General features: G+C 71.3%; 30 protein-coding genes (1 of these 30 cut by a window edge). 13 read left to right on the plus strand and 17 right to left on the minus strand.

The features are described from left to right. On the minus strand, window positions 1–675 hold the 5' end (the start) of the coding sequence (locus ABZ406_RS26220) for a hypothetical protein (RefSeq protein WP_357766795.1). 675 nt of this gene lie to the left of the window's left edge; 675 of the gene's 1350 nt are visible here — the first part of the coding sequence; the start codon lies at window positions 673–675; the stop codon falls past the left edge of the window. Between the two features lie 82 nt (window positions 676–757). Between ABZ406_RS26220 and murD the strand changes: the two genes are divergently transcribed. Then, the gene (gene murD / locus ABZ406_RS26225; protein ID WP_357766798.1) at window positions 758–2104 is read left to right on the plus strand and encodes a UDP-N-acetylmuramoyl-L-alanine--D-glutamate ligase; all 1347 of its coding nucleotides are present in this window, start codon (window positions 758–760) and stop codon (window positions 2102–2104) included. A gap of 9 nt (window positions 2105–2113) precedes the next feature. Here the strand turns inward: murD and ABZ406_RS26230 are convergent, their stop codons facing one another. After that, on the minus strand, window positions 2114–3076 hold the full coding sequence (locus tag ABZ406_RS26230; RefSeq protein WP_357766801.1) for a hypothetical protein: 963 nt from the start codon (window positions 3074–3076) through the stop codon (window positions 2114–2116). Window positions 3077–3162: 86 nt separating this feature from the next. Here ABZ406_RS26230 and ABZ406_RS26235 point away from each other — a divergent pair, with 86 nt between their 5' ends. Both ABZ406_RS26235 and ABZ406_RS26240 read left to right on the plus strand, forming a co-directional pair. Further along, window positions 3163–4035 (plus strand): hypothetical protein, encoded by an 873-nt coding sequence (locus tag ABZ406_RS26235; protein ID WP_357766804.1) that lies wholly within the window; start codon window positions 3163–3165, stop codon window positions 4033–4035. 30 nt (window positions 4036–4065) lie between these two features. Continuing rightward, window positions 4066–4890 (plus strand): hypothetical protein, encoded by an 825-nt coding sequence (locus ABZ406_RS26240; RefSeq protein WP_357766807.1) that lies wholly within the window; start codon window positions 4066–4068, stop codon window positions 4888–4890. On the opposite strand, the gene ABZ406_RS26245 is transcribed toward ABZ406_RS26240, so the two are convergent. Continuing rightward, the gene (locus ABZ406_RS26245) at window positions 4874–5770 is read right to left on the minus strand and encodes a glutamate cyclase domain-containing protein (RefSeq protein WP_357766810.1); all 897 of its coding nucleotides are present in this window, start codon (window positions 5768–5770) and stop codon (window positions 4874–4876) included. The two genes, ABZ406_RS26240 and ABZ406_RS26245, sit on opposite strands and share 17 nt — an antisense overlap. 239 nt (window positions 5771–6009) lie before the next feature. Between ABZ406_RS26245 and ABZ406_RS26250 the strand changes: the two genes are divergently transcribed. Continuing rightward, window positions 6010–7308, plus strand: a complete 1299-nt coding sequence (locus ABZ406_RS26250) for an aspartate aminotransferase family protein (RefSeq protein ID WP_357766813.1) — start codon at window positions 6010–6012, stop codon at window positions 7306–7308. Then, window positions 7305–8792 (plus strand): CoA-acylating methylmalonate-semialdehyde dehydrogenase, encoded by a 1488-nt coding sequence (locus ABZ406_RS26255; RefSeq protein ID WP_357766816.1) that lies wholly within the window; start codon window positions 7305–7307, stop codon window positions 8790–8792. The genes ABZ406_RS26250 and ABZ406_RS26255 overlap by 4 nt, the downstream gene beginning before the upstream one ends. Window positions 8793–9448: 656 nt before the next feature. On the opposite strand, the gene ABZ406_RS26260 is transcribed toward ABZ406_RS26255, so the two are convergent. Beyond that, on the minus strand, window positions 9449–10435 hold the full coding sequence (locus ABZ406_RS26260) for a BadF/BadG/BcrA/BcrD ATPase family protein (protein ID WP_357766819.1): 987 nt from the start codon (window positions 10433–10435) through the stop codon (window positions 9449–9451). A gap of 206 nt (window positions 10436–10641) precedes the next feature. Here ABZ406_RS26260 and ABZ406_RS26265 point away from each other — a divergent pair, with 206 nt between their 5' ends. The 5 genes from ABZ406_RS26265 to ABZ406_RS26285 are packed head-to-tail and all read left to right on the plus strand — an operon-like array spanning window position 10642 to window position 15660. Next, the gene (locus ABZ406_RS26265) at window positions 10642–11595 is read left to right on the plus strand and encodes a MurR/RpiR family transcriptional regulator (protein ID WP_357766822.1); all 954 of its coding nucleotides are present in this window, start codon (window positions 10642–10644) and stop codon (window positions 11593–11595) included. Then, window positions 11592–12341, plus strand: coding sequence for an SIS domain-containing protein (locus ABZ406_RS26270; RefSeq protein WP_357766825.1), 750 nt, complete (start codon window positions 11592–11594; stop codon window positions 12339–12341). The genes ABZ406_RS26265 and ABZ406_RS26270 overlap by 4 nt, the downstream gene beginning before the upstream one ends. A gap of 26 nt (window positions 12342–12367) precedes the next feature. Then, window positions 12368–13804 carry an N-acetylglucosamine/diacetylchitobiose ABC transporter substrate-binding protein gene (ngcE, locus tag ABZ406_RS26275; RefSeq protein WP_357766828.1) on the plus strand — a complete coding sequence of 479 codons (1437 nt, stop codon included), beginning with the start codon at window positions 12368–12370 and terminating at the stop codon, window positions 13802–13804. Between the two features lie 18 nt (window positions 13805–13822). Further along, window positions 13823–14731 carry a sugar ABC transporter permease gene (locus ABZ406_RS26280; RefSeq protein ID WP_357766831.1) on the plus strand — a complete coding sequence of 303 codons (909 nt, stop codon included), beginning with the start codon at window positions 13823–13825 and terminating at the stop codon, window positions 14729–14731. Next, a complete protein-coding gene (locus tag ABZ406_RS26285; RefSeq protein ID WP_357766833.1) occupies window positions 14731–15660 on the plus strand; it encodes a carbohydrate ABC transporter permease in 930 nt (309 codons plus the stop codon). Before ABZ406_RS26280 ends, ABZ406_RS26285 begins: the two co-directional genes overlap by 1 nt. Before the next feature lie 6 nt (window positions 15661–15666). Here ABZ406_RS26285 and ABZ406_RS26290 read toward each other — a convergent pair whose 3' ends face one another. Next, window positions 15667–17358, minus strand: a complete 1692-nt coding sequence (locus ABZ406_RS26290) for an ABC transporter ATP-binding protein (RefSeq protein ID WP_357766880.1) — start codon at window positions 17356–17358, stop codon at window positions 15667–15669. Between the two features lie 50 nt (window positions 17359–17408). Then, on the minus strand, window positions 17409–19145 hold the full coding sequence (locus tag ABZ406_RS26295; RefSeq protein WP_357766883.1) for an ABC transporter ATP-binding protein: 1737 nt from the start codon (window positions 19143–19145) through the stop codon (window positions 17409–17411). A gap of 120 nt (window positions 19146–19265) precedes the next feature. On the opposite strand from ABZ406_RS26295, the gene ABZ406_RS26300 reads away from it, so the two are divergent. Next, the gene (locus ABZ406_RS26300) at window positions 19266–20975 is read left to right on the plus strand and encodes a bifunctional 3'-5' exonuclease/DNA polymerase (RefSeq protein WP_357766886.1); all 1710 of its coding nucleotides are present in this window, start codon (window positions 19266–19268) and stop codon (window positions 20973–20975) included. Window positions 20976–21146: 171 nt separating this feature from the next. Further along, window positions 21147–21740, plus strand: coding sequence for a nucleotidyltransferase family protein (locus ABZ406_RS26305; protein ID WP_357766889.1), 594 nt, complete (start codon window positions 21147–21149; stop codon window positions 21738–21740). A gap of 144 nt (window positions 21741–21884) precedes the next feature. Here ABZ406_RS26305 and ABZ406_RS26310 read toward each other — a convergent pair whose 3' ends face one another. The 11 genes from ABZ406_RS26310 to ABZ406_RS26360 form a co-directional block, all read right to left on the minus strand. Further along, window positions 21885–23294, minus strand: a complete 1410-nt coding sequence (locus ABZ406_RS26310; protein WP_357766836.1) for a GH1 family beta-glucosidase — start codon at window positions 23292–23294, stop codon at window positions 21885–21887. After that, on the minus strand, window positions 23291–25522 hold the full coding sequence (gene yicI / locus ABZ406_RS26315; RefSeq protein WP_357766839.1) for an alpha-xylosidase: 2232 nt from the start codon (window positions 25520–25522) through the stop codon (window positions 23291–23293). The genes ABZ406_RS26310 and yicI overlap by 4 nt, the downstream gene beginning before the upstream one ends. Then, a complete protein-coding gene (locus tag ABZ406_RS26320) occupies window positions 25519–26406 on the minus strand; it encodes a carbohydrate ABC transporter permease (RefSeq protein ID WP_357766842.1) in 888 nt (295 codons plus the stop codon). The genes yicI and ABZ406_RS26320 overlap by 4 nt, the downstream gene beginning before the upstream one ends. 1 nt (window position 26407) lies before the next feature. Then, window positions 26408–27376 carry a sugar ABC transporter permease gene (locus ABZ406_RS26325; RefSeq protein ID WP_357766845.1) on the minus strand — a complete coding sequence of 323 codons (969 nt, stop codon included), beginning with the start codon at window positions 27374–27376 and terminating at the stop codon, window positions 26408–26410. 67 nt (window positions 27377–27443) lie between these two features. After that, the gene (locus ABZ406_RS26330) at window positions 27444–28748 is read right to left on the minus strand and encodes an extracellular solute-binding protein (RefSeq protein WP_357766847.1); all 1305 of its coding nucleotides are present in this window, start codon (window positions 28746–28748) and stop codon (window positions 27444–27446) included. Window positions 28749–28824: 76 nt separating this feature from the next. Beyond that, window positions 28825–29856, minus strand: coding sequence for a LacI family DNA-binding transcriptional regulator (locus ABZ406_RS26335; RefSeq protein ID WP_357766892.1), 1032 nt, complete (start codon window positions 29854–29856; stop codon window positions 28825–28827). A gap of 231 nt (window positions 29857–30087) precedes the next feature. Beyond that, window positions 30088–30897, minus strand: a complete 810-nt coding sequence (locus tag ABZ406_RS26340; protein WP_357766850.1) for a metal-dependent hydrolase — start codon at window positions 30895–30897, stop codon at window positions 30088–30090. A gap of 103 nt (window positions 30898–31000) precedes the next feature. Next, window positions 31001–32629 (minus strand): protein kinase, encoded by a 1629-nt coding sequence (locus ABZ406_RS26345; RefSeq protein ID WP_357766853.1) that lies wholly within the window; start codon window positions 32627–32629, stop codon window positions 31001–31003. Between the two features lie 119 nt (window positions 32630–32748). Continuing rightward, window positions 32749–34461, minus strand: coding sequence for a serine/threonine-protein kinase (locus ABZ406_RS26350; RefSeq protein ID WP_357766855.1), 1713 nt, complete (start codon window positions 34459–34461; stop codon window positions 32749–32751). Between the two features lie 83 nt (window positions 34462–34544). Further along, window positions 34545–35882, minus strand: a complete 1338-nt coding sequence (locus tag ABZ406_RS26355; protein WP_357766858.1) for a glycosyltransferase family 4 protein — start codon at window positions 35880–35882, stop codon at window positions 34545–34547. Between the two features lie 136 nt (window positions 35883–36018). Further along, the gene (locus ABZ406_RS26360; RefSeq protein WP_357766861.1) at window positions 36019–37962 is read right to left on the minus strand and encodes an amylo-alpha-1,6-glucosidase; all 1944 of its coding nucleotides are present in this window, start codon (window positions 37960–37962) and stop codon (window positions 36019–36021) included. Between the two features lie 42 nt (window positions 37963–38004). On the opposite strand from ABZ406_RS26360, the gene ABZ406_RS26365 reads away from it, so the two are divergent. Beyond that, window positions 38005–40710, plus strand: coding sequence for a glucosidase (locus ABZ406_RS26365; protein WP_357766864.1), 2706 nt, complete (start codon window positions 38005–38007; stop codon window positions 40708–40710). The last annotated feature ends 111 nt before the right edge of the window (window positions 40711–40821 follow it).

Here is a 40821-nt window from a genome sequence, read left to right on the forward strand (position 1 = left end):
GGCGATCAGGGAGTTGATGGCGGTGACCGGGATGTGCCCGTTCAGCGCGCCGGACGCGTTCAGGTCGAACAGCACCGGGTCGATGCGCCGTCGGGCGGCCAACGGGACCAGCCCGGACGCCTCGTTGACGGCGACGATCACGTGGTTCGGGTTGACCGAGAACGGCACCGGGTCCAGTTCGGCGCGGCGCAGCGCCTCCAGGCTGACGATCGAGTCCTTGCCACCGCCGACCGCCGAGAGCGGGCGACGGTCCGAGTCGTCGTACACCCGGGGTGATTGCGGGGTGCCGGTCGGCACCTCCGGGCGCAGCTCGAGCACGTGCGGCAGTTGGTTGCGGTACGCGTACTCCGCGAGGCCCTTGGTGTAGACGGCGGTGACGTAGTCGACGGTGGCCGCGCCCAGCGGCGCCGGCAGCACGAGGCGGGGCGGCGCGGCGGCCTTGTAGTAGCTGACCCCGGCGACGAGGTGCAGCACCTCCAGCACCCGGTCGAGGGTCGCGACAGTCTCGTCGGAGGGCGGCTCCGCCGGCAGCGGAAGAGTGATCACCTCGGTGAACCGCTGCTCACCGGCCGGGCCGGTCAGCGCGTAGTCGAACAGGACCTCGCCGGTGGCGAAGTCGATCGAGTAGGACGGGAAGGTGAAGGCGTCCATCCGCCGGAGCTGCTCGTTAGGCACACGCCATACTAGGCCCTGGTTCGTCCGGCCGTGTCCGGACCGGGCCCTGCCAGCCGCCGCCGTGACCCCCGAGGAGAGCCCCGTGCGCCTTTCTGACCTGCGCGGACGTACCGTCGCCGTCTGGGGCACCGGTCGGGAGGGCCGGGCCGCTGTGACCGCCATCGCCGCGCACGGGCCGGCCGAGCTGGTCGCCGTCGACGACAGCGCGAACTTCCTGTCGCTGCCCTGGGACGGCCCACTGGCCGAGGCGGCGCCGCTGGTCACCGGTGAGGCCGGCTTCGAACGGCTGGCCGCCGCGGACGTGGTGGTCCGCTCCCCGGGTGTGCCGCAGACCCACCCGTGGCTCGTCGAGCTGCGCCGCCGCGGAGTCCTGGTGACCCAGGGCACCGCGTTGTGGATGGCCGACCACGCCGCGCGCACCGTCGGGGTGACCGGCAGCAAGGGCAAGAGCACCACTTCCAGCCTGATCAGTCACCTGCTCACCGCGATGGGCCGCCCGAACGTCTTCGGCGGCAACATCGGGGTGCCGACCCTGGACCTGCCGGACGCGGAGCTGTACGTGCTGGAGCTGTCCAGCTACCAGTGCAGCGACCTCACCGACTCGCCCCGGGTGGCGGTGGTCACCGCGCTGTTCCCCGAGCACCTGGACGCGCACGGCGGGGAACGGGAGTACTACCGGGACAAGCTCAACCTGCTGGCCCACGACCCGCAGACGACAGTTGTCAACGGTGGCGACCCCCGGCTCGCCGCGGAGCTGGGGGATCTGCCGGCGGTCCGGGCCGGTCTCCCCGACACCGCCCACGTCGCCACCGGCCTCGACGGCACGCCGTGGTTCCACGTCGGTGACCAGCCGCTGTTCCCGCGCGCGGTGCTGCCGCTCGTCGGCCGGCACAACGAGGGCAACCTCTGTGTCGCGCTCGCCGTGCTCGACGCGCTCGGCGTGGACGTGGTGGCCGGCAAGGACCACCTCGCGGTCGCGGTCGCCGAGTTCCAGGGGCTGGCCCACCGGCTCACCGAGATCACCGACCCGTCCGGGCTGACGTTCGTCGACGACACCCTGGCCACCAGCCCGTACGCGGCCATGCACGCCATCGACGCGTACGACGGGCGGCCGTTGACGGTGATCGTCGGGGGCAACGACAGGGGCCTTGACTACACGCCGTTGGCCGAGCACCTGGCCGAGCGGGAGCTGACGGTGATCGGTATTCCGGACAGCGGCACCCGCATCGTCGAGGTGCTCGCCGGTCTGCCGAAGGTGCGTACCGAACTGGTCGACGACCTGGTGGACGCGGTCCGGCTGTCCCGCGAGGTCACCCCGGCCGGCGGGGTCGTGCTGTTGTCGCCGGCAGCGCCCAGTTACGGCCGGTTCCGCAACTTCGAGCACCGCTCCGAGGTCTTCGCGCAGGCCGTCGCCGACACCGCCCGCTGAGCTGAGCCCTCAACGCGTCAGGTCGTGCAGGGCGCGCATCGAGCGGATCGCCGAGCGGATCTCCTGGAGGTAGCGGCCTGGCGTGAGCGTCTGCTCGGGCAGCACCGCCAGGTCGGCCAGTGTCGGGTCCACGCCGACGGTGTCGATGCCGCAGCCGTAGGGCAGGGCCAGGGTGCGCAGCGCGTCGCAGTGCTGGAACGGCACGTAGATCGGCGCGCTGACCATCAGGACCTCGTCGCCCGGTGCCAGCCGGACGTGGCCGGCCCAGAACCGTTGGGTGTCGGCGGTGTGCGCCCGTCGCTGGTCGGGTTCGCTGGATGGTGCGGCAAGCACCCGGACCGGCGGTAGCCCGTCGGGGCGGTAGGTCCGCGACGACCAGGAGTGGTGCGGGTGACCGGCGTCGACGCCGGCCTGCTCCGCCGGGGCGCTCACCTGGAACACCCGGCGGACGGCGGTGTCCAGCACGTCCACCTCCGTGTCGTCGGCCGGTAGGCCCGCGTCGGCGAGGGTGCGGCGTTCCCAGTCCGACAGCGGCCGGAAGCTGCCCAGGACGGCGACCTCGCCGCTCACCGGAAGGCCGGCGCGCAGCAGGTGCGCGGCGTACGCGACGCGGCGTACGCAGGCGTGTGCCAGGCCGCCGAGCACCAGCAGGTGGGCGTACGCCGGCCGGGCCGGTGGCACCGGGTGGATCAGCCCGAGCGCGGCGGCCGCGTCCAGCACGAGTGTCGCGGTGGCCGGGTCGAGGTCGGGCTCCCGGGCGTCGGGCCGTTCCCGGCCGCCCCGGAAGTCCCAGTGGCGGGCGGAGAAGTCGTCGAGGAAGCGGAGCACCTCGGTGAGGTCGCCGTCGGGCCACGTCCCGCCGAAGTGGGCGACCAGACCCCGGAGCGGGGTGGAGCAGACCCAGGCTCGGACCTCCGCCGTGATCCGCTCGTCGTCGGTTCCGGTCGACGCCGCCGCGTCCGCTCTGTGCACAGCCGGATGCTACCGGCCCGCCGCGTCCGGTCTGCTGGTTGTGGTTGCTGTCTACGCTGGCGGGAGCGGCCGATGGGGGGATCTCGATGACCCGTGACGTGACAGGTCAGCGGTTCCGCAACGGCGGCGGGTCCGGCGCGGGGTTCGTCCGGCTGGTGGCGCACACCGACCCGGTGGCGTTGGTGGGCATCACGCTGTCGATCACCCTCAGCATCGCTCTCGACCTCAGCAACGCGGCGTCCGGGGTGGAGTCGCTGTTGGCAGGTCTGATGGGCATCACCATCTCGTTGCTCGTCGACTCGTTGGCCCGCGCGGAGCGCCGTTTCCACCTGCGCACCCTGATGGACGGTCCGCCCTGGCTGGTGCGCACCACCACCGAGTTGGCCGGGGCCATGCGGGAGGCGGCCGAGCAGCACGCGGGCACCCGGGTGGCGGTGGAGGCGCAGCGGCGGTACGAGCAGTTCCGGTTGGAGGCCGAGCAGCTCGCTGACGGTCGGATCATCAGGCGCGGCGACGAGGACGAGGACCTGGTCGGCGCGACCAATGCCTGCGTACGCCGGCTGGACGGGTTGACGAACGTGATGCCCCGGGTGAGCGGGGAGTTGAGCTGGTGGCGCAGCGAGATCGGCCGGCGCTACTGGGAGGCGAACGTGGACGCCCTGCAACGGGGTGTGCGGATCACACGGGTCTTCGTCTACGCCACGCTGACCGAGGAGTTGTCCGCCCTGGTGGAGAAGCAACGCGCGGCCGGGGCGCGGGTGGGTCTGCTGCCGCTCGGTGTGGTCAGCCCGCACCTGCACGTCAATTTGACACTCTGGGACGGGTCGAGCTGCTGGGAGGCCCACATGACCGCACACGGCGAGATCGGCGAGAATCAGTTCTCGGTCAACCGGACGGACGTCGCTCGGCTCACCCGCGTGTTCGACCTGTGCGCGAACGCCGCGACCTTCCAGGACTGACGGCCCCACCGGGGCGGGAACGGGTGAGCCATGACGTGGAGCGCGGTCCTGCTGGTGACGGCGGTGGTGTGGGCGGTGAGCGTGATCCGCTCCGTCCGGCTCCGGGCTCTTGTCTACAGCCTGCCGCTGCCGATGACGCTCGCCCTGGTCACCACCGGTCACCGGGTGGAGGGCCCGCAGGTGCTCGGCGTGCTCGGGCTCAATCTCTTCTTCGTCGTCGTGGCGGTCACCCACCGGCGGTGGCGTTGGCCGATCCTGCTCGCCGACGTGGCGGGGATCGCCGGGTACGTGGCGTTGAGTGCCGGCCTGCTGGCCGTCGACATCCCGTTCGAGGTTGCGCTGGCCGGCACGCTCGTGCTCTGGCTGGTGGCCGTCCTGTGGTTGCGTCGTCGTGCCCGCCGGCGGGTCGCCCCCACCGAGGAGGTGGCCCCGGAGGCGGTGCCCGGCACGCAAACCCGCCCGGACGGGCTGCCGGCGTTGCTCAAGCTGGTGGTGATCTTCGTCGGGGCGGTCCTCACCCAACTGCTCGGTGCCGTGCTGCGCGGCATGGTGGTGACCTTCCCGTACTCGGGGGTGCTGGTCGCGGTCGAGGCCCGCCGGCAGTTGGCCGAGTTCAGCAGGCACTTCGCCCGCAACAGCCTCGCGCTGGTCGGCTTCCTCACCGCGTACCACTACCTTCAGGACGTCTCGTCGGCAGTGGCGCTGGGCGCCGCCTGGGCGGCCTTCGCGGTGGTCGCCGTCGCCCTGCACCTGCCGGTGCGCCCCCGGCGGGTTGCCCAGGCACGAGCGGCGAGCCGCCCGCGGCGGGCACTGCGGCCGGCGACCGAGCCACCCACCCCTAGCGGCCGGCCCTGACCAGCTCGGCGATCTCGGTGAGCGGTGCGGCGTACGCCTGCCAGTCGAGGCCGTCGACGCTGAGCGTGGGGCGGCGGCGCACCCCGTCGACCGCTCCCGCGCGCACCATCGCGCTCAGCAGGTCGGACGACCAGGACGGCTCCAGCAGCGTTCGCAGCTCGGGCACCTCGGGCCGGAGCAGCAACAGCGCGCCGACGAGGGCGGCGGCGGCCCAGTTGGACGTGCCGCCGACGAGCAGCGCGTCCGCGCCGACCACACACCGGATCCGTTCGCCGGAGGCGACGACCCGCCCGATCAGGTCCGCCGGCAGGAGGCCCATGCCGAGTTCGTTGCCGCCGTCACCGATGCCGATCCGGAAGGCCGACCCGGCGGTGTAGAGCCGGTCCAGGGGTGCGGTGTGCGCGCCGATGTCCTCGCCGCGCATGTTGCGGGGCCGCCCGTCCACGCTCGGACCGACCCGCTCGCAGGCGATGAGGTGCGTCATCCGGGCGTAGCGGGGCAGGGCGTCGGCGGCCCAGTCGTCGTACCCGCGCAGTGGTGCGACGTCGACCGGCAGGCCCGGCGCGGCGGCGACGACGGCCGCCTCGACCACCGGGGCGCAGGGTTCGTCGGTGACGAGCCGGCACCGGCCGCCGAGCAGGCGCAGGGCGGCGGCGATCTGGACCGCGCCGAGCGGGCCGTCGGTCTCCGCAGCGGGTGGCTCGGCGCCGGGGATGAAGAACCCGGTGAACACTGCGGCATCGGGTGCGGCGGAGGTGGCGAGCGACCTGGCGGCGGTGAGCAGTCCACCGGCGGCCGGTGCGGCCAGCGCCTCGCTGCCCCGGCCCACCTCGCGGGCGGCGACCCGCTCCAACTCGGCGATCGTCTCTTCGATGCGCACCGTGTGCCTCCCCGGCGACAGTGGACCGACCCAGGGTAGTCGCGCACTGCCACACAACGAATCGAGTCGAGGGATCGCGGGAGAGCCGCGAAAAACGGCTGTCACTGTCGAGCTTTGCAGTGGAAACCGTTGACGTGCTGTCAGCCGGTGACGTCAGTGCGCTACAGGGTGACAGTTGTTCGCGTCGGCTGGCGGTGGGAGCGTGCGGTATCCACGATCGCCGCTGAAGGGTTGCCACTATGACCGACGACCTGCTGGCCCGGCACCGGGCCGTGCTCCCGTCCTGGATGCCGCTGTACTACGCCGAGCCGATCGAGTTGGTCTCCGGCTCGGGCCGCCGGGTGACCGACGCGCAGGGGCGCACCTACCTGGATTTCTTCGGCGGCGTGCTGACCAACATGATCGGGTACGACATCCCGGAGATCCGGGAGGCCGTCGAGCGGCAGCTCGCCACCGGCATCGCGCACACCTCCACGCTGTACCTGATCCGCCAACAGGTGGAACTGGCCGAGAAGATCGCTCAGCGTTCCGGCATCCCGGACGCCCGGGTGTTCTTCACCAACTCCGGCACCGAGGCCAACGAGGCGGCGTTGCTGGTGGCCACCAACCACCGCCGCTCGCACCAGATCCTGGCCGTGCGCAACAGCTACCACGGCCGGTCCTACGCGGCGATGGGCGTCACCGGCAACCGCACCTGGTCGGCCAGCGGCCTCAACCCGCTACAGGTGGCCTGGCTGCACTCGGGTGACCGGGTGCGCGGTCTGCTGGCCCGGCTCAGCGCCGACGAGCAGGTCGACGCGGCGGTGGAGGACCTGCGCGAGGTGCTGGCCACCCAGACGGCCGGTGACGTGGCCGCGCTCATCGCCGAGCCGATCCAGGGTGTGGGCGGTTTCGTGCACCCGCCGGACGGGCTCTTCGCCGGCTGGAAGAAGGTCCTCGACGAGCACGGCATCCTGTTCATCGCCGACGAGGTGCAGACCGGCTGGGGGCGTACCGGGGAGCACTTCTGGGGTTACCAGGCGCACGGCGTCACCCCCGACCTGCTCACCTTCGCCAAGGGCATCGGCAACGGGTTCGCCCTCGCCGGGGTGGTCGGCCGGGCCGAGGTGCTGGAGTCGGTGTCGGCCATCAGCTTCTCCACCTTCGGCGGCAACCCGATCTCCACTGCCGCCGGCAACGCGGTGCTCGACTACCTGATCGCGCACGACCTCCAGGCGAACGCGGCCCGCGTCGGCGCGATCCTCGCCGACGGCCTGCGGTCCGCCGTGGGCAACCTCGACTGCGTCGCCGAGGTACGCGGGAAGGGGCTGATGCTCGGCGTCGAGTTCGTCCGGCCGGGCGGCAGTGAACCGGACCCGGCGCTCACCAACCGGGTCTTCGAGGCCGCCCGCGAGGGTGGCCTGCTGGCCGGCAAGGGCGGTCTGCACGGCAATGTGCTGCGGATGGGTCCGCCGTTGACGCTCACCGAGGAGGAGGCCCGGGAGGGCCTGGCGATCCTCGTCGACGCGATCCGTTCGGCTGCGGGGGTGGCGGCATGAGCATCGGTCACTTCGTCGACGGCAAGCGGGTCGGCGGCACCTCCGAGCGGCGTGGTGACGTGTTCGACCCGGCGACCGGCAGGCGTACCGCCGAGGTCGAGCTGGCCTCGGCGGCGGACGTCGACGTCGCGGTGCAGGCCGCGGTCCGCGCGGCGCGGGCCTGGCGGGACGCGTCGCTGGCGCGGCGGTCGGCGGTGCTGTTCGCGTTCCGGGAGTTGGTGCACGCCCGTCGGGACCGGCTCGCCGAGGTGATCACCGCCGAGCACGGCAAGGTGCTCGCCGACGCGGCCGGCGAGGTGCAGCGCGGCCTGGAGGTCGTCGAGTACGCGTGCGGCCTGCCGTCGGCGTTGCGCGGCGCGTTCAGCGAGAACGTGTCCACCGAGGTCGACTCGTACACCATCCGCCAGCCGCTCGGGGTGGTAGCGGTGATCTCCCCGTTCAACTTCCCGGTGATGGTGCCGCTGTGGTTCGTGCCGGTGGCGGTGGCCTGCGGCAACGCGGTGGTGCTCAAGCCGAGCGAGAAGGACCCGAGTGCGGCGTTGCTGCTGGCCGAGTGGTTCGCCGAGGCGGGCCTACCCGACGGGGTGCTCAACGTGGTCAACGGCGACGCCGAGGCGGTGAACGCGTTGCTGGAGCACCCGGAGGTGCGGGCGGTGTCGTTCGTCGGCTCCACCCCGATCGCCCGGCACGTCTACCAGCGCGCGACGGCCTCCGGCAAGCGGGTGCAGGCGCTCGGCGGGGCGAAGAACCACATGGTGGTGCTCCCGGACGCCGACCTGGATCTGGCCGCCGACGCGGCGGTGAACGCCGGGTTCGGCTCGGCGGGGGAGCGGTGCATGGCCATCTCGGTGCTGGTGGCGGTGGAGCCGGTGGCGGACGCGCTGGTCGAGCGGATCGCCGCGCGGGTGACCGGTCTGCGCACCGGCGACGGCCGACGGGGCTGCGACATGGGCCCGCTCGTCACCGCCGCGCACGCGGCGAAGGTTCGTTCCTACGTGGAGGCTGGTGTCACCGCCGGTGCGGTGCCGGTGGTGGACGGGCGGGACGTGACGCCGGACGGCGAACCGGACGGTTTCTGGCTCGGCCCGACGTTGTTCGACAGGGTGACCCCCGACATGTCGATCTACACCGACGAGATCTTCGGGCCGGTGTTGAGCGTGGTCCGGGTCGGCTCGTACGACGAGGCGGTGGACCTGGTCAACGCCAGCCCGTACGGCAACGGCACGGCGATCTTCACCAACGACGGCGGTGCGGCGCGGCGGTACCAGCACGAGGTGGAGGTGGGCATGGTCGGGATCAACGTGCCCATTCCGGTGCCGATGGCGTACCACTCGTTCGGCGGCTGGAAGTCGTCCCTGTTCGGTGACCTGCACGCGCACGGTGAGGACGGGGTGCGCTTCTTCACCCGGGGCAAGGTCGTGACCAGCCGCTGGTTGGATCCGCGGCACGGCGGAGTCAACCTCGGGTTCCCCACGCAGACCTGACCAGCGCCGCCGGAGCGGCGCTGAGCGCTAGCGACCACGGCACCCGCCGGGCCTGTCGGCCGGCGGGTGCCGTGCTGTCGGCTGGTGGTGATAACGGTTCGGCCGTCAGGGCCCCCCACACGCCGGCGTTCCGCCCGATCTGTTCCCGATGACACGTCCGGGACTGATTAGAGCGGCAATCGTCAATCTCCTCAGCCTGCGGAACCAGTTCCTGCTTCCGCAGGTGCTGTTGCAGGGTGACGAGTCCAACTGGATGTTGGCGCAAGGATTGGTCGCGCTCTCGGTCAGCCAGGGCTAAGCCCGGTGACAACGGTCGTCTCTTCGCCGGGCTGAGCCTTCCGGTGCTAGCGGTCTATGGGGCCTCCCAGCGGCAGGTGAGGGCGGGCCTAACAACAGACCAACAAAAGTAAGCCCTGCCCCGGCTAGACCGTTTTCAATCAGCCCGATCGTAGCCGCGCGCGGGGGGTCGACATTGATCAACACCGTTGCGTGCCAGATCAACGTGTGTCGAGCGGCAAGATCGCGCCGATCTTGCAGTTTCGGTTGTCGACATGAGTGGAATGCCTGTTGTGTCGCGACAGAAAGTGCAAGATCGCCGAGCAGGGGGAGTCCAGGTCCCCTGCCCGGCCCGCCGGGGCGGGGGTTCGGGGTTGGGGTCAGGGGGTGGGGAAGAGTCTCGCGTGCAGGGCGGCCGGGTCGGTCACCTCGGGTAGGCCGCGGGCGGCCAGCCAGGCTGCCGCGGCGGCCCCGTCTCCGGCGGTGCGCAGTGGCGCGTCCGGCCAGTGTCGCGCGACCTCGGCCCGGACGGCGGCGGCGAGCGGGGTGTCCGCGGTGAGCAGGCCGCCGCCGAGCACGATCGGCGTGACAGCCCCGGTGGTGCGGATGCGGCTCATGCTCGCGGTGAGGTGCGCGGCGGCTTCGGTGATCAGCGCGGTGGCGGCCGGGTCGCCGTGGGTGGCGGCGTCGACGACCAGCGGTGCGAGTTGAGCCAGTTCGATGGGGGGTCGACGGGTCACCGTCTGGATGGTGGCGTCGACGGTGTCCCGGGGGCGGGCGGCGATGTCGGCGCTGCCCAGCAGTTCGGTGAGCACGGTCGTGGTCAGCGCGCCAGGCCCACGGCCGGCGTCGAGGTCGGCGAGCAGGAGGCGTACCGCTTCCCGGCCGAGCCAGAAGCCGGAGCCGGCGTCGCCGAGGAGCCAGCCGTGGCCGTCGGCGATCCGGTCGAGTCGCAGCTCGTGGACCTGTGCGGTGATGGCGCCGGTGCCGGCGATGAGGATGGTTCCGTCCGGGGCGGCGGTGCCGGAGGCGTACGCGACGAGGGCGTCGCCGTGCACCTCGTACGGGCAGCGCAGGCCGGCGTCGTGCCAGGCCCGGTCGAAGGCCGCCCGTCCGGCCGGGTCGGCGAGCAGCCGGCCGGCTCCGGCGAGCCCGATGGTGCCGGCGGCCACCCGGGTCGGGTCGAGGTCGGTGAGCGCTTCGCGGAGCGCGGTCAGCAGTTCGGCGGCGGCCCGTTCGGCGCCGTGACTGGTGGGGTTGCCGCCCCCGGCGCGGCCGGTGCCGACGCGGTGCCCGGTGAGGGTGAGGACGGTCGCCCTGGTGGACGTACCGCCGACATCGAGACCCACCACGAGGGTGTCGGACATCGGCACGAGGCTCCTTGCGCGGGACGGTGTTCTGGCTTGTTCATGCTGGTCGGCGGGGTCTCGCGGGGCAAGTTGCGGTGGCCGTGCGGGCCTGTGCAGCAGGTAACAGTTTGAAAACTTCGCCCACAGTCTTGACACAGGGGGCCGTTCAGTAAGAACTTTTACCACTAACAGTTAACAGTCTTTTCGGAAAGCAGGGGCGACTCATGGTTGATCACGAGGTGGACACCGCCGCGGGGACCGCGGTGGTCGACGCCGACGTGAGCGACCGTAGGGCCTCGGCCTCCGACGGGGTGCTGGCCCGGGTCCGCAACGGGCTCAGCGAGTTGACCGGCGCGCTGCGCCGGGTCGCCGAGCACGTGCTCAGCGACCCGGAGGCCGCCGCCCGCTCGACGATAGTCGAGCTGGCCGAGCGCAGCGGCACCTCACCGGCGACCATCACCCGCTTCTGCCGGGCGATGGGCTTCGAGGGGTACGCCGACCTGCGGCTGGGGATCGCCTCCGAGACCGGCCGGGCGCGCTCGGCCGGTTGGACCATCGACATCGGACGCGAGATCCAGCCGAGCGACCCGCTAGGCCGGGTGCTCGACCAGATCATGGCCGCCGACACCCGGGCCATGCACGACACCGCCACCCTGCTCGACCTCGCCGAGGTGGAGCGGGCCGCGGTGGCGATCGCCGGCGCGAGCCGGGTGAACATCTTCGGCGCCAGCGGGAGCGCCCTGGTCGGCGAGGAGATGCAGTTCAGCCTGCACCGCATCGGTGTGGCGGCCTGGGCGTGGAACGACGTGCACGAGGGGCTGGCAAGCGCCGCGCTGCTGCGACCGGGGGACGTGGCGCTCGGCATCTCGCACACCGGGCAGACCCGGGAGACCATCGAGATGCTCGCCGAGGCGGGCAGCCGGGGCGCGACCACGCTCGCGCTCACCGGGTTCCCCCGCTCGCCGTTGGCCGAGCTGGCCGACATCGTGCTGCTCACTGCCAGCCAGGCGACCACCTTCCGCCCGGATGCGCTCTCCGCCCGGCACCCCCAGTTGGTGGTGCTCGACCTGCTCTACATCGCCGTCGCCCAACGCACCCACGACCGCGCGCACGCGGCCTTCCGGCGGACGGCGCAGGCCGTCGACGGGCACAAGGCAGCGAAGGGAGCCAACTCATGATCAGCGCCCAGGGGTACGCGGACGCCGTCCGCCCGGTGCTCGACCGGCTGCTCGACTCGGAGGCTGACGGGATCGCCCGCGCCGCCGACCTGATCTGCGACAGCCTGCGCGACGGCGGTGTGCTCCAGGCGTTCGGCGCCGGGCACTCGGAGGCGTTCGCCGCGGAGCTGGTCGCCCGGGCCGGCGGTTTGGTCCCCACCAACCGGCTCTCGGTGCGGGACCTGGTGATGCACGGCGACGCCCCGCGCGCGGTGCTCGCCGACCCCAAGCTGGAACGTGATCCCTCCATCGCCCACCAGATCTACGCGCTCGCGGCACCCCAGCCGCGCGACGTGTTCGTGGTGGCGTCCCAGTCCGGCATCAACGGCTCGGTGGTCGAGCTGGCGGCGCTGGTCACCGAGCGCGGTCACCCGTTGATCGCGGTCACCTCGGTCGAGCACACCGCACGGGTGGCTCCACGGCACCCGTCCGGCCATCGGCTCGCCGACCTCGCCGACGTCGTGCTGGACAATGGCGCGCCGTACGGCGATGCACTGCTGCCGCTCGAGGGCGGCGGCGCGGTCTGTGCGGTTTCCTCGGTCACGACGGCGCTGCTGGCGCAGTTGCTGACCGCGGAGGTCGTACGACGGTTCCACCAGGCCGGGGAGGTACCCCCTATCTACCTCTCCGCCAACGTCCCCGGCGGGGACGAGCACAACCTCGCCCTCGAGTCGCGGTACGCCGGACGTCTCCGGCGTACCGCATGACCCGAATTTCACTAGGAGAGACGACGATGTCGATTACCCCCGAACACCCGGCCGCACTCGACCGTCGCACGGTGCTGCGTCGCGCCGCCGCCGTGGGTGTGCTCGCCACTCCCGCCATCGGCCTGCTCGGCGCCTGCGCCACCAGCGGCAGCGACGGTGACAGTGAGCAGGTTGCCGGCGGCACCAAGAGCGAGAAGAACCCGCTGGGCGTCAAGGAGGACGCCGCGATCGAGGTGGTCATCTTCAACGGTGGCTACGGCGAGAAGTACGCGACCGACGTGCACGAGCCGCTGTACAAGGCGGCGTTCCCCAAGGCCGAGGTCAAGCACCAGGCCACCCAGGCCGTCTCCACTGTGCTCCAGCCGCGGTTCGCCTCCGGTAACCCGCCGGAGTTCGTCAACAACTCGGGCGAGAAGCTGATGGACTTCGGCGCGCTGGTCGCCGACGGTCAGCTTCAGGACCTCACCGAGCTGTGGGACGCGCCGTCGGTCGACGACCCGAGCAAGAAGGTCCGCGACACGGTGGTCCCGGGCACGATCGAGGCCGGTTCGTTCAACGGCAAGCCGTTCGTCCTGTACTACGTCTCCACCGTCTTCGGCATCTGGTATTCCGCCAAGCTGTTCAAGGACAACGGGTGGGCGCCGGCGAAGAACTGGGACGAGTTCATCGCCCTGCTCACCGCCATCAAGGCCAAGGGCATCACCCCGTACGGCTACGCCGGGGCGAACGCGGCCTACTACCAGTGGAACGTGATCCTCACCCACGCGGCCAAGATCGGCGGCACGGACGTGCTGAAGAACATCGACAACCTGGAGGACGGTGCCTGGAAGCAGGACGCCGTCAAGCAGGCTGCCGCGGCGTGGGCCGAGGTCGGCGCGAAGTTCAGCGACAAGAGCTTCGAAGGGCTCAAGCACACCGACGTGCAGCTGCGGCAGAACCAGTACAAGGTGGCCATGTACCCCAGTGGTGACTGGCTGGAGGGCGAGCAGAAGAAGGACACGCCGGCCGGCTTCGACTACCAGCTCATGCCGGTGCCGAGCCTGTCCGCCTCGGACAAGCTGCCGGCCACCGCGCTGCGCGCCACCGCCGGTGAGGGTTACTTCGTCTCGGCGAAGTCCAAGAACCCGAAGGGCGGCCTGGAGTACATGCGTCAGATGCTGTCGAAGGCGGGCGCGAAGGGCTTTACCGAGGTCGTCAAGGCCCCTACCGTGGTCACCGCCGGTTCCGAGGGCTTCGCCTTCCCGCCCGGCGTGGCCAGCTCGCAGGCCGCCCTCAAGGCGGCCGGCCAGGACGTGTTCAACCTGTACTTCGACGGCTGGTACAAGGAGCTCGACACGGAGGCGCGTACCGCCACCAACGAGCTGATGTTCGGCCGGATCAACGCCGACGCGTTCGTGGAGCGGATCCAGAAGCGCGCCGACGCCATCAAGAAGGACAGCTCCGTCACCAAGTTCAAGCGCTGATCGATCGGAGCTAGGGTCATGCGGCACGGCAAGTATCCATTCGTGATCGGGTTCCTGTTCGCCCCGGTCGCGCTGTACGTGACATTCGTGATCTGGCCGTACGCGCAGGCGTTCCAGATCTCGATGACCAACTGGCGGGGGCTGTCCGCCCCGCAGTGGGTGGGCTTCGACAACTACCGGAGGTTGCTCGACGACGGGGCCTTCTGGAAGGCGGTCCAGCACCACGGCGTACTGCTGCTTGCCCTGCCGCTGATCACCATTGCCATCGCGCTGTTCTTCTCCTTCCTGCTCAACGTGGGCGGCAAGAGCAGCGGTGGTCAACGCCAGGGGGTCTGGGGGGCGAAGTTCTACCGGGTGGTGTTCTTCTTCCCCCAGGTCCTGGCGGTGGCCATCATCGCGGTGTTGTTCCAGATGGTGTACCGGCCGAACGAGTCCGGCCTGATCAACGGCGTGTTGATGAAGTTCGGCCTGGAGCCGATCCTCTTCCTGGTCAAGCCGAACCTGGCCCTCTGGTCGATCCTCGCGGTGCTGGTCTGGCAGGCGGTCGGCTTCTACGTGGTGCTGTTCTCGGCGGGCATGGCCTCCATTCCCGGTGAGATCTACGAGGCCGCCGAGATGGACGGGGCGACGAGGGTGACGCTGTTCTTCCGGGTCACCCTGCCGCTGCTGTGGGACACCCTCCAGGTGGCCTGGGTCTACCTCGGGATCGCGGCGTTCGACGCGTTCGCCATCGTGGCGGTGCTCTCGGTGGACGGTGGCGGCCCGGACGGCGCCACCACCGTCCTGGCGATGGAGATCTACCGCAACGCGTTCGTCTACTCGAAGTACGGCTACGCCTCGGCGATGGGCGTGGCGCTGTTCTTCCTCACCCTCACGTTCGCGGCGCTGACGCTGCGGCTCACCAAGCGGGAAAGCGTGGAGTACTGATGAATCCGCAGTCGACGCTGCCGCCGACACCGGCCGCGCTGCCGCCGAAGACCGGCGACCCGTCCGCCCCAGCCGGGCCGGGGCGCAAGGACCCCCGCTCGGAGGTACGGCTCTTCGCCGGCCTGGGGCACATCGCGCTCGCCGTGTGGGCGGTGATCGTGATCGTGCCGATCCTCTGGACCTTCCTCGCCGCGTTCAAGAACACCAGCGAGATCTTCAGCAGCCCGTGGACGCTCCCGGCCGAGCTGCGGTGGGAGAACTTCGGGCGGGCCTGGACGAAGGCGCACGTCGGCAGGTACTTCATCAACAGCGTGATAGTGGTGTCGTGCGGCACGTTCCTCACCATGCTGCTCGGCTCGATGGCCGCGTACGTGCTGGCCCGCTACAAGTTCTGGGGCAACCGGGCGGTCTACTACCTGTTCGTCTCCGGGTTGGCCTTCCCGGTCTTCCTGGCCCTGGTGCCGCTCTTCTTCGTGGTGAAGAACCTGGGTCTGCTGGACACCCACACCGGCGTGGTGCTCGTCTACACGGCGTACTCGTTGCCGTTCACCGTGTTCTTCCTGGCCGCGTTCTTCAAGACGCTGCCGTCGTCGGTGGCCGAGGCCGGGATGATCGATGGCTGCTCACACAGTCGGCTGTTCTTCCAGGTGATGATGCCGATGGCGAAGCCGGGCCTGATCAGCGTCGCGATCTTCAACATCATCGGGCAGTGGGCGCAGTACCAGCTCCCGTTGGTGCTGCTCTCCAACGCCAAGGACAAGTGGGTGCTCACCCAGGGCATCGCGGACATCTCGGTGAACGCCGGCTACGAGGCGGACTGGTCCGGGTTGTTCGCCGCGCTGACCATCGCCATCCTCCCGATGATCATTGTGTACGCGGTCTTCCAGCGCCAGATCCAGGCCGGCCTCACCTCCGGCGCGGTCAAGTAGCACGTCTCAGCGTTCGTCGACCCGGGTGTGCCAGGAGTGCCACAGGTCGGCGTACGCGCCACCGGCGGCGACCAGCTCGTCGTGGCTGCCGATCTCGGTGATCCGACCGTCGGCGAGCACGGCGACCCGGTCGGCGTCGTGCGCGGTGTTGAGCCGGTGCGCGATCGCGATGACGGTGCGTCCGACCAGCACGGCGGCCAGCGCGCGTTCGGTCCGCCTGGCGGTGGACGGATCGAGCGCGGCCGTCGCCTCGTCCAGGATCAGCGTGTGCGGGTCGGCGAGCACCAACCGGGCCAGCGCGAGCTGCTGCGCTTCGGCGGCACCGAGTTGACGGGCCCCGTCGCCGAGCTGCGTGTCCAGGTCGTCGGGGAGAGCGGCGAACCAGTCGGCGCCGACAGTGGCGAGCGCGCCGCGCATCTGGTCGTCGCTGGCGTCGGGCGCGGCGAAGGACAGGTTGTCGCGGACCGAGCCGATGAAGACGTGGTGTTCCTGGGTGACCAGGGCGATCCGGCGGCGCCGCTCGGCCGGGTCGAGGTCGGTGACCGGGCAGCCGCCGATGCTGACGGTGCCCTGCCGGGGAGCGTCGATCCCGGCCAGCAGGCGGGCCAGGGTGGACTTGCCGGCGCCGGACGGGCCGACCACCGCCAGCCGCTCGCCGGGCTGCACCTCCAGGTCGATGCCGTGCAGGACGTCCGGCCCGTCGGAGTAGGAGAACCGGGCCCCCCGGACGACGAGCCGCTCTCCACGTGACGAGGCGGTGGTGCCGGGTGGTTCCGGCGGGACCATGCCGACGCCGAGCACCCGGGCGTACGACGCGAACCCGCGTTGCGCCTGCTCGGTCCACTGCAGCAGCCGGTCCAACGGGTCGATCGCCTGTTGCAGGTAGAGCGCGGCGGCGACCACCGCGCCGAGCGACACCAGGTCCCGGGAGAGCAGGTAACCCCCGACGAGCAGGACCGTGGCGATCGGCAGCGGGTAGCTGGCCTCGACGACCGAGAAGAACACGGTACGCAGCGCGAGGGTCGCCCGACGGGCCCGCCACAGCAGTGTGACGCGGGTGGTGCCGTGCCGGACCCGGTCGCTGGTCAGCCGCAGCGCCTCCACGGTGCGCGCGCCCTCGGCGGTGGTGGTGAGCGTCTCGGTCAGCTCGGCCGCCGCGGCGCCCTCGGTGAGGTACGCGGAGCTTGCCCGGCGCAGGTACCAGCGGGTCACCGTCACGATCGACGGGAGCCCGGCCAGCGCGGCCACCCCGAGCAGCGGGTGCAGCAGGAAGACCGCACCGAACAGCAACGTCAGCTGCACCCCGGCGATGACGATCGTGGGCACCACGTCCCGGACGGTGGTGCCGACCGTCGACACGTCGACCGAGCTGCGGGTGGCCAGGTCCCCGGAGCCGGCCCGCTCGACGACCGAGACGGGCAGCCCGAGCGTCCGGGAGACGAACTGTTCGCGCAGTTCGGCGACGGCCCGTTCACCGAAGCGGTGACCGGCGTACTGGGCGTAGCGGGACAGCAGGGCGCTGACCAGGACGCATCCGGCGATGGCCAGTGCCAGCCGGTCGACGGTGGCCCCGTCGGTGCCGGCGCTGACCCGGTCGACGATGGTGCCCAGCAGCCATGGCGGGGCGAGCCCGGCGACAGCGGCGGCGCTGTGCAGCGCCAGCACGACCCCGACGGCGCGCCGGTGCCGGCTGATCATGTCCCGCAGGGCGCGTCGTACGGTGCCGCGGTCGGCCACCGGCAGCCGGCTCACCGGTACGCCTCCTCGGTGTCGGCCTGCTGCGTCGGATCGGGGTCCTCGCCGCCCCGGGCCACCAGGTGCCGGTAGGCCGGGTCCCGGTCGAGCAGGTCGGCGTGGTTGCCGGTGGCGGTGATCCGGTCGGCGCTGAGGTGCGCGACCAGGTCGGCCCGGCCGAGCAGCAGCGGCGACGCGGCGATCACCACTGTGGTCCGCCCGGCCCGCGCGGTCCGCAGCCGCTCGGCGATCCGCGACTCGGTGTGCGCGTCGACCGCCGACGTCGGGTCGACGAGGATCAGCACCTCCGGCTCGCTGTGCAGCGCCCGGGCCAGCCGGATCCGTTGGCGCTGGCCGCCGGAGAGCGTCCGGGCGCGGGCGTCGATCGACGTGTCCAGCCCGGCGGGCAGGGCATCCACGACGTCCTGCGCCGAGGCGGTCCGCAGTGCCGCGCCGATCCGGTCGTCGTCGTCGGCCCCGCCGCCCAGGATGTCGCGCAGCGTGCCGGCGAAGAGGTACGAGTCGTGGTCGGCGACGAGGATCCGCGTGCGGACCTCGTCCAGGGCGACAGCCCGCAGTGGCACGCCGCCCCAGGTGACGTCGCTGACGACGTACCGGCCGAGCCGGTCGGCCAGCGCGACGGCCGCCGCGGGGTCGTCCGCTGCCACGCCGGTGAGCTGGCCGGCGCGTACGGTCAGGCCGCTCGTCGGGTCGTGCAGGTCGGCCGGGCCGTCCGGCGCGGCCGGGTCACCGGGCCGGCGTGCCTCGGGCACGGAATCCGGCCACCGGCGACCTGGGCCACCGACGTCGTCGGGTGTCACGGTGAGCAGGCCGGTGATCCGTCGGGCGGCGACCCGACCGCGGATGAGCTGGTGACTGCCCTCCAACAGGAACCAGACCGGCACGATCAGGGTCGCCACGTAGCCGTAGACGGCCACCAGTTCGCCGATCGTGACGTCACCGGTCACCGCCATCCGGGCCGTCAGCCACACCACCGCCGCCAGGAACAGGCCGGGGATGGCCACTGTCGCGGCGTCGATCCAGCTGTTGACCGCGCCGACCCGGTAGCCCTCGGCGCGCAGCTCCTGGGACCGGGTCGCGTACCGCCTGGCGAACAGGTCCCGGCCGCCCACCCCGGCGAGGACCCGCAGCCCGGCCACGATGTCACCGGACCGGGCGGTGAGGGCCCCCTGCTGCCGGCGGTAGACCGACTCGGCCCGCTCCAGGCGGCGCAGCAGCGGCCCGACCACCAGCCCGACCATCGGTACGCCCACCAGCACGCAGAGCGCGAGCAGTGGGGAGATGGACCAGAGCACCACGGCGATCACCCCGTACGCGACGATCGCGCCGACGCCCGGCCCGGTCAGGGTCAGCACCTGTGCCGTCCAGTCGATGTCGGAGCCGCCGATGGTGGACACCTCGCCCGCCCCGACCCGGCGCGGCAGCACCGCGCCGATGCGGGACAGGTGACGCAGCAGGACCTCCGCCGAGCGGGCCTTGGCGTCCTCGCGCAGGAAGGTCATCGTGCGGTGCCGCATGATGCCCAGGTAGGAGAGGGCTACGCCGGCGACGACGATCGCCGCGACCCAGAGCAGCAGGGCCCGGGTGTCGTGGGCGCGCAGCCCGTCGTCGACGGCCTGTGCGATCAGGTAGGGCCGCACCGACAGCCCGACCATCCAGGCCGTCCCGAAAAGGCTGCCGCGCAGCACCCGCCAGGGTTGGCAGCGGGCCAGCCACCAGAGGTAGTGCATCGGACCGCGGGTGTCCGGAGTGCCAGGATCGGGATGCGGGATCTGCATAGGCACCTGGTCACGCTACCGACCGGCCCCGACAGCCTACCGACCCGAAACGGGTGAGGTGCGCCTCCGTTTCTGTCGGATGGGACAGGCAGAATCACGTTCGTGCTGGTGGCGGTGGTGTCCGACGAGCGGGGTGGGGGAGTGCTGCGCCCGCTCGACCCCAGCGGCCGGCCGACGGGCCCGACCGAGGTCGTCACCGACCTGGTCGCCGCGGTCGCCGCCCGCGAGGCCGCCGGGCACCCGCGCTGGGTCTGGCCGAGCGCACCGGCGGTCTACCCGACGTTGTTGCGCGCCGGCGTCCGGGTCGATCGGTGTCACGACGTGGAGTTGACCGAGGCGTTGCTGCTGGGGCACGCGGGTCGCTGGGGTGAGCCCCGCTCGCTGGCCGCCGCCTGGGCCCGGCTGACCGGCGCGGCAGTGCCGCCCGACCCGCCGCCGCGTGCCGCCGCACCGCCCGGGCACGGCCAGGGTGCGCTCTTCGACACGGTGCCCGGTCCGCCGGGCCCGGGCATCGACGCACTGACCCAGGTGTACGCCGACCAGCTCGTCCGCGTCGCCGCGACCGAGCACCCCGGCCGGTTCCGGTTGCTGGTGGCCGCCGAGTCGGCCGGCGCGCTGATCGCCGTGGAGATGGGCGTCGCCGGGCTGCCCTGGCGTGCCGACGTGCACGACGAGATCCTGCACGAGCTGCTCGGCGAGGCGTCGCCGGTCGGTGGGCCGCCCCGTCGGCTCGCCGAGCTGGCCGCCCGGATCGCCGACGCGCTGGGCGTACGCGGGCTGCACACCGACTCCCCGGCGGAGCTGCTGAAGGCGTTCGCCCGGGTCGGGGTGGAGCTGCCCAACACCCGGGCCTGGGTGCTGCGCGGGGTGGACCATCCGGCGGTGCCGTTGGTGCTCGAATACAAGGAGCTGTACCGGATCTGGACGACGCACGGTTGGGCATGGCTCGATCAGTGGGCGAAGGGCGGCCGGTTCCAACCGGAGTACCTGCCCGCTGGCGTCGTCTCCGGCCGGTGGGCGACCCGGGGTGGCGGCGCGTTGCAGATTCCCAAGGTGATCCGGCGGGCGGTGGTGGCCGATCCGGGGTGGCGGTTCGTGGTCGCCGACGCCGGCCAGTTGGAGCCCCGGGTGCTGGCCGCGGTCTCCGGCGACGCGCGGTTGGCGGCGGCGGGCGGCGCCGGTGACCTCTACGCGGCGCTGGCCCGGGACTCGTTCGGCGGCGACCGGGCCAAGGCCAAGGTGGCCCTGCTCGGCGCGATGTACGGGCAGACCGGCGGTGCGGCGGTGCCGGCGTTGGCGGTGCTCAAGCGCAGCTACCCGACGGCGTTCAACTACGTAGAGGCTGCGGCGCGTACCGGCGAGGTGGGTGGGTTGGTGCGGTCGTGGCTGGGGCGGACGTGCCCGCCCGGCTCGGCCGGGTTCGGTGATCTCGACGAGGCGTCCTCGGCCTCGGACGGGGTCGCCGATCCGCAGAGCCCACGGGCCCGCGCCGCCCGGTCCCGGGGGCGTTTCACCCGCAACTTCGTCATCCAGGCCACGGCCGCGGAGTGGGCGTCCACGTTGTTGGCCACGCTGCGCACGGAGTTGTCCGGGACCGACGCCGAGTTGGTCTTCTTCCAGCACGACGAGGTGGTCGTGCACGCGCCCGCCGCGCAGGCGGACGCGGTCGCCGATGCTGTCAACCGGTCGGGCGAGCGCGCCTCCGCGCTGCTCTTCGGTGCGACGCCGGTGCGGTTTCCACTGGACCTGTCCGTCGTCGACTGCTACGCCGACGCGACCTGACCGACTGGCCGCCCTGGGCGGCAGGTGCCGGGCGTGTAACGGTTGTGCTATTTCTCCTTTTCGCCCCGCCACCCAGCGCTGGCCGTCCTCGTTGCAGTGTCCGTAGGAGGGGACGGATCGGTCACGATCCGTCCCGTGCTGGAGGGGGCGCAGCTGAACGGGATCGCAGGAATGATCATCGCGGCGGGTGGCGGACGACGGATCGGTGGTCCGGAGGCGCTGCTGCACCAGGGGGACAAGCCCCTGGTCAACCAGATGATCGACACGATGACCGAGGCGGGTTGCGAGCAGATCGTGGTCGTCCTGGGTGCCGCAGCCGAGCAGGTCCAGGAGACCGCCGACCTCGGCAAGGTCACCGTTGTGATCAACAAGGCATGGGGCACCGGAGTCGGCTCGTCCATCCGGGCCGGTCTTGCCGCCATGGACGACGAGGGGATCGAGGCGGTGGTGGTGGTCCCCGTCGACATGCCGGGCCTGACCGCCGAGGCGGTCAGCCGGGTGGCCGCGCTGCCGTACCCGGACGTGCTGGTCTGCGCCACCTACGACGGCTTGCGGGGCTACCCGATGCTGTTCGGTCGCCGGCACTGGCCCGGCATCGCCACCCTGGCCAGCGCCGACGTGGGCGCCCGACCGTACCTCTTGGCGCACAAGGACCAGATCGTCGACATCGCCTGCGACGCGGTGGCCGACGGCAGCCGGGTCGACACTCCGGAACTGATGGAGATGTACGGCCTGACCGTCCCGCCGCAGCGCGTCGGGGTCTAAGGCGGCCTGGTGCTGAGGCCGTGATCGGCGGCGTTGCGTCGCGCTTCGGGGAATGCGTGATGCCTGTGAGTCATCAAGATGACTCACAGGCATCACGCTCGTCAGGACATGGCCGCAAGCTCGGTGCGGGCGTGGCGAGGTACTTCAGTCCTGCGCCGAGTCCAGCTTCCCGGTGGCGGCGAGGCGCTGGTACCAGTGGGCGCTGTCCTTCCAGGTGCGGACCTGGGTGTCGTAGTCGACCCGGATGATGCCGAAGCGACGGTCGTAGCCGTAACCCCACTCGAAGTTGTCCAGCAGCGACCAGACGAAGTAGCCGCGCACGTCCGCGCCCTGCGCGCGGGCGTCGGCCATGGCGCCGATGTGCCGACGCAGGTAGTCGATCCGCTGGTCGTCGTGGATGCGGCCGTCGGCAGACACCTCGTCGTCGAACGCCGCGCCGTTCTCGGTGATCATCATGGGCTGGCTGGGGTACTCGCGCTGTAGGCGCAACAGCAGCTCGGTCAGCGCCGGCGGGTCGATGTTCCAGCCCATCGCCGTGTAGGGGCCGGGCTGCGGCAGGAAGTCGACGCTCTCCGCGGCGACCCACGGCGACGAGGTCGACGCGCCGTGCCCGTCGGCGTCGGAGCGGGCCGACTCCCCGTCCCAGGCCCGGACCAGGGTGCTGGAGTAGTAGTTGACCCCGAGCACGTCCAGCGGCACCGCGATCAGCTTCTCGTCACCCTCGCGGACGAACGACCAGTCGGTGACGGAGGCGGTGTCGGCCAGCAGGTCGGCCGGGTACTCCCCGTCCAGCATCGGGCCGAGGAACGCCCGGTTCGCCAGGGCGTCGATGCGCCGGACCGCGTCCTGGTCGGCGGCCGAGTCGGAGGCTGCCCGGATGACGTGCAGGTTCAGCGTCACCGACAGCTCGGCGGCCGGGGCCAGCTCCCGAACCACCCGCCCGGCCAGGCCGTGCGCGAGGTTGAGGTGGTGCACAGCGGCAAGCGCCGCCGCCGGCTCGGTCCGACCCGGCGCGTGCACGCCGGAGGCGTAGCCCAGGTACGCGGAGCACCACGGCTCGTTGAGTGTCGTCCAGGTGTGCACCCGGTCGCCGAGCGCGCCGACGATGCCCGCCGCGTACTCCTGGAAGCGCAACGCGGTCTCCCGGGCCGCCCACCCGCCGGCGTCCTCCAACTCCTGCGGCAGGTCCCAGTGGTACATGGTCGCCACCGGGCGGACGCCCCGCTCCAGCAGCCCGTCCACCAGCCGCGAGTAGAAGTCGACGCCGGCCTGGTTGAACCGGCCCGAGCCGCCCGGCTGCACCCGGGGCCAGGAGATGGAGAAGCGGTACGCGCCGAGCCCCAGGTCGGCGATGTGCCCCAGGTCGTCGGCCCACCGGTGGTAGTGGTCGGCGGCGACGTCACCGGTGTCACCGTTGAGGGTCCGACCGGGGGTGTGGCTGTAGGTGTCCCAAATGGACGGGCCGCGCCCGTCCTCGGTCGCCGCGCCCTCGATCTGGTACGAGGCCGTCGCCGAGCCCCAGACGAAGCTCTCCGGGAAGTGGTGTTGCGTCATCGTTGCGTCCCCTGGATCTCGCAGATGTAGCCCGTCGAGGTGCCGGCGACCAGTTCGGCGCTGGCCGTCCCACCCTCGTAGCGCACGTCGAACTCGGCGCCCGGTCCGTTGCCGGGTGACGGTACCCGTACCCGGGTCCGCTGCCCCTCGGTCGGTGCGTACAGGCGCAGCCGCACATCGTCGGCCCACTCGTAGTCCGGTCGGTCGGTGCGGGAGCCGAACGGGATGACCGCTCCCGGTCGGGCCAGTACCGGCAGACTGTCGAAGCCGTGCTTCTCGGTGACCCAGGCGGGGCCGGTGACCTGCCCGCCGGTGAGCAGGTGCGTCCAGGTGCCGGCGGGTACGTAGTACGTGACGTCGCCGTCGGCGCTGAGCACCGGTGCGACGAGCACGTCCGGGCCGAGCATGTACTGCCGGTCCAGGTGCGCCGTCGCCGGGTCGTCCGGGAACTCCAGGAACATCGGTCGCATCACCGGCGTCCCGTGGCGGTGCGCCTCCTGGGCGGCGGCCGCCAGGTACGGCATCAGCCCGAGCTTGAGGTGGGTGAAGTGCCGCAGCACGTCCACTGCCTCCTCGTCGTACGCCCACGGCACCCGGTAGGAGCCGGATCCGTGCAGCCGGGAGTGTGAGGAGAGCAGCCCGAAGGCGACCCACCGCTTGAACACCGCCGGGTCGGGGGTGCCCTCGAACCCGCCGATGTCGTGGCTCCAGTAGCCGAAGCCGGACGCCGCGAGGGACAACCCGCCGCGCAGCGATTCGGCCATGGCGACGAACGTCGCCTCGCAGTCACCGCCCCAGTGCACCGGGAACTGCTGCCCGCCGACGGTGGCGGAGCGGGCGAACACCACCGCCTCGCCCTCGCCGCGTTCGGTCTCCAGCAGCTCGAAGACCGCCTTGTTGTAGAGGTACGAGTAGTAGTTGTGCATCCGCTGCGGGTCCGAGCCGTCGTGCCACACCACGTCGGTCGGGATGCGCTCGCCGAAGTCGGTCTTGAAGCAGTCGACGCCCATGTCCAGCAGAGCCTTGAGCTTGCCGGTGAACCAGCTGACCGCGTCCGGGTTGGTGAAGTCGACGAGCGCCATGCCGGCCTGCCACTTGTCCCACTGCCAGACCGAACCGTCGGGGTTGCGCACCAGGTAACCGGCCGCGCGGCCCTCCTCGAAGAGGTACGAGCGTTGCGCGATGTACGGGTTGATCCAGACGCACACCTTCAGGTCGCGCTCGTGCAGCCGCCGCAGCATTCCATCGGGGTCGGGAAAGGTAGACGGATCCCAGACGAAATCGACCCAGTGGAACTGACGCATCCAGAAACAGTCGAAGTGGAACACCGACAGCGGCAGCCCGCGCTCGGCCATCCCGTCGACGAACTCGGTGACGGTCTTCTCGTCGTACGAGGTGGTGAACGAGGTGGACAGCCAGAGGCCGTACGACCAGGCGGGGACCCGGGCCGGCCGGCCGGTGAGCGCGGTGTAGCGGCGCAGCACGTCCTTCGGGTGGGGCCCGTCGATGACGTAGTAGGTGAGCGACTGGCCCTCGACGCTGAACTGGGTCTGCGCGACGACCTCGGAGCCGACCTCGAACGACACGTGCTCCGGATGGTCCACGAAGACCCCGTAGCCGGCGCTGCTGAGGTAGAACGGCACGTTCTTGTACGCCTGCTCGCTCGCGGTGCCCCCGTCGGCGTTCCAGATGTCGACGGTCTGCCCGTTCTTGACGAACGGGCCGAAGCGCTCGCCCAACCCGTACACCGTCTCACCGACACCCAGGGCGAGCCGTTCGTGCACGTGCCGGCGGTCCTCGGCGTCGGTGACGACGCCGATGCTGCGTGCCGTGGACGCGGTGAGCAGCCGGTCGCCGTGCCGGAAGTCGACCCGCCACCCGTCGACGAGTGCTACTCGCGCGGTCAGCTCGCCGCTGGTCAGCGTGGCGCTGAGCCCGGTGACGTCGACGGTGACCGGGTGCGTGTCGTCGGTGGTCAGCCCGAAGTGCGGCTCGCGGGGCAACCCGCCGGTGTGGTGGGCGATTGTCACCCCGATGACGCCGGGGGCGGGGGAGAAGAACCGGACGGTGACCAGGGGGCGGTTGAGGGTGTCGCCGCGTCCGGTGAGCCGACCGGTCGGTGCGAAGACGGTGAAGCCGCGCTCGTCCGGTTCGACCGACTCGACGGTGCCGGGGCGCAGGACGCTGACGCCGGGGCGTAACTGCCAGTACCCGTCGGTGAACTTCACTTCTCGGCTCCTGCCGTGATGCCGCGCGCCAGGGTGCGCTGGAAGATGAGGAAGAAGAGGATGGCCGGCACCAGGCTGATCAGCGCGCCGGCGTTCGTGGTCGGCGCGTCCATCAGCCGGTCACCCTGCAACGACGCGAGCGCCACCGGGATGGTCTGCGTCTGGTTGTCGATGAGCATGACCAGTGGGATGAGGAACTCGTTCCACGTCCAGATGAAGAAGAAGATGAGCAGCACCGCGAGGGTGGGCCGCAGGTTGGGGAAGACCACCCGCCACAGCACCGTCCACTTGCCGGCGCCGTCCAGCGCGGCGGCCTCCAGCAGCGAGCGCGGGAACGTGCCCATCACCGAGGCGAGCAGGTACGTGCCGAACGCGCTCTGGATCACGGTGAAGATGATGATCACCGCGAGTCGGGTGTTGTAGAGCCCGACCTCCTTGGCCACGTAGTACAGCGGGTAGATCAGCGCCTCCTGCGGCAGCATGTTGGCCAGCAGGAACAGACCGACGATCCACAGCCGGCCCCGGACCCGGCCGATGCCCAGCGCGTACGCGTTGAGCACCGACACGGCGACGCCGAGCACCGCCACCGAGCCGGCGATGACAGCCGAGTTCCAGAACTTGAGCGGGAAGTTCACTTCGGTCCAGTACGTGCGCAGACCCTTGGTGTAGAACTCGGTCGGCCAGCTCAGCGGGCCGCCCGACGAGTAGTCGCCGGGCGACTTGAACGCGTTGAGCAGCATGAACGCGAACGGCACGAGCATGACGAGTGCGCCGAGGGTGACCACTGCGAGCACCACCCAGCGGCTGACGCTGTGGTGGTGTCGGTCGCGGACGGGCCGGGCCGGTGTCACCGGCGCGGTGCCCGGTGTGAGCATGACGGCCATCTCAGAACCCCCGGTCCCGGCGCTCGCTGCGAGCCTGCATCCCGATGAAGACCCCGGCCACCACCACGATGATCAGCGTCAGCACCATGGAGATCGCCGAGCCGTAGCCGACCTGTAGCTTCTTGAAGAACGTGTAGTAGGCGAAGTACGACGGCACGTTCGTCGCGTTGTCCGGGCCGCCCCGGGTCAGCGCGAAGATCGGCCCGAACACCTTCAACGCGGCGATGGTGCAGGTCAGGGCCACCACGAAGGTCTCCGGCCGGATCTGGGGGAGGGTGATCGCGCGGAAGCGGTGCAGCCAGTTCGCGCCGTCGACCTCGGCCGCCTCGTACAACTCGGGGTCGACCCGCTGCAACGCCGCCATGAAGACGACCACCGGGTAGCCGATCTGCACCCAGATCATCACGGCCATCACGGCCGGCAGCGCGGTGCCCGGGTCGCCGAGCCAGTCGTGGCGTAACGCGCTGAGACCCACCGCGTCGAGGAGGCTGTTGAACGCGCCGTCGGGGCGCAGGATCCAGCCCCAGACGATGCCGGCCACGACGACGGGCAGCACCTGCGGGAGGTAGAACGCGGCCCGCAGTGCGGCGGCGGTGCGGGGCTTGAACCGGCGGCCGATGACGTCGAAGAGCACCGAGGCGAGCAGCAGCCCGAGCACCGTGGGCACCACTACCATCGCGACGAGCATCCAGACGGTGTTCCGGAACGACGCCCAGAACACGTCGTCGTGCAGCAACTGCTGGTAGTTGTCCAGGCCGACCCACCGGGGGTCGCCGATGCCGGACCACTTGGTCAGCGACAGGTAGAGCGTGCCGACCAGCGGTGCGCCGATGACCAGGACGAAGAGCACCGCTCCGGGGAGCAGGTAGAGCCAGTACGCCGCGTTGCGGCCGCGGCGTCTGCGGCTCGGCGCGGGCGGGATGGGGGTCGCGGCCGGCGGTGTGGCGGCGACCGTCTCGGAGACTGCCATGGAAGATCCTTCCCGGCGGGGCGGGCGGGCGCGCCGGTCGTGCCGGTCGCGCCCGCCGCTCGCCGTGTCACTTGCCGGTGATCTCCTTGACGCCATCGGCGTACGGCTTGGCGATCGTGTCGAGGACCTGGTCCGGCGACTTCGAGCCGTTGATCAGGCCCTGGAAGCCGGAGACCAGCACGTCGTAGTAGCCGGGGACCGGCCAGTCCGGGTAGAAGGCGAGCCCGTCGGACTTGCTGACCGTGTTGAAGTCCTCGATCAGCTTGCGGTCCTTCGGGTCGCCGATCTTCGACGCGTCGGCGGCGACCGGAACACCACCGTTGTTGCCGATCAGGTCCTGGATCTCCGGACGCAGGGTGATGTCGATGAAGTCGTACGCCAGGCTCTTGGCCTTGCTGTTCTCCGGGACCACCCAGAGGTTGCCGGAGGAGCCGGCCTGCAGGGTGTTGCCGGGGAACAGGAAGGTGTCCCAGTTGGCCTTCATCTCGGTCTTGAACCGGCCGTACCACCAGCTACCCGAGACGATCATCGGAACCTTGCCGCCGATGAAGGCGGTGCCCATGTCCTCGGCCTTGAGGCTGGCCGAGTTCTTCGCGACGTAGCCCTTCTGCACCCACTGGGCGAAGGTGTCCGCGCCGTACTTGAGCGGGTCGGCCTTGAAGTCGACTGGGTTCTTGTAGAGCTGGTAGTTGTCGACGAACTGCCGGTCGCCCTTGGAGAGCGCGAGCTGGTAGAAGAGCTGCCCGGCCGGGTACTCGGCGCCGGCCATGCCCAGCGGGGTGACGCCCTTGGCGACGAAGGTGTCCATCGCGGCGGTCATCTCGGCCATGGTGGTCGGGACCTTGACGCCGTTGCTCTGGAACAGGTCCTTGTTGTAGTAGACGGTGACGTACTCGCCGTAGTTCGGCACACCGAACCACTTGCCGGAGCCCATCACGCCCTTGTCGCTGTACCGGGCGGTGGTCTGGAGGCTGGGGCTGAGCTTGCCGGCCCAACCGCGCTTGTCGGCCTCGCTGCTCAGGTCGGCCAGCAGGCCCTGGGAGGAGAGCAGCCCGGCGGTCGCGTTGCCCTTGTTGTACTCCATGATGTCCGGGCCTTCGGACGAGTTGATGATCATGCCCGCGTTCTGCTGGATCTGCTCGAACGCCTTGCGCTCGAAGCGCACCTCCACGCCCGGATGCTCGGACTTGAAGATCTCGATCGCCCGGTTCCAGCCGACCCCCATGGCGCTGTTCTCGCTCTCGTAGTGCCAGAGCTTGAGGATCTTGGCGTCGCTGTCGTTTCCGCTGTCACCACCGCCGCACGCGGCCACGGTGGTCGTCGCCATCGCCGCCAGGGCGATCGCGGCGACGAGCCGGTGGAATCGCTGCATTAGCATCCTCCTCGTTGAGTATCTAGCCGGTACTTCACAGGGCCCGTCGTCGCGTTGCAGCGCGGCGGCGGGCCATCTACTTGTCGGCCACCATCAGGTGGCGGCTCCGTGGTGCGGCGGTCGACCCCCGGATCTCCAACGCGCACGGCAGCAGTTGCTGGTGCCGAAGATCCGCAGGGCCGTCCAGGTGGCGCGTCAGCGCCTCGATCGCGATCCGGCCGAGCGCCGAACCGGGCGACGTCATGGCGGTCAGCGCCGGAGTCGCCAACTCGGCGACCTGCGGCGAGGTGACCATCGAGACGACGGAGACGTCGTCGGGCACCGACAGACCACGGCCGGTCAACTCGCCGAGGATGCCGAAGATCGCCGTCTCGTTCATGGCCAGCACCGCGGTCAGATCCGGGGCCTGCGAGAACGCGGCGGCCAGGGCGGCCCGCCCACCGGCGGCGCTGTCCTCGGCCGCGATCATCACCGGTTCCAGGCCGTGGCCGGTCATCGCCGCGGTGAAGGCGTCCCGGGTACGCAACGCGGGCCCGTACCCGCTGGCCAGCGTGGCCGCCGAGTGGTTGACGTAGACGATCCGCCGGTGCCCGAGGCCGACCAGGTGCGCGACGGCCTCCCGGACGGTCTGGTCGAAGTCGATGTCGACGTACGAGAGCGTGCTGGTGTCGCCGGTGCGCCCGATCAGCACCAGCGGCACCCCCGCCTCCTGGAGCACTGTCACCCGCTCGTCGGCGAGCTGGACCTCCATCAGCACGACCCCGTCGAGCATCCGCTGGCTGGCCAGCCGACGTAGGTCGTCGAGGTTGCCCCCGCCGACCGGCGAGAGCACCAGGTGGTAGCCGGCGACGCTGGCCGCGGCGGCGGCACCGGTGACGAACGCGGTCTCGGTGGCGCCGAGGCCGCGCTCGTCCATCGGCATCAGCAGGCCGAGGATCCGGCTGCGACGGCTGGCCAGCCCACGGGCCATCGCGTTGGGCTGGTAGTCGAGCTGGGCCATCGCGGCGAGCACCTTGTTACGGGTGGCCTGCGAGATCGGCCGGGTGCCGGTGAGCACGTAGGAAACGGTGCTGACCGAGACCTGGGCGAGGCGGGCGACGTCGTGCATGGTGGCCACCGCGCACCTCCTCCGGCCTGGGGTGGGAACGCTCCCGAAACGGCGTCGAAGCGTTTCGACGAAGCGGTTCGACAGGACGCTAGGCCACCTGTTACGGCGACGTCAATAGCCGATGTCGAAAAGAATTCAGCCGGGTGCCGCAGGGCCCCCGCGAGGCGTACGCCGTGCCGCTTGCGGCCGGTCGCACCCGATCTTCCTCGCCGGTCGAGGGGCGCGGTTCGGTCAGACGTCGATGTCGAATCGGCTCAGCACCGAGGGCGCGATCAGGCCGACGGTGGCGAGCGCCGAGATGACGGTGAGTGCGATGCGCATCCCGACCACCTCGGCCTTGCTGCCGACGCGCAGGGCGATGCTGTTGGGCAGACCGATCATCATCCACATCCGCCGTTTGATCGGGATGGGCCAGAGGATCGGCACGCCGGCCCGGGTGATCATGTCGCCGAGGATGTGGACGAAGCAGCCCACGCCCAGCGCGGTGCCGATCAGTGGGTAGCCGCGTCCGCCCGGCAGGTTGGCGAAGGTGAACCAGGCCGCTCCGGCCGACGCGAGAGTGATGATCACCCAGCCGGCCCGCTCGGCCCACTCGTCGAACAGCCCGCGCAGCGCCAGGCCGAACATGAAGAACAGGATGGTGATGACCGCCCACTTGCCGTACGCGGCGCAGAGCGCGGTGGTGCCCCAGCCGACCAGCAGTGTGAACGGCAGCGTGTGGGTGAGCGTGCGGTGCCCGTTGTTGCGGCGTGGGTCCCTGCTGAGCTTCGTGGCGTAGTAGACCCCGAGGGAGATCTTCTCCATGACCTCGGCGGCGAAGAGTGAGAAGACCCCGAAGGTGCGGGCCACTGTGGCCCCACCCTGGTTCTTGGTCACCTTGCCCGACATGTCGAGGTCGGGAAAGAGCGCGCCACCGGCGCACACCGCGGTGCCCACCGCCAACGCGAGCGGCGACTGGTGGTAGTCGACGAACTGCTCCAGTGCCCAGGAGCCGGCCAACCACACCGCAGCGCCGGACAGCGCGTGTTGCGGTCCCATCATCTCGGCTCACCCTCCCCAGGGATCTTGAGCGCCCAAAACTACGCCACCGTAGTCAGCGCCGGCGCCGCAGGGGCGTCACCCGGAAAGTCCATCTCGGACGGTGTCACAGGGTGGGGGTGAAGCTCTGCCGGATCATCGGCAAGTATGCCGCGTTGACCTGCCAGTCGAACTCTTCTGTCAACCACGAGACGGTGTAGGAACGGTCGGTCGAGGTGTTTGCCAGCAGTCGGAGGCTGTGCACCGGGACGCCTGCGGCGTTGCGCCACCCGCACTCCCAGACCGCGCCGCCAGCGAAGATGTCCATGGCGGAGATGTCCACCTTGCGATAGCCAGGCAACGCCTCGGCCGTGGTCAGCCGAGACTCCTCGGACTTCCAGTAAGCCACCGGGTCCGTGCGGGCCGGCCCGGCTTCGACGCTGAGCACCCGCGACCCGCCGGATCTCCGGAAGCAGGTCACCGGGCCCTCGGTCCAGCGAGCCCAACCCACTGGCACGGCGATCCGGAACCCGGTCGGGTCGTCGTACCAGGTCCAGCCCTCGCGGAGCCCGTACTTCACGTCGGCCGGCGGTGTCACCGACACCACCGGGGTCGCCGTGGGCGGAGGGGTGGACGCGCAGGCGAACGCCGCCGGCCGGGGGGTCGGCGCGCCACCACCCGAGCCGGACGGTGGGGTTGGATCACCGTGCTGGTTGACCAGGGCCAGTGTGACGCCACCCGCGACGAGCAGAGCGGTGGCCGCACCGCCCAGGGCGATCAGACGCCGTCGCCGGCTCGATCCGGTTCGCGGCGGGCGACTGCTCGGCGTCGCCGGATCGCCCGCCGGGCCCGCCGGTTCCACCGGGCGCGGCGCGACGGCCCGGCCGGTGCCACGGACCGCTGCGACGGCAGCGGACGGGGTCGAGCCGGCCGGTTCGTCGTGGCTGGCCGCGGCGCTGCGCAGCAGCGGCTCCGCCTCGGCTGCGGTCAACCGCCGCCAGGGGTCACGCTGCAACAGACCGGTGAGGACGGGACCCAACGGCCCGGCCCGCCGCATCGGGTCCGGCGGCTCGGTGGCCAGCGCGCTGAGCGTCGCCATCGCGCTGGAGCGCGCGTACGGTGACTGGCCCTCGACTGTCGCGTAGAGCGTCGCGCCCAGCGACCACAGGTCGGTGCGGGCGTCGGACACCCCTTCGCGGGCGCGTTCGGGGGCGACGAACTGTGGCGAGCCGAGGACCGTGCCGGGCCCGGTCATGGCCCCCTCGCCGCCGTCGAAGGTGGCCAGCCCGAAGTCGGTGAGCACCACCCGGCCGTCGTCGGCGACCAGCACGTTGTGCGGCTTCACGTCGCGGTGCAGCACCCCGGCGGCGTGCGCGGCCCGCAGCGCGGCGAGCACGGCCAGCCCGATCCGGGCGGTGCGCTGCGGGCTCAGGGGCCCCTCGGCGCTGATGATCTGCTGCACCGATCGCGACGGCACGTACTCCATCACGATCCAGGGGCTCTCCCGGTCGTGGACCACGTCGTAGAGGCGGACCACGTTGGGATGGTTGAGTCGGGCCGCGGTGCGTGCCTCCCGCAGGGTTCGTAGCCGCAACTCCTCGCGTTCGGTCTCGGCCAGCCAGGACGGCGGCACGACCTCCTTCACCGCCACGTCGCGATGCAGCATCTCGTCACGAGCAAGCCACACCCGGCCCATTCCGCCGGTGCCGACCAGGTCGAGCAGCCGGTACCGACCCGCGATCAGCAACTGCTGCACGGTCGCTCCCCCTCGGTCACCCCGCAATCCACGATAGCCACCAATGCCGTCTTTCTCATCCACTGAGCGGCCTCGATCCACGCCGGACGGTGGTCCGGATCATGGCCATACGGTGCAGGTCAGCGGGGTGGTCGGAAACTCTTTCGCAGCAGATCCCACTCGGCTTCGGCCCCCGACCAGTCCTCGTCGGAGGTGATCCATCCCAATGTCCACCGGTCGGTCCCGAAGATCTGCTGCCGGGCGTGCAGCCATGGTCCCTGGGGTGCCTGCCACCGGAACTCCCACTCGGCCCCGCCGTCGTCAGGGGCGAGCCGGATCTCGTCGTACCCCGGCAGGGAGCCAGCCCGGTTCGCCGCGTCGCGGGCGGCCCGCAGTTGCTTCAGGGGATCGGTGGGGTTGCTCCTGGCGACGCTGAAGGCCCGGCCGGTCGACGGGTCCTGGAAGCACGCCACCCCCTCGTCGCGGGAGGTCAGCCACGTGTTCGGTACGGAGACCCGGAAGCCGGTGCTGTCGGCGTGCCAGACCCAGCCGGGGGCCGGCTGGAACTCCTCGCCGGAGGGCGGTGCGCGGGACGACACCGGCGTGCCGACGATGTCCGGGCGGACACAGGGCAGCGGCGGCGGGGGGAAGTTCCGACCACCGCCCGGCCCACCTGGCCCCCCTGGCCCACCTGGCCCGCCGCCATCGGGTGGACGGTTCGGTGGGGGAGTGTAGGACCAGCCGGTGGGATTGGTGGGCTTGTCGTCGGCGACGGTGAGTGCGGTGCCGACACCGGCCACGACGGCGACCAGCAGCGCCACGGCGACGAGCGCCACCCGGCGGGCGATGCGCCCGTCGCCCGTGCGCGGCGGGGGTGACGTGGCCCGGCCGGCTGAGGCCAGGTCGTTGCTCGTGGCGGTGGCCGGGTCGGGTAGCGGAACAGTGGGGTCCTGGTCGTCGGCGTCGCCGGTCGGGGTGGGCTGGCCGACCAGCCCCGGCACCGGCCCGGCGGACGAGGATCGGTCGGTCACCGGGGGCGGGCCGGCACGGCCGGTCGCCGCCGCGGTGAGCAACCGACGGGCGGCGTCGTGGTCGAGCCGCGCGCGCGGGTCGCGGCGCAGCAAACCCTCCAGTACCGGCGCGAGCGGCCCGGCGTGCGGGGCCGGGTCCGGTGGGCCGGCGGCCAGCGCGGTCAGGGTGGCCATCGCGGTGCTGCGGGCGTACGGGGACCGACCCTCCACGGCGGCGTGCAGGGTCGCCCCGAGCGACCACAGGTCGGCGGCCACAGTGGACACCCCCTCGGCGGCCCGCTCCGGGGCCACGTACTGCGGGGAGCCGAAGACCATGCCGGGGCGGGTCATCGTGCCGTCGCCACCGTCGAAGGTGGCCAGCCCGAAGTCGGTGAGCATCACCCGCCCGTCGTGCGCCACGAGCACGTTCTGCGGCTTGATGTCGCGGTGCAGCACCCCGGCGGCGTGCGCGGCCTGCAACGCGTCGAGCACGGCCAGCCCGATCCGCGCCGCACGGGCCGGTTCCAGGGTCCCGTCGGCGTCCACGACGTCCTGCAGGGTGCGGGACGGGACGTACTCCATGACGATCCATGGGCTGTCGTCGACAGCGACGACGTCGTAGAGCCGGACCACGGCGGGGTGGTTGAGTCGGGCCGCGGCGCGCGCCTCCCGCATGGTGCGGGAACGCACCTCGTCCCGTTCACGATCGGCCAACCAACTCGGTGGAACGATCTCCTTGACCGCTACCTCGCGGTGCAGCATCTCGTCGCGGGCACGCCACACCCGACCCATGCCCCCGCGACCCACCAGGTCGAGCAGCCGGTACCGACCGGCGATCAGCACCTGTGCACGCTCCTCCTCAGCCGCTGTCCGGGCTACACCCTAACCAGCGGATCGGAAGTCACCTATCGGTAGTCCGAATCGGCTCAGCAGGCGGCATGGTCGGCGGCGGCCGCGAACAGGTTCCCCTCCGGAATGGCGATCCGGGACCGGCCACCGGCCAGTCGGGCGGCGGCGCGTCGGGCCTGCACCGGGCCGTGTTCGCGACGAGCGGTGGCGTAGCTGGCGGCGGTGCGGGCCGCGATGGTCGCCCAGCCGTACCGTTCGCCGACCATCGTGCGGGCCCGGCGGGCCAGCCGTCGGGCGAAGACCTCGTCGCCGAGCAGTTGGCCGACCGCGCCGGCGAGCGCGTCCGGGTCGCTGTGCGGGAAGGTCACACCGGTCACGCCGGGTTCGACGATCTCGGCGAGGCCGCCGGTACGGGCCACGGCGAGGGGCGCTCCGGCGGCTGCCGCCTCCAGCGCCACCATGCCGAACGGCTCGTAGAGGCTGGGGACCACCGTCGCGTCGGTGGCACCGAGCATCGCCGGCAGTTGGGTGGAGTCGAGGAAGCCGGTGAACCGGACGGTGGAGCTGAGCGCCAGCCGCCGGGCCTGCGCCTCCAGTTCGGTGCGGTACGGGCCGTCGCCGGCGATCACCACGCGCAGCCCCGGGTGCCGTTCGCGGAGCCGGGGTACGGCGTGCATCAGGTGCTGGACGCCCTTCTCGTAGACCAGCCGTCCGGCGTACCCGATCAGCGGGCCGTCCCCGGCGAACCGCGCCCGGGCCGAGGCGACCGCCCGGGGAAGCGCCCGCCAGGCCCGGTCGTCGACCCCGTTGGGCACCACGTCGACCTGGGCGGCCGGTGTGTCGAACAGGGCCGTCACCTGGTCGCGCATGTACCCGGAGCAGGTGATCAGTCGAATGGAGGAGCTGCTGAGCCAGTGTTCGACGCCGTGGATGGTGCGGTTCATCTCCTCCGGCAGCCAGCCCTGGTGCCGCCCGGCCTCGGTGGCGTGCATCGTGGTGACCAGGGGCAGGTCCAGGTGCTCGGCGAGAGTGACCGCCGTGTGGGCGACGAGCCAGTCGTGGGCGTGGATGACGTCGTAGGAACCAGCCTCGGTGGCGCGCAGGGCGGTGCGGGTGAGGGTGTGGTTGAACGCCATCGTCCAGGCCAGCAGCGAGCCGGTGGCGAGGGGGAAGGCGACCGGGTCTTCGGGGGCGCGCAGGATCCGGACGCCGTCGGCGTACTCCTCCAGGGGTGCGCCGTCGCTGTGACGGGTGACGACGGTGACCTCGTGGCCGGCGGCGGCCAGGGCGACGGAGAGGGCGTGCACGTGTCGGCCGAGCCCGCCGACGAGCACCGGCGGGTACTCCCAGGAGAGCATCAGCACCCGAAGCTGTCGGGCGGGGTTGATGTCGATCACGTGGGCATCAGGTGACATGCGGCCCCCTTTGAGTTGTCCCCGGGCGCGCGCCGACCGACACCATTGTGATGTCGTCGTCGCGTCTGGATCGGGGCCAATCCTGCCGGGATCGCGATAACCAGCGGCGACACCACCGTTGCGGTCGTGTAAAGCGCTACTGGCCCTTTCGCCGTACCCGCAGCAGCTCGGCCACCGACCAGGCCTGGAACGGGCACCCGGTGGCGGTGTGCGGCGCGAGGCCGTCGGCCGTCTCGCTAACCGAGCCTAACCCATATTCCATCAAATGGGCCTCAATGCCGACGAATGCATCATCGACGGACATCTTTCCTCGCCGTGCGGCGTCCACGTACGGGCCGAGCAACCACGGCCACACGGTGCCCTGGTGGTAGCCCCCGTCCCGGTCGGCCGGGCCGCCCCGGTGCCGGCCCACGAACTCCGCCGAGTCCGGGGCGAGACTGCGCGGCCCGAGCGGAGTGAACAGCCCGCCCGCGACCCGCCGCAGCGTCGCCTCGTCCGGGTCCATCGGCGCGTACGGCAGTGACCAGGCCAGCAGTTGGTTGGGGCGCAACGCGTCGTCGTCGTGCAGGGCGGCGCCACCCAACGGGTACGCCGGTGCCGGCGCGTCCAACACGTCGTGCAGCCAGCCGGTCGGGGCCGGGAACCGCTCCCGGAACGAGGCGGAAGCCTGCCCGTGCAGTCGCCACAGCTCGCCGGCGTCCCGCCCGGCCAACTCGGTCAGCTCCGCGAGCCCGGCCAACCCGTTGATCCACAACGCGTTCACCTCGACCGGCTTGCCGACGCGTGGGGTGACCGGCACCCCGTACACCCGCGCGTCCATCCAGGTCAACGCGGTGCCGGGGGCGCCCTGGGTGATCAGCCCGTCGGCCGGGTCGACGCGGATGCCGTACCGGGTGCCGGCGGCGTGGGCGTCGACCACCGAGCGCAGCGCCGGCAACAGCTCGTCACCGAGGTCGGTGTCACCGGTGACGGTGACGTGCCGGCTCACCGCGTGCAGGAACCACAGCGTCCCGTCGACGGTGTTGTACTCCACCCGACCCGTGTCGGCCGTGTTGGCGAGCATCCCCTCGGACAGCGTCGCCGCGTACGCCCGCAGCAGCTCCCGACCCTCGTCGGCGCGACCCGTGCAGAGGAACAACCCCTCGTACGAGATCATCGTGTCCCGGGACCAGGCCCCGAACCACGGGTAGCCGGCGACCACGTCCACCGCCGCCTGCTGGGTACGCACCACGAACGCGTCGGCGGCCAGCGCCAGGGTGGCGTCCACGTCGTCGGCCGGCTTAGCCGTCGTCACCACCTGCCGGTTGCGCCGCCGGGCGGTCGCCACGATCTCCTCCGCCGACGGTGGCTCCACGTCCAGCGGGTCGGCCCAGGCGCGCACCGACACGGTGTCGCCGGGGCGTTCCAACTCCCCGGAGAAGCGGCCCGCGTACCAGAGGTCCTCGTCCGGGTGCAGACCCCGGTTGGCCTCCTCCCGGTGGTGCACGCCCAGCCACCACTGCCCCTCGGGCGCCCAGCCCGGGCCGGCGAGCCGGTACGCGCCCTCGACCACCGCGCCGTCGGCCACCGCCTCGACCTGCGGGACGGGGCCGTCGGCCCGCCGTTCACCGTGCGCGTCCCGCCACGTGCAGGCGGCCGACAGCTCCAGCCGGACGGGCCCGCCGGCGACCAGCCGGTGCACCACGGCGACGCACGAACGGCCGGGCAGCATGGCCAGCTCCCGTTCGATCACCACCGCGCCGATGCGCCAGCGCCAGCGCGGCAGCCCGTCGACCAGGTCGAAACGCTCCAACAACTCGAAGCCACGCGGGTCCACCGTGCCGGAGGCCCACTCGTGCGCGCCGAGGCGTACCCGGGCACCGGACGGCACTGTGACCGCCGGGTCGAGACTCACCAGTCCCACCTGACGGGCGGCAGGCGTTTCGCCGGGAACCACCAACAGGCCGTGGTACCGACGTGTCCGCAGCCCACCGACAGTGCCCATCGCATAGCCGCCGAGACCGTCGGGGACCAGCCACTCCCGGCTGGCCGCGCTGGTCAGATCGCCGCAGACCTGCGGGCCGAACCGAATGTCGATCAAGTTTCCTCCACCGGCGGCAACGTGTAACACGCCACGACGAGAATGGCCGCTGTGGTCAAGTACCGCGGCGACGTCAAAGATGTGCACGTGATCACTGACCGATCGTCCTCCGACGCCTCGCCACCCGACGCTGAGCGGCTCCGGCTCGCCCAGGCCGACTCGGGGGAGCAGGACTGGCGTGCATGGGGTCCCTATCTGTCCGAACGGGCGTGGGGGACGGTGCGGGAGGACTACAGCGAGCACGGTACGGCCTGGGACTACTTCCCACATGACCACGCGCGGTCCAGAGCCTACCGGTGGAATGAAGACGGCATGGCCGGCGTCTGCGACGAACGACAGACCTTCGCGTTCGCCCTGGCCCTCTGGAACGGCAAGGACCCGATCCTCAAGGAGCGGATGTTCGGCCTCGGCGGCGACGGCGGCAACCACGGTGAGGACGTCAAGGAGTACTGGTGGTACGAGGACTCCACCCCCACCCACTCCTGGATGCGCTGGCGCTACCACTACCCGCAGGCCGCCTTCCCGTACGACGAACTCGTCGCGGTGAACGCGTTGCGCGGCCGCGACGACACCGAGTACGAGCTGGTGGACACCGGGATCTTCGACGACGACAGGTACTGGGCGGTGACAGTCGACTACGCCAAGGCGTCGCCGACCGACCTCTGCATGGTGGTGACGGTCGCCAACCGGGGCGACGAGGCGGCGACCCTGCACGTCCTGCCCACCCTGTGGTTCCGTAACACCTGGTCCTGGGGCCTGCCCGGCGGCGACCGGATCCCCCGGCTGACCGGCCAGGGCACCCGGCTCGTCGGCGAGCACCGGGTGTTCGGCCAACTGCTCCTGGAGGGCGACGGCGGCCCCGTGCCGCTGCTCTGCGACAACGACACGAACGCCGAACGGCTCTGGGGGCTGGCCGGCCGCTCCCCGTACCCGAAGGACGGCATCAACGACCACGTCGTCAACGGCGCGGCCACCGTCAACCCGGCCCGCGAGGGCACCAAGGGGGCGCTGCACTACATCCTCGACGTGCCGGCCGGCGAGCAGCGCCAGATCCGGCTGCGACTGACCCGTACCGCCTCACCGCCGGCCGCCGCGCCGCCGCCCCCGGCCGACCTCAGCGAGGGCTTCGAGGCCGTGGTGTGGGCGCGGCGGGCCGAGGCGAACCGGTTCTTCGCCGGGGTGATCCCACCGGCCGCCACACCCGACGAGGCGCTCGTCGCCCGGCAGGCCATCGCCGGGCTGATGTGGGGCAAGCAGTTCTACCACTTCGACGTCAAGCGCTGGCTCGACGGCGACCCGGGCTCCACACCGCCGGCCGGGCGCCGGCACGGGCGCAACAGCGCCTGGTGGCACATGACCAGCTTCGACGTCATCTCCATGCCCGACCCGTGGGAATACCCCTGGTACGCGGCCTGGGACCTGGCCTTCCACTGCGTGAGCATCGCCCGGGTCGACCCGGGCTTCGCCAAGGAACAGATCCTGCTCCTGCTGCGCGAGTGGTACCTGCACCCCAACGGGCAGATCCCGGCGTACGAGTGGGCGTTCGGAGACGTGAACCCGCCGGTGCACGCGTGGGCGGCGCTGAAGGTGTTCGAGATCGACGGCGGCCGGGACTACGAGTTCCTGGCCCGGGTGATGCACAAGCTGCTGCTGAACTTCACCTGGTGGGTCAACCGCAAGGACACCGGCGGCAACAACGTCTTCGAGGGTGGCTTCCTCGGGCTGGACAACGTCGGCCCGTTCGACCGCTCCGCGGCACTGCCGGTCGCCGGGGTGCTGGAACAGTCCGACGGCACCGGCTGGATGGGCATGTACGCCCTCAACCTGCTGGACATGGCGATCGTGCTCGCCGAACACGACCGAACCTGGGTGGACACCGCCACCAAGTTCTTCGAGCACTTCGCCTACATCGCCGCCGCCGCGTACGAGCAGGGGCTGTGGGACGACGAGGACGCCTTCTTCTACGACGTGCTGCGCCTCGCCGACGGCACGAAGGTGCCACTGAAGGTCCGCTCCGTCGTCGGGCTGCTGCCGTTGGCCGCCACCACCCGGCTCACCGCCAGGACCCTGCACCACCTACCGGAACTGGGCGCCCGGCTGCGCTGGTTCCTCACCAACCGCCCCGAGTACGCCCAGGTGATCGGCACCCGCCGCCTCGGCCCCGACGGCCGGCAACAGCGGCTGCTGTCCATGGTCGGCCCGGAACAGGTGGTCCGCCTGCTCGCCCGGATGCTCGACCCCGACGAGTTCCTCTCCGACTTCGGCCTCCGTACGCTGTCCCGCGCGCACCTGGACAAACCATTCTCGGTCACCCTCGGCGGGCAGGAGTTCTCCGTCGGCTACGAGCCCGCCGAGTCGACAAGCGGGCTGTTCGGAGGCAACTCCAACTGGCGCGGGCCGATCTGGATGCCGACGAACTTCCTGCTGATCAGCGCGCTCCGCGACTACGCGGCGTTCTTCGGTGACGACCTCCAGGTGGAGTACCCCACCCGCTCCGGGGTGAAGTGCACCCTTGACGAGATCGCCGACGACCTCTCCGCCCGACTGATCTCACTCTTCACCCAGGACGACTGGGGACGACGACCGATCTACGGCGCATGCCAGCTCTTCCAGACCCACCCGGACTGGCGCGACCTGGTCGCCTTCCCCGAGTACTTCCACGGCGACAACGGGGCCGGCCTCGGTGCCTGGCACCAGACCGGCTGGACGGCCCTGGTCGCCGACCTGATCCTCACCCTCCGCCGCTGACCCCCGCCCACCCCCACGCCTGCCCGTGCCTGCGCCCGCGCCTGCCCGTGCCTGCGCCCGCGCCTGCCCGTGCCTGCGCCCGCGCCTGCCCGTGCCTGCGCCCGCGCCTGC

Origin of the sequence: Micromonospora sp. NPDC005710, assembly GCF_040630995.1 — a bacterium.
Lineage (GTDB): Bacteria > Actinomycetota > Actinomycetes > Mycobacteriales > Micromonosporaceae > Micromonospora.

What these genes read in the sequence shown, in the direction of transcription:
- ABZ406_RS26280 (WP_357766831.1), top strand. Translation starts at nt 13,823, where the DNA reads ATGCGGCACGGCAAGTATCCATTCGTGATCGGGTTCCTGTTCGCCCCG.
- ABZ406_RS26235 (WP_357766804.1), top strand. Translation starts at nt 3,163, where the DNA reads ATGACCCGTGACGTGACAGGTCAGCGGTTCCGCAACGGCGGCGGGTCC.
- ABZ406_RS26290 (WP_357766880.1), bottom strand. Translation starts at nt 17,358, where the DNA reads ATGATCAGCCGGCACCGGCGCGCCGTCGGGGTCGTGCTGGCGCTGCAC.
- ABZ406_RS26285 (WP_357766833.1), top strand. Translation starts at nt 14,731, where the DNA reads ATGAATCCGCAGTCGACGCTGCCGCCGACACCGGCCGCGCTGCCGCCG.
- ABZ406_RS26340 (WP_357766850.1), bottom strand. Translation starts at nt 30,897, where the DNA reads ATGATGGGACCGCAACACGCGCTGTCCGGCGCTGCGGTGTGGTTGGCC.
- ABZ406_RS26255 (WP_357766816.1), top strand. Translation starts at nt 7,305, where the DNA reads ATGAGCATCGGTCACTTCGTCGACGGCAAGCGGGTCGGCGGCACCTCC.
- ABZ406_RS26260 (WP_357766819.1), bottom strand. Translation starts at nt 10,435, where the DNA reads ATGTCCGACACCCTCGTGGTGGGTCTCGATGTCGGCGGTACGTCCACC.
- ABZ406_RS26295 (WP_357766883.1), bottom strand. Translation starts at nt 19,145, where the DNA reads ATGCACTACCTCTGGTGGCTGGCCCGCTGCCAACCCTGGCGGGTGCTG.
- ABZ406_RS26335 (WP_357766892.1), bottom strand. Translation starts at nt 29,856, where the DNA reads ATGCACGACGTCGCCCGCCTCGCCCAGGTCTCGGTCAGCACCGTTTCC.
- ABZ406_RS26265 (WP_357766822.1), top strand. Translation starts at nt 10,642, where the DNA reads ATGGTTGATCACGAGGTGGACACCGCCGCGGGGACCGCGGTGGTCGAC.
- ABZ406_RS26330 (WP_357766847.1), bottom strand. Translation starts at nt 28,748, where the DNA reads ATGCAGCGATTCCACCGGCTCGTCGCCGCGATCGCCCTGGCGGCGATG.
- ABZ406_RS26310 (WP_357766836.1), bottom strand. Translation starts at nt 23,294, where the DNA reads ATGACGCAACACCACTTCCCGGAGAGCTTCGTCTGGGGCTCGGCGACG.
- ABZ406_RS26355 (WP_357766858.1), bottom strand. Translation starts at nt 35,882, where the DNA reads ATGTCACCTGATGCCCACGTGATCGACATCAACCCCGCCCGACAGCTT.
- ngcE (WP_357766828.1), top strand. Translation starts at nt 12,368, where the DNA reads ATGTCGATTACCCCCGAACACCCGGCCGCACTCGACCGTCGCACGGTG.
- ABZ406_RS26325 (WP_357766845.1), bottom strand. Translation starts at nt 27,376, where the DNA reads ATGGCAGTCTCCGAGACGGTCGCCGCCACACCGCCGGCCGCGACCCCC.
- ABZ406_RS26270 (WP_357766825.1), top strand. Translation starts at nt 11,592, where the DNA reads ATGATCAGCGCCCAGGGGTACGCGGACGCCGTCCGCCCGGTGCTCGAC.
- ABZ406_RS26250 (WP_357766813.1), top strand. Translation starts at nt 6,010, where the DNA reads ATGACCGACGACCTGCTGGCCCGGCACCGGGCCGTGCTCCCGTCCTGG.
- ABZ406_RS26305 (WP_357766889.1), top strand. Translation starts at nt 21,147, where the DNA reads ATGATCATCGCGGCGGGTGGCGGACGACGGATCGGTGGTCCGGAGGCG.
- ABZ406_RS26240 (WP_357766807.1), top strand. Translation starts at nt 4,066, where the DNA reads ATGACGTGGAGCGCGGTCCTGCTGGTGACGGCGGTGGTGTGGGCGGTG.
- ABZ406_RS26320 (WP_357766842.1), bottom strand. Translation starts at nt 26,406, where the DNA reads ATGGCCGTCATGCTCACACCGGGCACCGCGCCGGTGACACCGGCCCGG.
- ABZ406_RS26365 (WP_357766864.1), top strand. Translation starts at nt 38,005, where the DNA reads ATGGCCGCTGTGGTCAAGTACCGCGGCGACGTCAAAGATGTGCACGTG.